Annotated in this window: 52 protein-coding genes, 6 tRNA genes and 1 rRNA gene (2 of these 59 cut by a window edge); 44 read left to right on the top strand and 15 right to left on the bottom strand. The window is 54.2% G+C overall.

From position 1 onward, the window contains the following. The 9 genes from rffA to GC087_RS22120 form a co-directional block, all read left to right on the top strand. Window positions 1-1105 carry the 3' portion of a dTDP-4-amino-4,6-dideoxygalactose transaminase gene (rffA, locus tag GC087_RS22160; protein WP_205958934.1) on the top strand. Its footprint begins 26 nt before the window's first position, so 1105 of the gene's 1131 nt are visible here — the last part of the coding sequence; its start codon lies beyond the left edge, outside the window; the stop codon is at window positions 1103-1105. Further along, a complete protein-coding gene (gene wzxE / locus GC087_RS22155; RefSeq protein WP_205953784.1) occupies window positions 1105-2355 on the top strand; it encodes a lipid III flippase WzxE in 1251 nt (416 codons plus the stop codon). Before rffA ends, wzxE begins: the two co-directional genes overlap by 1 nt. Continuing rightward, complete coding sequence (locus GC087_RS22150) at window positions 2352-3419, top strand: TDP-N-acetylfucosamine:lipid II N-acetylfucosaminyltransferase (RefSeq protein ID WP_058701513.1); 1068 nt, start codon at window positions 2352-2354, stop codon at window positions 3417-3419. Before wzxE ends, GC087_RS22150 begins: the two co-directional genes overlap by 4 nt. Further along, window positions 3416-4759 carry an ECA oligosaccharide polymerase gene (gene wzyE, locus GC087_RS22145; protein ID WP_324029366.1) on the top strand — a complete coding sequence of 448 codons (1344 nt, stop codon included), beginning with the start codon at window positions 3416-3418 and terminating at the stop codon, window positions 4757-4759. Before GC087_RS22150 ends, wzyE begins: the two co-directional genes overlap by 4 nt. 42 nt (window positions 4760-4801) lie before the next feature. Beyond that, complete coding sequence (wecG, locus tag GC087_RS22140; RefSeq protein WP_006121441.1) at window positions 4802-5542, top strand: lipopolysaccharide N-acetylmannosaminouronosyltransferase; 741 nt, start codon at window positions 4802-4804, stop codon at window positions 5540-5542. A 157-nt stretch (window positions 5543-5699) separates the two neighbouring features. Beyond that, window positions 5700-5776 (top strand) — tRNA-Arg (locus tag GC087_RS22135). Window positions 5777-5871: 95 nt separating this feature from the next. Next, window positions 5872-5947, top strand: a tRNA-His gene (locus GC087_RS22130). A gap of 16 nt (window positions 5948-5963) precedes the next feature. Continuing rightward, a tRNA-Leu gene (locus GC087_RS22125) sits at window positions 5964-6050 on the top strand. Window positions 6051-6071: 21 nt separating this feature from the next. Beyond that, window positions 6072-6148, top strand: a tRNA-Pro gene (locus GC087_RS22120). Between the two features lie 801 nt (window positions 6149-6949). Here GC087_RS22120 and hemY read toward each other — a convergent pair. Genes hemY through hemC form a run of 4 tightly spaced genes read right to left on the bottom strand, consistent with a single transcriptional unit; the run spans window position 6950 to window position 10973 of the window. Then, window positions 6950-8146, bottom strand: coding sequence for a protoheme IX biogenesis protein HemY (gene hemY / locus GC087_RS22115; RefSeq protein WP_324029364.1), 1197 nt, complete (start codon window positions 8144-8146; stop codon window positions 6950-6952). 2 nt (window positions 8147-8148) lie between these two features. Next, complete coding sequence (hemX, locus tag GC087_RS22110; RefSeq protein WP_033737353.1) at window positions 8149-9282, bottom strand: uroporphyrinogen-III C-methyltransferase; 1134 nt, start codon at window positions 9280-9282, stop codon at window positions 8149-8151. Window positions 9283-9306: 24 nt separating this feature from the next. Beyond that, window positions 9307-10035 carry a uroporphyrinogen-III synthase gene (gene hemD, locus GC087_RS22105; protein WP_006121445.1) on the bottom strand — a complete coding sequence of 243 codons (729 nt, stop codon included), beginning with the start codon at window positions 10033-10035 and terminating at the stop codon, window positions 9307-9309. Next, the gene (gene hemC, locus GC087_RS22100; protein ID WP_054634795.1) at window positions 10032-10973 is read right to left on the bottom strand and encodes a hydroxymethylbilane synthase; all 942 of its coding nucleotides are present in this window, start codon (window positions 10971-10973) and stop codon (window positions 10032-10034) included. Before hemC ends, hemD begins: the two co-directional genes overlap by 4 nt. 311 nt (window positions 10974-11284) lie before the next feature. Between hemC and GC087_RS22095 the strand changes: the two genes are divergently transcribed. The 10 genes from GC087_RS22095 to GC087_RS22055 all read left to right on the top strand — a co-directional run bounded on the left by GC087_RS22095 (window position 11285) and on the right by GC087_RS22055 (window position 21969). Next, window positions 11285-13843, top strand: a complete 2559-nt coding sequence (locus GC087_RS22095; RefSeq protein WP_033737355.1) for a class I adenylate cyclase — start codon at window positions 11285-11287, stop codon at window positions 13841-13843. A gap of 135 nt (window positions 13844-13978) precedes the next feature. After that, complete coding sequence (lptM, locus tag GC087_RS22090) at window positions 13979-14188, top strand: LPS translocon maturation chaperone LptM (RefSeq protein ID WP_324029362.1); 210 nt, start codon at window positions 13979-13981, stop codon at window positions 14186-14188. A 29-nt stretch (window positions 14189-14217) separates the two neighbouring features. Beyond that, on the top strand, window positions 14218-15042 hold the full coding sequence (gene dapF, locus GC087_RS22085; RefSeq protein ID WP_033737412.1) for a diaminopimelate epimerase: 825 nt from the start codon (window positions 14218-14220) through the stop codon (window positions 15040-15042). Further along, window positions 15039-15743 carry a DUF484 domain-containing protein gene (locus GC087_RS22080; protein WP_006121450.1) on the top strand — a complete coding sequence of 235 codons (705 nt, stop codon included), beginning with the start codon at window positions 15039-15041 and terminating at the stop codon, window positions 15741-15743. The genes dapF and GC087_RS22080 overlap by 4 nt, the downstream gene beginning before the upstream one ends. After that, entirely contained in the window at window positions 15740-16645 is a 906-nt protein-coding gene (gene xerC, locus GC087_RS22075; RefSeq protein ID WP_033737359.1) for a tyrosine recombinase XerC, read from the top strand. Before GC087_RS22080 ends, xerC begins: the two co-directional genes overlap by 4 nt. Beyond that, entirely contained in the window at window positions 16642-17358 is a 717-nt protein-coding gene (gene yigB, locus GC087_RS22070) for a 5-amino-6-(5-phospho-D-ribitylamino)uracil phosphatase YigB (RefSeq protein ID WP_033737361.1), read from the top strand. Before xerC ends, yigB begins: the two co-directional genes overlap by 4 nt. A 54-nt stretch (window positions 17359-17412) precedes the next feature. Beyond that, window positions 17413-19575 (top strand): DNA helicase II, encoded by a 2163-nt coding sequence (uvrD, locus tag GC087_RS22065; RefSeq protein ID WP_324029360.1) that lies wholly within the window; start codon window positions 17413-17415, stop codon window positions 19573-19575. A gap of 67 nt (window positions 19576-19642) precedes the next feature. Next, window positions 19643-19699, top strand: a complete 57-nt coding sequence (gene ysgD / locus GC087_RS25870) for a YsgD/CorL family protein (RefSeq protein WP_349887138.1) — start codon at window positions 19643-19645, stop codon at window positions 19697-19699. A gap of 167 nt (window positions 19700-19866) precedes the next feature. Beyond that, complete coding sequence (gene corA / locus GC087_RS22060; RefSeq protein ID WP_006121454.1) at window positions 19867-20820, top strand: magnesium/cobalt transporter CorA; 954 nt, start codon at window positions 19867-19869, stop codon at window positions 20818-20820. A gap of 96 nt (window positions 20821-20916) precedes the next feature. Then, complete coding sequence (locus GC087_RS22055; protein WP_054688546.1) at window positions 20917-21969, top strand: AbrB family protein; 1053 nt, start codon at window positions 20917-20919, stop codon at window positions 21967-21969. Here GC087_RS22055 and rarD read toward each other — a convergent pair. Next, a complete protein-coding gene (gene rarD / locus GC087_RS22050; RefSeq protein ID WP_054688544.1) occupies window positions 21940-22839 on the bottom strand; it encodes an EamA family transporter RarD in 900 nt (299 codons plus the stop codon). The genes GC087_RS22055 and rarD overlap by 30 nt on opposite strands. Before the next feature lie 119 nt (window positions 22840-22958). Beyond that, on the bottom strand, window positions 22959-23336 hold the full coding sequence (locus GC087_RS22045; protein ID WP_006121455.1) for a winged helix-turn-helix transcriptional regulator: 378 nt from the start codon (window positions 23334-23336) through the stop codon (window positions 22959-22961). A gap of 233 nt (window positions 23337-23569) precedes the next feature. Between GC087_RS22045 and GC087_RS22040 the strand changes: the two genes are divergently transcribed. Next, window positions 23570-24043 (top strand): nuclear transport factor 2 family protein, encoded by a 474-nt coding sequence (locus GC087_RS22040; RefSeq protein WP_006121456.1) that lies wholly within the window; start codon window positions 23570-23572, stop codon window positions 24041-24043. Window positions 24044-24096: 53 nt separating this feature from the next. On the opposite strand, the gene GC087_RS22035 is transcribed toward GC087_RS22040, so the two are convergent. Beyond that, a complete protein-coding gene (locus GC087_RS22035; protein ID WP_006121457.1) occupies window positions 24097-24567 on the bottom strand; it encodes a thioesterase family protein in 471 nt (156 codons plus the stop codon). Between the two features lie 190 nt (window positions 24568-24757). On the opposite strand from GC087_RS22035, the gene pldA reads away from it, so the two are divergent. From pldA to rhtC, 3 genes are read left to right on the top strand one after another with little or no spacing between them, the layout of a single operon-like run. Continuing rightward, window positions 24758-25633, top strand: coding sequence for a phospholipase A (gene pldA, locus GC087_RS22030; RefSeq protein ID WP_033737373.1), 876 nt, complete (start codon window positions 24758-24760; stop codon window positions 25631-25633). Window positions 25634-25656: 23 nt separating this feature from the next. Next, window positions 25657-27483, top strand: coding sequence for an ATP-dependent DNA helicase RecQ (gene recQ, locus GC087_RS22025; protein WP_006121459.1), 1827 nt, complete (start codon window positions 25657-25659; stop codon window positions 27481-27483). Between the two features lie 12 nt (window positions 27484-27495). Next, a complete protein-coding gene (rhtC, locus tag GC087_RS22020; protein WP_324029358.1) occupies window positions 27496-28119 on the top strand; it encodes a threonine export protein RhtC in 624 nt (207 codons plus the stop codon). A gap of 64 nt (window positions 28120-28183) precedes the next feature. Here the strand turns inward: rhtC and rhtB are convergent, their stop codons facing one another. Further along, a complete protein-coding gene (gene rhtB, locus GC087_RS22015) occupies window positions 28184-28807 on the bottom strand; it encodes a homoserine/homoserine lactone efflux protein (RefSeq protein ID WP_058708543.1) in 624 nt (207 codons plus the stop codon). Between the two features lie 113 nt (window positions 28808-28920). On the opposite strand from rhtB, the gene pldB reads away from it, so the two are divergent. Next, window positions 28921-29913, top strand: coding sequence for a lysophospholipase L2 (pldB, locus tag GC087_RS22010; protein WP_324029356.1), 993 nt, complete (start codon window positions 28921-28923; stop codon window positions 29911-29913). Between the two features lie 54 nt (window positions 29914-29967). Next, the gene (gene yigL / locus GC087_RS22005) at window positions 29968-30768 is read left to right on the top strand and encodes a sugar/pyridoxal phosphate phosphatase YigL (protein ID WP_033737375.1); all 801 of its coding nucleotides are present in this window, start codon (window positions 29968-29970) and stop codon (window positions 30766-30768) included. A gap of 41 nt (window positions 30769-30809) precedes the next feature. Here the strand turns inward: yigL and glpT are convergent, their stop codons facing one another. Continuing rightward, window positions 30810-32150, bottom strand: coding sequence for a glycerol-3-phosphate transporter (gene glpT / locus GC087_RS22000; RefSeq protein WP_058708542.1), 1341 nt, complete (start codon window positions 32148-32150; stop codon window positions 30810-30812). A 357-nt stretch (window positions 32151-32507) separates the two neighbouring features. Here glpT and GC087_RS21995 point away from each other — a divergent pair, with 357 nt between their 5' ends. Further along, window positions 32508-33371, top strand: coding sequence for a carboxylate/amino acid/amine transporter (locus tag GC087_RS21995; protein WP_324029354.1), 864 nt, complete (start codon window positions 32508-32510; stop codon window positions 33369-33371). Between the two features lie 188 nt (window positions 33372-33559). Here GC087_RS21995 and GC087_RS21990 read toward each other — a convergent pair whose 3' ends face one another. The 3 genes from GC087_RS21990 to GC087_RS21980 all read right to left on the bottom strand — a co-directional run bounded on the left by GC087_RS21990 (window position 33560) and on the right by GC087_RS21980 (window position 36306). Further along, window positions 33560-34039, bottom strand: a complete 480-nt coding sequence (locus GC087_RS21990) for a YehS family protein (RefSeq protein ID WP_006121467.1) — start codon at window positions 34037-34039, stop codon at window positions 33560-33562. An 84-nt stretch (window positions 34040-34123) separates the two neighbouring features. Then, window positions 34124-35041, bottom strand: a complete 918-nt coding sequence (metR, locus tag GC087_RS21985; protein WP_006121468.1) for an HTH-type transcriptional regulator MetR — start codon at window positions 35039-35041, stop codon at window positions 34124-34126. Between the two features lie 428 nt (window positions 35042-35469). Next, window positions 35470-36306: a dienelactone hydrolase family protein gene (locus tag GC087_RS21980; RefSeq protein ID WP_006121469.1), complete on the bottom strand. Its 837-nt coding sequence runs from the start codon at window positions 36304-36306 to the stop codon at window positions 35470-35472. Window positions 36307-36608: 302 nt separating this feature from the next. On the opposite strand from GC087_RS21980, the gene udp reads away from it, so the two are divergent. The 9 genes from udp to tatD all read left to right on the top strand — a co-directional run bounded on the left by udp (window position 36609) and on the right by tatD (window position 44742). After that, window positions 36609-37370 carry a uridine phosphorylase gene (udp, locus tag GC087_RS21975; protein ID WP_006121470.1) on the top strand — a complete coding sequence of 254 codons (762 nt, stop codon included), beginning with the start codon at window positions 36609-36611 and terminating at the stop codon, window positions 37368-37370. A 144-nt stretch (window positions 37371-37514) separates the two neighbouring features. Continuing rightward, the gene (gene rmuC / locus GC087_RS21970; protein WP_033737379.1) at window positions 37515-39014 is read left to right on the top strand and encodes a DNA recombination protein RmuC; all 1500 of its coding nucleotides are present in this window, start codon (window positions 37515-37517) and stop codon (window positions 39012-39014) included. A 76-nt stretch (window positions 39015-39090) separates the two neighbouring features. Then, entirely contained in the window at window positions 39091-39849 is a 759-nt protein-coding gene (gene ubiE / locus GC087_RS21965) for a bifunctional demethylmenaquinone methyltransferase/2-methoxy-6-polyprenyl-1,4-benzoquinol methylase UbiE (protein ID WP_033737381.1), read from the top strand. Window positions 39850-39860: 11 nt separating this feature from the next. Beyond that, on the top strand, window positions 39861-40466 hold the full coding sequence (gene ubiJ, locus GC087_RS21960) for a ubiquinone biosynthesis protein UbiJ (protein ID WP_039339260.1): 606 nt from the start codon (window positions 39861-39863) through the stop codon (window positions 40464-40466). Continuing rightward, entirely contained in the window at window positions 40463-42100 is a 1638-nt protein-coding gene (gene ubiB / locus GC087_RS21955; RefSeq protein ID WP_185200349.1) for a ubiquinone biosynthesis regulatory protein kinase UbiB, read from the top strand. The genes ubiJ and ubiB overlap by 4 nt, the downstream gene beginning before the upstream one ends. 110 nt (window positions 42101-42210) lie before the next feature. Next, a complete protein-coding gene (gene tatA, locus GC087_RS21950) occupies window positions 42211-42465 on the top strand; it encodes a Sec-independent protein translocase subunit TatA (RefSeq protein ID WP_033737383.1) in 255 nt (84 codons plus the stop codon). Between the two features lie 3 nt (window positions 42466-42468). Continuing rightward, window positions 42469-43104: a Sec-independent protein translocase protein TatB gene (tatB, locus tag GC087_RS21945; protein WP_058708540.1), complete on the top strand. Its 636-nt coding sequence runs from the start codon at window positions 42469-42471 to the stop codon at window positions 43102-43104. Beyond that, window positions 43104-43862: a Sec-independent protein translocase subunit TatC gene (gene tatC / locus GC087_RS21940; protein ID WP_006121477.1), complete on the top strand. Its 759-nt coding sequence runs from the start codon at window positions 43104-43106 to the stop codon at window positions 43860-43862. The genes tatB and tatC overlap by 1 nt, the downstream gene beginning before the upstream one ends. Window positions 43863-43959: 97 nt before the next feature. Then, entirely contained in the window at window positions 43960-44742 is a 783-nt protein-coding gene (gene tatD / locus GC087_RS21935; protein WP_006121478.1) for a 3'-5' ssDNA/RNA exonuclease TatD, read from the top strand. Here the strand turns inward: tatD and rfaH are convergent. Then, window positions 44739-45227, bottom strand: coding sequence for a transcription/translation regulatory transformer protein RfaH (gene rfaH / locus GC087_RS21930; RefSeq protein WP_006121479.1), 489 nt, complete (start codon window positions 45225-45227; stop codon window positions 44739-44741). The genes tatD and rfaH overlap by 4 nt on opposite strands. A gap of 303 nt (window positions 45228-45530) precedes the next feature. On the opposite strand from rfaH, the gene ubiD reads away from it, so the two are divergent. Both ubiD and fre read left to right on the top strand, forming a co-directional pair. Next, window positions 45531-47015, top strand: a complete 1485-nt coding sequence (ubiD, locus tag GC087_RS21925) for a 4-hydroxy-3-polyprenylbenzoate decarboxylase (protein ID WP_054688529.1) — start codon at window positions 45531-45533, stop codon at window positions 47013-47015. Window positions 47016-47057: 42 nt separating this feature from the next. After that, complete coding sequence (fre, locus tag GC087_RS21920; RefSeq protein ID WP_033737387.1) at window positions 47058-47759, top strand: NAD(P)H-flavin reductase; 702 nt, start codon at window positions 47058-47060, stop codon at window positions 47757-47759. 68 nt (window positions 47760-47827) lie between these two features. On the opposite strand, the gene fadA is transcribed toward fre, so the two are convergent. Then, window positions 47828-48991 carry an acetyl-CoA C-acyltransferase FadA gene (gene fadA, locus GC087_RS21915; protein WP_006121482.1) on the bottom strand — a complete coding sequence of 388 codons (1164 nt, stop codon included), beginning with the start codon at window positions 48989-48991 and terminating at the stop codon, window positions 47828-47830. A gap of 10 nt (window positions 48992-49001) precedes the next feature. Continuing rightward, complete coding sequence (fadB, locus tag GC087_RS21910) at window positions 49002-51185, bottom strand: fatty acid oxidation complex subunit alpha FadB (protein WP_324029352.1); 2184 nt, start codon at window positions 51183-51185, stop codon at window positions 49002-49004. Window positions 51186-51370: 185 nt separating this feature from the next. On the opposite strand from fadB, the gene pepQ reads away from it, so the two are divergent. The 7 genes from pepQ to GC087_RS21875 all read left to right on the top strand — a co-directional run. Then, on the top strand, window positions 51371-52702 hold the full coding sequence (gene pepQ, locus GC087_RS21905) for a Xaa-Pro dipeptidase (RefSeq protein WP_054634710.1): 1332 nt from the start codon (window positions 51371-51373) through the stop codon (window positions 52700-52702). Continuing rightward, window positions 52702-53319 carry an IMPACT family protein gene (locus GC087_RS21900; protein ID WP_054634709.1) on the top strand — a complete coding sequence of 206 codons (618 nt, stop codon included), beginning with the start codon at window positions 52702-52704 and terminating at the stop codon, window positions 53317-53319. Before pepQ ends, GC087_RS21900 begins: the two co-directional genes overlap by 1 nt. A 31-nt stretch (window positions 53320-53350) precedes the next feature. Next, entirely contained in the window at window positions 53351-54802 is a 1452-nt protein-coding gene (gene trkH, locus GC087_RS21895; RefSeq protein WP_033737393.1) for a Trk system potassium transporter TrkH, read from the top strand. Window positions 54803-54820: 18 nt separating this feature from the next. Beyond that, on the top strand, window positions 54821-55357 hold the full coding sequence (gene hemG / locus GC087_RS21890) for a menaquinone-dependent protoporphyrinogen IX dehydrogenase (RefSeq protein WP_006121487.1): 537 nt from the start codon (window positions 54821-54823) through the stop codon (window positions 55355-55357). 407 nt (window positions 55358-55764) lie between these two features. Next, window positions 55765-57306: ribosomal RNA gene (locus GC087_RS21885) — 16S ribosomal RNA — on the top strand. A gap of 72 nt (window positions 57307-57378) precedes the next feature. Then, window positions 57379-57455, top strand: a tRNA-Ile gene (locus GC087_RS21880). A gap of 142 nt (window positions 57456-57597) precedes the next feature. After that, window positions 57598-57671 (top strand) — tRNA-Ala (locus GC087_RS21875); it runs 2 nt beyond the window's last position.

Below are 57671 nucleotides of genomic sequence, written 5' to 3'. Positions count from 1 at the left end.
TGTGGGCAGCGAAATCGACTATATGCAGTCGGCCATGAGCAGCGGCAAGCTCTGCGGCGATGGTGGTTTTACGCGCCGTTGCCAGCAGTGGATGGAACAGCGTTTCGGCAGTGCAAAAGTGTTACTGACGCCTTCCTGTACCGCATCACTGGAAATGGCGGCATTGCTGATCGATATTCAACCCGGCGATGAGGTCATCATGCCGAGTTACACCTTTGTGTCCACTGCGAATGCCTTTGTACTCCGGGGCGCAAAAATCGTGTTTGTGGATGTGCGCCCTGACACGATGAATATGGATGAAACGCTGATCGAAGCCGCCATCACGGATAAAACGCGTGCTATCGTACCGGTACATTATGCCGGCGTTGCCTGTGAGATGGACACGATCATGGCGCTGGCGGCCCAGTACAAGCTGTTTGTCATTGAAGATGCTGCGCAGGGCGTGATGTCACGTTATAAAGGGCGGGCCTTAGGCACCATCGGTCATATCGGCTGCTTTAGTTTTCACGAAACCAAAAACTATACGGCGGGCGGAGAAGGCGGTGCAACGTTGATCAATGACGCCAGCCTGGTTGAGCGTGCGGAAATCATCCGTGAAAAAGGCACCAACCGCAGCCAGTTTTTTCGTGGTCAGGTAGATAAATATACCTGGCGCGATATGGGATCCAGTTATCTGATGGCGGATCTACAGGCGGCTTATCTTTGGGCGCAACTGGAAGCCTCCGAGCGTATTAACCAGCAGCGGTTGCGGTTATGGCAGCGCTACTATAATGCGCTAAAACCGCTGGCAGAAAGCGGCCACATTACCTTGCCCACGGTTCCGGCCGACTGCCAGCACAACGCGCACATGTTCTATATTAAACTGCGCGATCAGGAACATCGTCAGGCGTTGATTAACTGGCTTAAAGAGGCCGAAATCCTGGCCGTTTTCCATTATATTCCGCTGCACACTTCACCTGCTGGCCTGCAGTTTTCCCGTTTTGCGGGCGATGACCGCTTCACCACGGCCGAAAGTGAGCGCTTATTGCGCCTGCCGCTGTTTTTTAACCTGTCAGATAATAACCAGAGCACGGTTATCAGCTCACTGCTGAGCTTCTTTTCCTGATGTCATTAGCCAAAGCCTCTGTATGGACGGCCTCTTCAACTCTGGTCAAAATTGCCGTGGGCCTGCTGGTGGTCAAGCTGCTGGCGATCAGTTACGGCCCGGAAGGCGTTGGACAGGCGGGGAATTTTCGACAGTTGATCACGGTGCTGGGCGTTCTGGCGGGGGCCGGGATTTTCAACGGCGTCACAACCTTTGTCGCGCAATATCGCCAGCAACCGCAGCCGTTGCGCGCGCTGGTTGGAACGGCCTCGGCGATGGTGACAGGCTTTTCAACACTGCTGGCGCTGGTTTTTTTGCTTGCTGCAGCCCCTGTCAGTACCGCCTTGTTTGGGCACGATCGCTATCAAAACGTTATCCGTATCGTTGCTTTTTTGCAGTTCGGCATTGCCTGGGCCAATCTCATTCTGGCTTTAATTAAAGGCTACCGGGATGCACAGGGTAATGCGTTGGCGCTGATGACAGGCAGCGTGACTGGCGTAGCCGGTTATATGCTGTGCTGGGGGCTGGGAGGGTACGCGGGCGCATTAACCGGTTTAGCGATGGTGCCGGCATTACTGGTTATTCCTGCCCTGGTGATATTCAGGTATCGTGTGCCGCTGCCCTTAAGCTGGCTGCGTCCGCAGTGGCAGCCTGAGATGGCGCGTCAGCTGGCAAAGTATACGCTGATGGCACTGATCACCGCCGTCACGCTTCCGGTTGCCTGGGTCATGATGCGAAACCAACTTGCCGCTCACAACGGCTGGGCTCAGGTCGGTTTATGGCAGGGCGTAACCAGTATTTCCGATGCTTACCTGCAGTTTATTACCGCAACCTTTAGCGTCTGGCTGCTGCCCACGCTGGCCAGGTTAGAAAACAAAACAGAGATTGCACGAGAGATCGGATGGGCATTGCGCTTTGTGTTGCCGGCTGTCGCGGCGGCCAGCCTGATCGTGTGGGTAATGCGGGATATCGCTATCCGCCTGCTGTTTTCTGCCGCATTCCATGATATGCGGGATCTGTTCGTCTGGCAGTTGTGTGGGGATGTTTTTAAAGTGGGGGCTTATGTTTTTGGCTATCTGGTCATCGCGAAAGCATCGTTACGTTTTTATGTGCTGACGGAAATCAGTCAGTTTGCGTTACTGACCCTGTTTTCCCGTTGGCTGATTCCGTTGCACGGTGCCAGTGGCGCAGCGCAAGCCTATATGTTCACGTACATTACCTATTTCGCGCTCTGCTGTGGCGCCTTTATTCTCTACTGCCGAAGAAAATGACTTTGATTCACGTTTTGGGATCGGATATTCCCCATCACAATCTCACGGTGTTGCGTTTTTTTAATGACGTGATGAGCACCGAACTGCCTGCGCCTGTGGCGCGTCACTTTATGGTGGTCACCAGGCAGCCGGAAAGCCTTATTGGCTTTGATGCATTGCGCATTGAAACGTTTAGCAGCAAGAAAGCGCTCTCTGAAGCACTTTTACGCCGGGCTAAACAGCGCGAGCAGCGTTTCTTTTGCCATGGACAGTTTAATCCCTGGCTGTGGCTGGCGTTACTGAGTGGCAGGCTGCACCGGTCTCAGGTGTACTGGCACGTCTGGGGCGCCGATTTATATGAAGACTCGCGCAGCCTCAAATTCCGCCTGTTTTATTTTCTGCGTCGTATTGCGCAGGGGCGGATTGCGCGTGTCTTCGCGACTGAAGGCGATCTGTATCATTATCAGCAACGCCATCCTTCGGTACCGCGCACCTTACTTTACTTCCCAACCCGTTTACCCACCGCGGCGATAACGCCCCGCCCGGATGACATCCTGACGGTGCTGCTGGGGAATTCAGGCGATGCCAGTAATCGTCATACAGAAGGGCTGGAAGCGATTCGGGCGCAGTTTGGCCAGAATGTGCGTATTGCGGTGCCGCTTGGCTATCCGCCCAATAACGATGAGTATATTGCCCGAATTCAGAATGCCGCTGACAGACTTTTTCCTCAGGGGCAGGTAACGTTACTGCGTGAAAATTTGGCCTTCGATGATTATCTGGCATTGTTGGCGCGCTGCCATTTAGGCTATTTTATGTTCGAGCGGCAGCAGGGCGTAGGCACGTTGTGTTTGTTGATTCAAGCCAATATCCCCTTCGTGCTGACGCGTAAAAATCCTTTCTGGCGTGATGTCACCGCGCAACAGCTTCCGGTCCTGTTCAGCGATGATGCGCTGACGCCTGCTATCGTTGCAGAAGCGCGCCGACAGCTCATGGGATGCGACAAGCAGCACGTTGCGTTTCTGGCGCCGGGCTATCTCGTGGGTTGGCAGGCGGCGTTGCGCCTTTGCGAAGGAGAGCCTTCATGAGTCTACTGGCGTTTAGTGGTCTGCTGTTAGTCTACGTGCTGTCACTCATGATCATCGTCACGCTGAATGTACGCGAGATGAAACAGGAACGATTTAACTTTCACCTGTTTTTTACCTTGCTGTTTCTGCTGACCTTTTATTTTGGGTTTCCGCTTACCAGCATTCTGGTGTTTCGTTTTGACACTCAGGTGGTGCCGGCCGATTTTTTACTGCAGGCGATGCTGTCTGCCACAGCGTTTTATGTCATTTACTTTGTCAGTTACAAGGTCCGTCTCAGGCCGATGGCGACATCACCTGCCCGGCCCTGGCTACAGATGAACCGTGTGGAGACGCATTTGACCTGTAGCCTGCTGGCGCTGGTCGCCATCGCGACCGTGACGGTTTTTTTCATCCATAACGGCTTTTTATTATTTCGCCTCACAGCCTACAACCAGATCTTTTCCAGTGAGGTTTCCGGTGTCGCTCTGAAGCGCTTTTTCTATTTCTTTATTCCGGCGATGTTGATCCCGTATTTTTTACATCCTACACGCCGTAACTGGCTGCTCTTTCTGATTGTCACCGTCAGTTTTGGCTTGCTGACCTATGCGCTGGTTGGCGGGACGCGTGCCAATATCATCATCGCTTTTGCGCTGTTTCTGTTTATCGGAATTACGCGTGGCTGGATAACCTTATGGATGCTGGCCGTCGCTGGCGTGATGGCCATTGCCGGTATGTTCTGGCTGGCGCTGCGACGCTATAACCTGGACGTAATGGGCGCAGAAGCGTTTTATACCTTTCTTTATCTGACCCGGGACACTTTTTCGCCCTGGGAAAATCTGGCGTTGCTGCTCGAAAATTACCATAAAATCGATTTTCAGGGTTTAGCGCCCATGTGGCGTGATTTCTATGTATTTATCCCGTCATGGCTGTGGCCCGACCGTCCTCTGACCGTCCTGAACAGTGCCAACTATTTCACATGGGAGGTGCTTAATAACCATTCAGGTCTGGCGATCTCTCCTACCTTGATCGGTTCACTGCTGGTGATGGGCGGTATTGGGGCGATAGTGCCAGGTGCTGTGGCTGTAGGCTTAATAATTAAAGGCTTTGATAGCTTGTATAAGCGCGGACGCAGTGAGTCGAATCGCTATACGGGGGCCATTCTGCAAAGTTTTTGTTTTGGTGCGGTATTCAACATGATTGTACTGGCGCGTGAAGGGCTGGATGCATTTGGCTCCCGCGTGGTGTTTTTTTGCCTTATTTTTGCGGCCTGCCTGGCGGTGGCGAAACTGCTTTACGGATTACTGAATCATGTCGGTCTGATTCGCAGCCGTAGAGAACGTCCGCTGCATAGCCCATCCTGACGCTGATGCACCTCTGGTATGAAAGGGAAAAACAATAAAGATATGAGTACGCACACCGGTACACCACGCTACGAGATTCGCGGTATCACCCTGTACGGTTTCGACAGCATGACAGCGTTTGTCGATTTTTTGATGCCCCCATCCGGTATCCGTACAGGTACGTTGGTGGCCATTAATGCGGAAAAGGTTTTGAGTGCTGAACGGGATGCGGCGTTGAGCGCCCAAATCCAGCAGGCCGAATTCAATTATCCTGATGGCATCAGTATTGTACGGTCGATTCGAAAGAAATATCCCCAGGCCTCCGTGCAGCGCATCGCGGGTGCCGATCTGTGGGAAGCCTTAATGCAACGCGCTGGCCGCGAGGGGACACCGGTGTTTTTGATTGGTGGCCGTGAGGCGGTATTGGATGAAACGTGCGCGAAGCTGCGTCGTCAGTGGAACGTCAACATCGTCGGTGCCCAGAACGGTTACTTTGTCCCGTCTGAACGTGAGGCGCTGTGTGCCCGTATTGCAGCGAGCGGCGCAAAGCTGGTGACGGTAGCAATGGGCTCACCACGCCAGGAGCTTTTCATGGCGGATTGCCAGAGGCAGTGGCCAGAGGCGCTGTATATGGGCGTAGGCGGCACCTACGATGTCTTTACGGGACACGTAAAGCGTGCGCCTGTCTTCTGGCAAAAACTGGGGCTGGAGTGGCTCTATCGCTTGCTCGTGCAGCCCAGTCGCTTGCGCAGGCAGTTAAAGCTGGTGAAATACCTGCGTTATCACTGGCGTGGCGATCTGTGATATCGCTGATTAATGCCAGAATTCCGCGTCCGCACAGGCGTAAATGCGTTATTTGCCGACGAAATGCACAAACCGTAATCAAACGCGCTATTTTCTTTAAAAAGCACTAGACAGGATGGGCGCTTATCTCTAGTATGCACATCCGCAACGGCGCTACGCGCCCGTAGCTCAGCTGGATAGAGCGCTGCCCTCCGGAGGCAGAGGTCTCAGGTTCGAATCCTGTCGGGCGCGCCATTTAGTTTGTGCGTATGAGCTTCGGTGGTATCAGTACCGCGTTAGGTAGAAAGATTTAAATGCTGTAGGTTTGACTTACAACATTCAGTACAGTGGTGGCTATAGCTCAGTTGGTAGAGCCCTGGATTGTGATTCCAGTTGTCGTGGGTTCGAGTCCCATTAGCCACCCCAGATTTTGCTGGGATACGCGAAGGTGGCGGAATTGGTAGACGCGCTAGCTTCAGGTGTTAGTGTCTTAACGGACGTGAGGGTTCAAGTCCCTCTCTTCGCACCAGGCAAAACAAATTAAAAAAATCGGCGAGTAGCGCAGCTTGGTAGCGCAACTGGTTTGGGACCAGTGGGTCGGAGGTTCGAATCCTCTCTCGCCGACCATTTTTAGAAACCTGTCTGAGAAGACAGGTTTTTTTTCGTCCGTACAAAAGAGGGTGAAGACCACCGAAGGCGGTTTGTGCCGGGCGAAGCGAGGCAACGTTGCGAATGCAAAAACCTGCACAGGAAGCATAATCTTCTCTCACCAGAACGGTCTGCACAAACAGGTTTACCGTCTTGCCGAAAGGGCGATGTGCATCTGTGAGAGCGGTTTCTGGTCAGATGTGGTGAGAAAGAAATTTGGTTTGCGTTTCCGCCGTAAGCGGCGCTATTGCTCGTCTGTACAGCCTGATTTGCTTACGGTAGTTCCGCGGAAACCGGCATTAAGCGGTTGTCGCAGAATTGAGACGCTTAACGCATTGTTTTAAATGAAGTTGACGCGCCTTTACTTTACGTGTCGCTTATTTGCGACGTAAAGCGAGCGCTGTGTCGCATTATCCCGACAATTCGCAGGCAGCGCGCAAAGAGTGATAAAATTATTTATTGCTAACCCTCTGTTTTAATTAAATAAAAAATAAAAAGCGCAACTGGCATGGATTATGCAATAATTAACGCGTAGATGCTCATTCCACCTCTTATGTCTGCTTCGGCTACATAAACCTGGGAATGACGCAGAGCCAATTTTGGGTACCTGTTGTCTGCCTGCCTGTATCGCGAAAGCCTTACAGGATTAACAGACACCACGTTGAGTCGGGTACCTCTCGGTTGTCAAACCGACCTGATTTTACACCTGCTTTCGGCAGGTGTTTTTTTTTGTCTCAACCTGTGGGCGTAAAAAAACCGGGCGAACCCGGTTTTAACAGATCAGGCATCGGGATTGTTCTTTAGCGTCAGTAACAGACCTTCACGACGCATTTTTGCGGCGTCTTCCGGACGGCGCAGACGATCATACACATCCGCCAGCCAGGCGTAGTCAAAAGCGTCGGGGCGCTGTGCCAGCGCCTGTTGCAGGGCTTCCGCTGCCTGCTGCCATTCACCATGGCGCATCAGCAACTGACCCAGGGTGCTGTGCAGTAAAGGCGTGGCACCATGCTGCTTAATTTGCTGACGTAACGCTTTTTCCAGCGCTTCTGGGTTACCGCTTTTAAGGCGCGGCATCAACAGGACAAGACGATCGTCGTAATGACGTTTCAGCCCATCCAGCAGAATCTCCTGAGCGGTATCGTGATCGTCACACTCAATCAAATGGTCAATCATCGCCACCTGCAACGAGGTCTCATGGCGTGTTTTACGGCTCAGATTTCCCCACCAGCGTTTTAATCCCTCGCTGCCCTGATCGGCCATCGCCTGATTCATCAGACCCAGCCAGGCCTGTTGTTGCAGCGCAGCGCGGTGCTCTTCACTGCCAATCTGCGTTTTTTCCATGGACGGGAGGATATCAAGCAGGGCGCTCCAGGCACTGGTACGAATATAGGCCTGCTCGGCCAGGCGCAGGACTTCCGGATGACGCGGAGCCACTTCGAGTAAACGATCAATACTGTGGCGGGCAGCGTGATTTTCATGTCGCGCCAGCTGGATGCGGGTTCGGGTAATCTCGACCGGGATAACATCATTACCAGCCAGTTCAGCTGCCCGTTCAAGATGCTGATTAGCCCGCATTTCGTCGCCTCGTTGCTGAGCCGCTTCTGCCGCGAGCAAATAGTTTGCGACAGGAACATCAGCATGGTCGGCGTCTTTGGACAGCAGCTTTTCTACCTGCCTGAAATCACCTTCTGCCAGTTTAAGCAGGGCGTTTTGTGTCTGGCGCTGTGCACGACGGCGCTTGCGTCCGGTAAACCAGCCACGGGTACGGGCACCCGTCCGAAACAGGCGACGCAGCAGCCACTCCACCGCCAGAATCACTAACAAACTGATAATCAGGATAATTGCAAGGCCGGTCACACTGGTTTCCACATTCCAGTTGTCGGTCTGGATCAGCACATAACCCTGATGGCCGGCAATCATCGGCCCCAGCACAATCCCTGCAATCAACAGGACAAAGAGGATAAATACCTTAAGCATGATCAGCCTCCCTGCTGGTTTGCGGCGGCAGAGGGTTGTGCCATCAGGTTACGCACGCGCGTTTGCATCAGTTGTTCAAGCAACGGCTGGCTTTCCAGACTGTCTGGCAGATCCATATTGATATCTTGCTGGCTAAGTTCATCCAACTGGGCCAGAAACGCTTTTGTCGAGGCATCGTTCGTATCATACCAGGCACGCACCCATGTTGAGACGGTTTCCAGCGACTGCTTGTAGATCTCCTCCTGATGACGCGGCACGGCCTGGGCCGCGATCAGCAGACGAGAACGAATGTTTTCGCGAAGGTAAACGTCCTGATTCGGGGCCAGTAAGGGCTGGGCAGTGTTGTCCCGGCGACGGATGGTAATAAAGTCATCCATAAAATTGTGCCAGCTCTTCACCAGGTTCTGACGCCATTCGCGAATAGAGCCAGAAAGTTCACCGTTGTCGCTGTCCATCGGCGCGTCATCGCTGTCGTTGTCGGCCAGACGTAAATTATCCACGTTGTTTGATAGCTGATTAAGTTTCAGGATAATGCCGTCGTAGTCCACCTGGGAGATAGCCGAAAGCGTACTGATATCCTGCGTCAACGCGCGACGCACATTCATGACGCTGGGATCGTTCATATCTGCCAGGCTGGCATCAGCGCTTTTCAGCAACGCTGCGGCCGTGGTGACATCCTGATCGCTCCACAACTTACGACCCGCCAGTTTCACCAGATAATCTGCCTGAGCCACCAGCCAGCTGCGCACGTCGTTTCCTGAAATGGAGGCTAACTTTTCGCGCAACGCCTGCAGCGCTTTCTCAGAAGCCGCCTGTTGTGCCTGAGCGGTCTCTAACGCTTTTTCTGTGGTGCTCAGCTGCTGAGAAAGCTGCTGTTTATCGCTGTTTGCCTGCTGCTGTAGCTTGGCAAGCTGTTCGCTCAGACTCTGATTGGTTTGTGCCTGCAATTCGGCCTGGTGTTTATCGTTCAGGTATAAACCTGCGCCAATCGCCAGAGCGATGACGATCGCGACCGCTCCCAGGACCATGCCGCCGTTCTTTTGCTTGCGGGGTGGTTGTTCCTGAAGAGAAGCATCGCGATCAACCGCTGGTGTAGTTTCTTCAACCACGGCGGAGGTGTCTTTTTGTTCCGTCATATCTGGCACATCCCATTGTTAAGTTCAACATAACGCGCGCAGTAGCGCATCGTTATCGGCACCTTCGGCTACGTGAATATCCTGCCAACCAAGATTGGCGGCCACAGAAGCCAAACGTTCGCTGACGACAATCAGTCGGCAGCGGAGCAGCCATTCCTCGCGATCGACCTCGGGGAACAGCGAATACAGCTGATGCAACATTTCGCCGCTGGTGACGACCAGCGTAGAAACATGACGATCGCGCCAGCGGCGGCCTTCGATTGCACCGTCATAATGTTTTTGGCAGCGCTGATAACACTCGGCATAGAAGACCTGCGCGCCCCGTGCCGTCAACGTTTCTGACAGCAGTTCGCGGCCCTGATTGCCACGCAGGATAAGCGCGCGTTTACCTGACACCTGTTGCAACGTGGCCAGCTTGATCAGCGCCTCGCTGGTTTCCTGTGCATGAGGCCAGGTCACCTGTAAGCCACTCACTGTATGAAACGCTAACGCGGTACTGCGACCAATTGCATAATAGTCCAGGTCTGCGGGCCATGCTTTGACAGCATGCTGTGTATAGTGGATAACCTGCTGCGAGAGCAGAAAGACCATATCGCCCCGGCGCAGCGTGGTTAGCGAAGCCGGTAATGAGGGCAGGTCAGCTCCCGGCGCGAATTCGATCAGGGGCAGGCTCCACGCCTGTTTACCCTGGGCGTGCAGTCGGGAGACCAGCTCTGCTGCTGCGGGTTCCGGGCGCGTGACCAGAATCGTCATACGGGGGGTTGTCCCTGATAAACGTCGTGCAGAATTTCACGCGCGCCGTTGTTAAGCAGTTCTTCGGCCAGCGAGATCCCCATCTGCTCGGCCTGAGACCGTGGCCCGCGGCGCTCGCCGCTTACAACGGTACTGCCGTCCGGCGCGCCAACCAGACCCCGGAGCCAGAGCTCATCACCATTCAGCACCGCAAAACTGCCGATAGGTACCTGACAGCCGCCTTCCAGACGGGTATTCATGGCGCGCTCAGCTTTGACACAGACAGCCGTATCATCATGATTCAGTGCCTGTAGTAACCCAATTAAGGTGCTGTCATCCAGGCGGCATTCAATGCCCACCGCACCCTGGCCGACGGCTGGCAGTGAAATTTCAGCCGGCAGGAGCTGGCGAATTCGCGCTTCCAGCCCCAAGCGGTTAAGGCCGGCGGCGGCAAGGATAATGGCGTCATAGTCCCCAGCATCAAGCTTACTTAACCGCGTGCCAACATTGCCGCGCAGCGAGCGAATGACCAGGTCGGGACGGCGTGCACTGATCTGACACTGACGGCGCAGGCTGGACGTACCAATCACCGCGCCATGAGGAAGATCGTCAATCGACGCGTAATGATTTGAGACAAAGGCGTCGCGTGGGTCATCACGCTGGCAAATGGTGACCAGGCCCAGTCCTGCCGGGAACGCTACGGGCACATCTTTCATCGAATGCACGGCCAAATCGGCACGGTTCTCCAGCATCGCCTGCTCAAGTTCTTTGACAAACAGCCCTTTACCGCCCACTTTAGCCAGCGGCGTATCCAGGATGATGTCGCCTTTGGTCACCATGGGCACCAGTTCAACCTGTAAACCCGGATGGGCGCTCATCAAACGCTGCTGTACATATTGTGCTTGCCACATGGCAAGAGGGCTTTGTCGTGTAGCAATTCTGAAAATTTTGTTTAACATGCCGTTAACCATTTAGATCGTTCATCGAATATCCTATCATCGTTGAGGGAAGGCTGTCAGTTTCAACGGATTGAAAAGAACCGCCCGCAGATTAAACCTGAGATATCAGGCAGTAATCGCAGGCCGCTCGTTGGGTGTGCGAAAAGTAGACGAAACCGTGCTAAAATAGCGGTAGCGTAACTTTCTTTACGGTCAATCCGGCGAGTGATAGATTGATCACGTTTCCAGCAATAATCTGCACGACATCTTTATAATAAGTGGCAGAGAGCGGAAGCAGGGTGCTTAACTCCAGGACAACCAGGCGAAACGTCTTGTACCTCTATATTGAGACACTGAAACAGAGACTGGATGCAATTAACCAGCTGCGCGTAGATCGCGCGCTGGCTGCAATGGGACCCGCTTTTCAGCGAGTCTACAGTCTGCTGCCGATCTTATTACATTATCAACATCCGCTGATGCCGGGTTACCTCAAAGGTAACGTTCCACATGGCATCAACGTCTTCACGCCTGATGAAAATCAACTGCAGCTACTGGCCGAGTTAACAGGCGAGCAAGAACTTACCCTGGTCGACGCGCCAAAAGGCGAACTGCCCATTACCGGTATTTACTCGATGGGCAGTACCTCCTCTGTTGGACAAAACAGCGTGTCCGATCTGGATATCTGGGTGTGCCATCAATCCTGGCTGGATAATGAAGAGCGCCTCAATCTGCAGCGCAAATGTGCGCTGTTGCAAAAATGGTGCGCCTCCATGGGCATCGAAGTCAGCTTCTTCCTGATCGATGAAAACCGCTTCCGTCATAACGAAAGCGGGAATCTTGGCGGTGAGGACTGCGGTTCCACTCAGCATATACTGCTGCTGGACGAGTTCTACCGCACAGCCGTGCGCATGGCAGGTAAACGTATCCTGTGGAATATGGTGCCGGGCGAAGAAGAACATCACTATGATGACTATGTGATGTCGCTCTACGCGAAAGGCGTGCTCACGCCCAACGAGTGGCTTGATTTAGGCGGCCTCAGTACCCTGTCAGCGGAAGAGTATTTTGGTGCCAGCCTGTGGCAGTTGTATAAAAGTATCGACTCACCTTATAAAGCAGTCCTGAAAACGCTGCTGCTTGAAGCCTACAGCTGGGAATACCCGGACACTAAACTGCTGGCGATGGACATCAAACAGCGACTGCACGATGGCGAGATCGTCTGTTTCGGTCTGGATCCTTACTGCATGATGCTGGAGCGCGTTACGCATTATCTCACCAGTATCGACGATCAGCCGCGGCTCGATTTAGTACGCCGCTGCTTCTATCTGAAAGTATGCGAAAAACTCAGTACGGATGACCATCAGCAACGTAGCGGCTGGCGTCGTGAAATTCTGTCGCAGCTGGTGAAATCCTGGGGTTGGGACGATGAAAAGCTCGCCATTCTGGACAACCGTGCCGAATGGAAAATCGAACGCGTCCGCGAAGCGCATAATGAGTTGCTCGATGCCATGATGCAAAGCTATCGCAATCTTATCCGCTTTGCCCGCCGCAACAATTTAAGCGTCAGTGCCAGCCCGCAGGATATCGGCGTGCTGACCCGTAAATTGTACGCTGCCTTTGAGGCTTTGCCGGGCAAGGTGACGCTGGTTAATCCGCAGATTTCCCCCGACCTGTCCGAATCCAACCTGACCTTTATTCATGTGCCGGCGGGCCGCGCCAATCGTCCAGGCTGGTATCTGTATAATCAGGCGCCGGATATGAGCTCGATCATCAGTCACCAGCCGCTGGAATATAACCGCTATCTCAATAAGCTGGTGGCCTGGGCATGGTTCAATGGTCTGCTGACCAGCAAAACCCGTCTGCATATCAAAGGCAACGAGTTGTGTGATCTGGCGCGCCTGCAGGAGCTGGTTGATGATGTCTCCAGCCATTTCCCGCTGCGCCTGCCTGCACCCACGCCCAAAGCGCTCTACAGCCCCTGCGAAATTCGTCACCTGGCGATCATCGTTAACCTTGAGCACGATCCGACCTCGGCGTTCCGTAACCAGGTGGTGCATTTTGATTTCCGTAAGCTCGATGTCTTCAGCTTTGGCCAGCAGCAGCAATGTTTAATTGGCAGCATTGACCTGCTGTACCGTAACTCATGGAATGAAGTGCGTACGCTGCACTTTAGTGGCGAGCAGGCGATGATAGAAGGGCTGAAGACCATCCTGGGTAAAATGCATCAGGATGCCTCACCGCCAGATACGGTGGAGGTGTTCTGCTATAGCCAGCATTTGCGCGGCTTGATTCGTACCCGTGTGCAGCAACTGGTGTCTGAATGTATTGAACTGCGCCTTTCCAGTACGCGTCAGGAGCCGGGCCGGTTCAAGGCATTACGCATGGCCGGCCAGACCTGGGGACTGTTCTTTGAACGCATGGGGGTTTCGGTGCAGAAACTGGAAAACGCCGTTGAGTTCTATGGCGCCATATCCAACAACAAGCTGCACGGTTTGTCGATCAAGGTTGAGTCCAATCAGACGCCTTTGCCGCCGGTGGTCAATGGCTACGCCAGCGAAGGGATCATTCAGTTCTTCTTTGAAGACACCACTGACGATCGCGGCTTCAATATCTATATCCTGGATGAAAGTAACCGCGTTGAGGTCTACCACCACTGTGAAGGCAGCAAAGAAGAGCTGGTGCGTGATGTCAGCCGTTTTTACTCGTCGTCACACGATCGTTTTACCTACGGCTCAAGCTTTATCAATTTCAACCTGCCGCAGTTTTACCAAATCGTGAATGTGGGCGACCGTTATCAGGTGATTCCCTTCAGGAATCAGACGTTAACGGCGCTGTGCGCCTCACAGCCCGATAACGACAACAACGACTATCAACCACGCTATCAGATGCACTGAGTTCTGCCGGAGGCTTGTGGCGCTCTGCCAGGGCCTGCCACAAGGCTTGCGTGAATTGCTGGGATTTCCTGTTGCTTTTCCAACTTCAACTGCGATGATAAGCATCCAGGACACAGGACATGAAGAGCATAAAGAATGAAGAAAGCGATAAGCCTGTTAGCAATGACACTGGCATTAACAAGCCTTGCAGGCTGTGGATTGAAAGGACCGCTCTACTTCCCACCGCAGGAAACGCCAAAACAAGCCGCGCCCACGTCAGCGCCCACGCAAAAGCAGAAAACCGAGGCATCTAAAGCGGATGTGGGCGGTCTGGTGACCGGTGATTCAAGCTCACAAATGAAATAATTCTTATGGCGTATCCGGCGGAGCAAAAAATGCAGTTCTCCAAAATGCACGGTCTCGGCAACGATTTCATGGTTGTGGATGCTGTGACGCAAAACGTCTTTTTCTCGCCGGAACTGATCCGCCGGCTGGCCGATCGCCATTTAGGGGTGGGTTTTGATCAGCTACTGATCGTCGAACCGCCTTATGATCCCGATCTCGACTTCCACTACCGTATTTTCAATGCGGACGGAAGCGAGGTGGCGCAATGCGGTAACGGGGCGCGCTGTTTTGCCCGCTTTGTCCAGCTGAAAGGCCTGACCAATAAAAGCGACATTCGCGTCAGCACCCAGGCGGGCAGAATGGTGCTCAGCGTTACGCCCGACGAGCTGGTCCGCGTGAATATGGGGGAGCCCAATTTTGAGCCCCAGCAGGTGCCTTTCCGCGCTAACAAGGCTGAAAACCTGTACCTGCTTCGCGTGGCGGAGCAGACGGTCATGTTTGGTGCCGTCTCCATGGGAAATCCCCATTGCGTGATTCAGGTCGAAAGCACCAAAACCGCACAGGTCGAGCTGCTGGGACCGATACTGGAAAGCCACGAGCGTTTTCCTGAGCGCGTCAACGTTGGCTTTATGGAAATCATCAACCCTGAACATATCCGGTTGCGTGTTTACGAACGTGGTGCGGGCGAAACGCAGGCGTGCGGCAGCGGTGCCTGTGCAGCGGTGGCCTGTGGCATTCAGCAGGGGATTCTGAGCCAGAAAGTGCGCGTTGATTTGCCAGGCGGTACGTTACACATCGCCTGGAAAGGTGCCGGACAGCCGCTGTTTATGACCGGCCCGGCCACACATGTCTACGATGGGTTTATTCACTTATGAAAAATGTCGAAGAGCAGGTGGAAAACACACCTCTGCTGGACGATGAGGCCGTCAGTGATTATCTGCGACAGCATCCTGATTTCTTTATGCGTAATGCGCGCCAGGTCGAACAGATGGCCGTACCGCATCCGGTTCGCGGCAGCGTTTCGCTGGTGGAATGGCACATGGCGCGCCAGCGCAACCATATTCAACGGCTGGAAGAAGAAATCACCTTGCTGATGGAGCAGGCCACGGCGAACCAGCAACTTTTTGCCCGCCTGCTTGCACTGCAAAGCCATCTTGCCGCCGCGAGTTCACTGCAGGATATGCTGAACCGCTTGCATCGCTGGGCGCGTGAGCTGGGCCTGGCCGGGGCCAATATCCGCCTGTTTAACGATAAGTGGCGGCTGGGTGCGCCCTCTGATTTTGTGCAGCTTGGCCTGGCGCGCCAGGCCTTTGAACCGCTGCGCATTCAGCGCTTCGGTAATGAACAGCACTATCTCGGCAGTATTAATGGCCCCGAACTGCTGCTACTGCTGCCCCAGGCGAAAGCCATCGGCTCGGTGGCCATGTCACTGATGGGCGAACAGGGTGAACTCGGCATCATCATGTTCAGCAGTCGCGACAGCCTGCATTATCAGTCGGGCATGGGAACCTTACTGCTACAGCATCTTTCGCAGATGATGCCGGAATTACTGGAACGTTGGGTGGAGCGCGCATGAGCAGCGTGCTGCAGGAGGCCGTTGACGGATTTCTGCGCTACCTGAAGGTTGAGCGCCAGCTCAGCCCGTTAACGCTGAGCAGCTATGCGCGCCAGCTAGAGGCGTTGGTGAGCATCGCCGATGAAATGAAGGTCGGCGCATGGTCGCAACTCGATCCCGCCATGGTACGCAGTATGGCTGCCCGCAGCCGTCGGGCAGGCCTGGCCGCCAGCAGTCTGGCGCTACGGCTTTCGGCGCTACGCAGTTTTCTTGACTGGCAGGTGAGCCAGGACATGCTGCCCGCCAACCCGGCGAAAGGCATTGCCACACCGCGTAATGGCCGCCATCTGCCCAAAAATATCGACGTCGATGAAGTTAATCAACTGCTGGAAATCGATCTTAACGATCCGCTGGCAATACGCGATCGTACCATGCTGGAAGTGATGTACGGCGGAGGGCTTCGCCTGTCCGAACTGGTCAATATGGACTGCCGACATGTTGATCTTGAGGCGGGAGAAGTCTGGGTATCAGGAAAAGGCAATAAAGAGCGGCGCGTACCGATTGGACGCACGGCGGTCAACTGGATACAGCAATGGCTGCCGCACCGTCTCGCCTTTAACGCCGACGATGATGCGCTGTTTCTCTCCAGCCGGGGCAAGCGCATCTCTGCCCGTAATGTTCAAAAACGTTTTGCCGAATGGGGCATTAAACAGGGCGTGAACAGCCATATTCATCCGCACAAGCTGCGTCACTCCTTTGCAACCCATCTGCTGGAATCCAGTGGCGATCTGCGCGCGGTGCAGGAACTCCTTGGTCATGCCAACCTGTCGACGACGCAAATTTATACCCACCTTGATTTCCAGCACCTGGCTTCGGTGTATGATGCTGCGCATCCCCGCGCCAAACGAGGAAAGAGTGAATGAAGTTCTATCGCCCGCTGCGTGCCATCAAAGCGATCACCTTTGATTTAGACGACACGCTGTATGACAACTATCCGGTCATACGTAAAACCACAGAAGCATCGCATGCCGCTCTGCAGGCTTTTCATCCTGCACTGCGTGACGTGACGCCGGATGATGTGGCGACGCTGCGCAATCAACTGCGACTTCGTGAACCTGACATTTATCACGATGTGACAGAATGGCGCCGTCGTACGATAGAGCTGCTTATGACTGACGCGGGCTTAACGGCAGCAGACGCGACAGCGGGCGCCGCCCAGATCATGGAGGTGTTCCATCACTGGCGCAGCCAGGTGGCGATGCCGGCGGAAACCCATGACACGTTGAAAGCGCTGGCGAAAAAAGTCCCGCTGGTAGCGATTACGAATGGTAACGCGCAGCCTGAAAAGCTCGGCCTGTCAGCCTACTTCCAGTTTTCACTGCGTGCTGGCCCAGACGGGCGCGCGAAGCCGTGGCAGGATATGTATCATCTTGCCGCGCAACGCCTGAATATCGCCCCGGGCAGTATTCTTCACGTCGGTGACGATCTCACTACGGATGTGGCCGGCGCGTTACGTTATGGCATGCAAGCCTGCTGGATTAACCTGCGTGAGGGGAATCTGATGCACATTGACGATGCCCGTCTTCTGCCCCACGTTGAAATTTCACAGTTGGCATCACTGACCTCGCTGCTATAATGGCTGTGAATTTATCCAGTCTTATGCTTCGCATTCTCTGACTTATTGGTGCTTATGGACGTTTCTGAACTGCTCGACGGGTTGAATGACAAACAGCGTGCTGCCGTTGCGGCACCGCGTAGCAACCTGCTGGTGCTGGCGGGCGCGGGCAGTGGAAAAACACGCGTTCTGGTGCACCGCATCGCCTGGCTGCTGTCCGTTGAAAACTGTTCACCTTATTCCATTATGGCGGTGACCTTTACCAACAAGGCGGCGGCAGAAATGCGTCACCGTATTGAGCACCTGATCGGCACCAGTCAGGGCGGTATGTGGATTGGCACGTTTCACGGCCTTGCGCACCGTCTGCTGCGTGCGCATCATCTCGACGCGGGGCTGCCGCAGGATTTCCAAATCCTCGACAGTGAAGATCAACTGCGTCTGCTCAAACGCCTGATTAAGGCGATGAATCTGGATGAGAAGCAGTGGCCTGCGCGTCAGGGCATGTGGTACATCAACGGCAAGAAAGATGAAGGTTTACGGCCGAAGCACATTGAAAGCTATGGCAACCCGGTAGAACAGACCTGGCTGCGCATTTATCAGGCCTATCAGGAAGCCTGCGATCGTGCCGGGCTGGTCGATTTTGCCGAGTTGCTGCTGCGGGCCCATGAACTGTGGTTAAACAAGCCCCCTATCCTGAATCACTACCGTGAGCGTTTCAGCAATATTTTGGTGGATGAATTTCAGGATACGAACAACATTCAGTATGCCTGGATTCGTATGCTGGCGGGCGACAGCAGCAAAGTCATTATCGTCGGTGATGACGATCAGTCCATCTATGGCTGGCGGGGGGCGCAGGTTGAAAATATTCAGCGCTTCCTGACGGATTTTCCCGGTGCCGATACCATTCGTCTTGAGCAGAATTACCGCTCCACCAACACGATTCTGAAAGCCGCTAACGCCCTGATTGCCAATAATAATGGCCGACTCGGCAAAGAGCTGTGGACCGATGGCAGCGATGGCGAGCCGGTCTCGGTTTACTGCGCCTTCAACGAGCTGGATGAGTCGCGCTTTGTCGTCAATCGCATTAAAGCCTGGATAGAAAATGGCAATGCGCTGGCCGATTGCGCGATTCTTTACCGCAGTAACGCCCAGTCGCGCGTGCTGGAAGAAGCCCTGCTGCAGGCCAGTATGCCCTACCGGATTTACGGCGGCATGCGCTTCTTCGAGCGCCAGGAAATTAAAGATGCGCTGGCCTATCTGCGTCTGATAGCCAACCGCAACGACGATGCGGCCTTCGAGCGCGTGGTCAATACGCCCACACGTGGCGTGGGCGATCGTACGCTGGATGTGGTGCGTCAGACGGCCCGCGAACAGCAGATCACCTTATGGCAGGCAACGCGTGAACTCCTTCAGTCACGCGCGCTCGCCGGCCGTGCCGCCTCTGCCCTGCAACGTTTCTGTGAGCTGGTGGATTCACTGGCAAGCGAAACCGCCGAAATGCCACTGCACGTGCAGACCGATCGGGTCATCAAGGATTCCGGTCTGTGGCTGATGTACGAGCAGGAAAAGGGTGAAAAGGGCCAGGCGCGTATCGAAAACCTTGAGGAGCTGGTGACAGCCACGCGCCAGTTTAGTTATCAGGATGAAGATGAAGACCTGATGCCGCTTCAGGCCTTCCTGTCGCATGCCGCGCTGGAAGCCGGCGAAGGGCAGGCGGACAAATGGCAGGATGCGGTACAACTGATGACGCTGCACTCTGCGAAAGGGCTGGAGTTCAGTCAGGTATTTATCGTCGGCATGGAAGAAGGCATGTTCCCCAGCCAGATGGCCCTGGACGAAGGCGGACGGCTGGAAGAAGAGCGCCGCCTGGCTTACGTGGGCGTCACACGTGCCATGATGAAACTGACGCTGACGTACGCGGAGACCCGCCGTCTGTACGGGAAAGAAGTTTACCATCGCCCCTCGCGATTCATCGGTGAGCTGCCCGAAGACTGTATTGAAGAAGTCCGGTTACGCGCCAGCGTTACGCGGCCGGTCAGCCATCAGCGCATGGGCACACCGATCAGCAAAAGCGACACGGGGTTCTCTCTGGGACAGCGCGTTCGTCACGCGAAGTTTGGTGAAGGCACCATCGTGAATCTGGAAGGTAGCGGGGAACACAGCCGCCTTCAGGTGGCATTTCAGGGGCAGGGGATCAAGTGGCTGGTAGCTGCCTACGCCAAACTGGAAACCGTCTAGCCGCCGGTTGACGACTTTTTCGTCTCAGCGTAACATGCGCGCACTATTATCATGAGAGGACAATGCCTTGGACACGCCCAGTCGATGCTGGCTCATTAACCTGGTTTTCAGGAATAACATCTAAGGCTATCTCATTACGCTGGTAGCCTTAGCGGTTATCAGCGACCTCCCTTTTTGATCCGTCGCACGAGTCAGCACTGATTTATCGTTTCTCCGTGTTCAGGTTCGCGGTTATCTGTTCCGACCGCCTTACAGCGTTGTCCCATAAAGTCTGCAATGGGGAGTCTTGCTATGCTGAGCGCATTTAAACTTGATAACAGTCGCCTGACGCGTCTGGAACTGGAAGAAGAAAGCGATAAACTGACCACGTCAGTGTGGGTTGACCTGGTCGAGCCTGAGGAAGGCGAGCGCGACCGTGTTCAGTCCGAGCTGGGGCAGAGCCTGGCCACGCGCCCTGAGCTGGAAGATATCGAAGCCTCAGCGCGTTTCTTCGAAGATGAAGATGGCCTGCACATCCACTCCTTTTTCTTTTTTGAAGATGCCGAAGATCATGCCGGCAACTCGACAGTCGCCTTTACGATTCGCGAAGGACGCTTATATACACTGCGCGAGCGGGAGCTTCCTGCCTTTCGTCTTTACCGCATGCGAGCCCGCAACCAGACGCTGATTGACGGTAACGCTTACGAGCTGCTACTCGACCTGTTTGAGACCAAAATTGAACAGCTGGCGGATGAGATTGAAAACATCTATAGCGCGCTGGAAAAGCTTAGCCGCGTGATTATGGAAGGTCAGCAGGGCGAGGAGTACGATCAGGCGCTGTCGCGGTTAGCTGAGCTGGAAGATATCGGCTGGAAAGTGCGCCTGTGCCTGATGGATACGCAGCGAGCGCTTAACTTCCTGGTACGAAAAGCCCGTTTGCCAGGCAATCAACTGGAGCAGGCGCGCGAAATCCTGCGGGATATCGAATCGCTGCTGCCTCACAATGAGTCCCTGTTCCAGAAGGTCAACTTCCTGATGCAGGCGGCGATGGGCTTTATTAATATTGAGCAGAACCGCATCATCAAGATCTTCTCGGTGGTTTCCGTGGTTTTCCTGCCGCCAACGCTGGTGGCCTCCAGCTACGGCATGAACTTTGAGTTTATGCCTGAACTGAAATGGAGCTTTGGCTATCCCGGTGCGATTTGCCTGATGATGCTTGCCGGTCTGGCGCCTTATCTTTATTTCAAACGCAAGAACTGGCTGTAATCGTCTTTCAGGGCCGGTCAACCGGCCCATTTCGCTGGCCTGCTGGCACAATTCTGCGTAATCTACCCGCTCCATTTTCACAAAAAATTAACTTTTATGGCCTCTCTTTCATTGCGTGTGCAGTGGTTGCTGCTGTTGGTCGCATCGGTATTACTTGGCGCGCTCTTCCAGTATTTTCATGTTCCGGCCGCCCTGTTACTGGGCCCGATGATTGTGGGCGTGATGATGGGGTTATCCGGTGCCACATTGCGCATCCACAAGCGGCTGTTCCTGCTGTCGCAGGCGGTACTGGGCTGTATGATTGCACAGAGCCTGTCACCGTCCATTTTAACGCCGCTGTTACAGGACTGGCCCGTCGTGGTAGCGGTACTGCTGCTGACTCTGGCGGCCAGCGGTGTGTCGGGCTTTTTGCTGGTTCGGTTTAGTCAGCTTCCCGGCCCGACCGGCGCGTGGGGATCGTCACCTGGTGGTGCTTCTGCCATGGTGGCGATGGCGGGAGAATTCGGCGCGGATGTGCGTCTGGTCGCCTTTATGCAGTATCTGCGCGTTCTGTTTGTGGCGGGCGCGGCAGCAATGGTGGCTCGCATCGGCCTGGGCGATGGCGCTCATGCGGGATCACTGGTGTGGTTTCCTGCACTGAACAGCGGTTTTCTGCTGACGATTTGCCTGGTGATCGGCAGCGCCTGGCTGGGCCCCTGGTTACGCATTCCGTCCGGCGCGTTGCTGGTGCCTGCGCTGATTGGCGCTACGCTGCACGCTACCGGAACAGCCGTGCTTCAGATGCCTGAATGGCTGCTTGCCCTGGCGTACGCCCTGATCGGCTGGAGTGTAGGGCTGCGCTTCACCCGACCCATTTTCAAACTGGCGCTGAGCACCCTGCCGCAAATGCTGCTGTCCATTTTCGGCCTGATGCTGCTGTGTGGCGGACTGGCGTGGATGTTGACGCGCGTACTCCATATTGACCTGATGACCGCCTATCTCGCCACCAGTCCAGGTGGCCTGGACACCGTGGCGATCATTGCGGCCGGAAGCGGAGTGGATATGGCGTTTGTAATGGCGATGCAAACCCTGCGGTTATTCACCATTCTCCTGACCGGCCCGGCAATGGCGCGTTTTCTGTCACGCTTTGCGCAGTCGGCCCCGCGCTGAAAACACGACGGCATCCAGAATGAAGACCAGCAATGCCAGCCAGATAAAGCCAAACGTCAGCATTTTATCCGGCGTGATGGTTTCGCCATAAAACAGCACCGCCAGTAAGAACATCAGCGTTGGGCCAAGATACTGAAAGAAGCCAACCGTCGACAGGCGCAGCCGGGCACAGGCTGCGGCAAAGAACATCAGCGGAATGGTGGTCACAATACCTGCGGCGATCAGCAACAGATTCAGGCTGGCGGGATTGGCGGTAAGATGGCTGGTACTGCTGTCTGCAAAACCAAATAAATACAGCGCGGCCAGCGGAAACAGCCACAGCGTTTCAATCAGCATACCGCTCTGAGCATCGACCTGAATTTTCTTCCTCATGAGGCCGTAAAACGCAAAGCTGAAGGCCAGGCCTAATGCAATCACCGGCACCGAACCAAACTGCCACAGCTGCAAAAGGACGCCAGCGGTAGCGAGCGCCACAGCAAGCCACTGCAGGCGACGAAAACGTTCGCGCAGGAAAACCATACCAAACACAACGTTAATCAAAGGGTTAATAAAATAGCCCAGACTGGCTTCTAGCATATGCTGGTTATTCACCGCCCAGATAAACAGCAGCCAGTTACCGCCCACCGTGACGGCGGTCAGCGCCAGTAGCAAGACCTTTTTGGGTTGGCGCACGACGCTTCTGACCTGCCCCCAGCTGCGGCTAAGCGTAATCAACAGCAGCATAAACAAGGCTGACCAGATTACCCGGTGCGTCATGATTTCAGTCGCAGGGACGGCTTTAACTAATTTGAAGTAGGCAGGTGCAATGCCCCATATGAAATAAGCGCCAAGCGCAAAACCTATTCCCTGACGGGTTTGCTGGGTATCCATAAATCATCCTGAAAGTTCGTTCTGTACCAAAAGTCACTGAGAGAAAGCGGCGTGACAGAGGGCCGCAATGTTACCGCAGTCCCCGTCATGTCTGTAGCCCGATCTGGCAACAGGCAGGGTCAGGCTTTGTCCTGCTCACGGGCACGCTGGCGGGAAAGACAAATGGCCTGATGATTGTCATCCGCCCACGCAATCAGTTGCTGCATCGGTTTAAGAAAAGAACGACCTAACTCTGTCAGACTGTACTCAACCCGTGGCGGCACTTCCGGATAAAGAGTCCGCAGGATATAGCCGTCCACCTCCAGCCGTTTCAGCGTTCGTGACAGCACCTGACGAGCGACATCGCCAATATGGCGGTGCAGCTCATTGAAGCGCAGCGTGCGCTCGGCCAGCGCCTCAAGAATCAGCAAACTCCATTTATCGCCAATCCGGTCAAGTACATCCCGAATGGGGCAAGGCTGTTCATAACTGAATGTGTTAGGGGATGACACAGACATGGAAAGGGTTCCTGCACGTTGTAATAGTCACTTTCATGTGACTGAGTCAGCACAAAGTGACGTCTTGTTATCCATTTTGCGCGAATGTACCATCCGCAGCGACAACAGTCTATTTTTGTGACCTGGTGTGATATCAAAACCCGATGGCGCGTCCGGGCCATGCCCGGCACCCTGTATAAAGTGATCCTCTGGCGCGGAGCGGTTAGCGCTGTAACGAATGAGCAAGGAGAAAAATGATGGCAACCTTTCTGAAAACCCTGCTGCTGACGGCAGGTATCCTGACAGCGAGCGCTGGGTACGCCGTGCAACCGAAAGAAGGCCGCGATCTTAACGTGGAAGAGGCCAATCGTGCGCTGGTGATCAACTTTTATAATCAATTTTTCAATCAGCACAAGGTGACAGAAGCGGCCCGGGTCGTGGCGGACGATTACCGCCAGCACAATCCCGGGGTGCCGAATGGCAAGGCACCGCTGGTTAACTTTTTCAGCGATTTTTTCAGCAAAAACCCACAGTCAAAAGCGCGCATCGTTCGCAGTGCAACCGACGGTGATCTGGTATGGCTGCATGTTCACTCGACCAATGGTGAACACGATCGTGGTCAGGCTGTTACGGATATTTTCCGCGTGAAAAACGGCAAAATTGTCGAGCACTGGGATGTGATTCAGGCCGTACCGGCGACCTCGGCGAATACCAATACGATGTTCTGAGGCAGTCAGGATACTGCGTGGCAGGGCCTGAACGGTGCCACGCGTCGATTCGCTTAACCGGTCAGGTAGGTCGCGGTTGCGGTGGCAATGTAAAGGCCCTGCTCATTATGTAATTCCACCCGCGCCACAGAGACTTTATTGCCGGCACGCAGTAAACGGCTGCTGGCAATAAAGCGCTCGCCCCGTCCGGGACGGAGATAATCCACCCGCATATCAATCGTTCCCATACGGGACAGTCGCTGGCGCAGCACGTCTTCACTTATCTGCTCATCACGTGTCAAGGCATGGCTCACGCACACCATGCCCGCGGCGACATCCAGTACCGCTGCTGTTACACCACCATGAAGAATGTGCTGGGCGGCATTGCCCACCAGCATGGTTTTGTTGGCAAAACTGATTTCTGCGTAATCGGGTTCCAGGCGATCCAGTTCCAGACCCAGCGCCTGATTAAACGGCATGTGATAAATAAAAATTTCACCGACGAGGCGGCGAGCGTCCTGCTGAGTCAATAGCACGGATGACATGGTGTTTAGTCCTGAACAGCTGGTAATTGAACTGTAGATGTTAATAAGATGTTTATTCTATGCTTCGCTCGACAGGGTTTCCAGTTTAGGAAATCAGCGCTGATGTTCACCCACTTTTGTGTGTAGAATGTCCTGCTTTTTACAACACCCATTCGCTTTTATGAATACGCAGTTTTCACCGGAGAATCCTATGCGTAAGCATCGCGCCTTGCTGGCGGCAATGTTACTTCCTGCTTTGGCGCAGGCGGACGAAGCCACAATTAAACATGTTCACGATGCACCGCAGGTGCGAGGCAGCATCATTGCCAACCTGCTGGAGCAGCACGACAACCCGTTTGTGCTTTATCCTTACGAAAATAATTATCTGCTTTACACCTATACCAGCGACATAAATAAAGAGGCGATTTCCTCTTACAACTGGGCAAAAAACGCACGTAAAGATGAAGTGAAATTCCAGCTCAGCCTGGCATTTCCGTTGTGGCGTGGCATTGTCGGTGACAACTCCGTATTAGCGGCGTCTTATACTCAGCGCTCATGGTGGCAGTTATCCAATAAAAAAGAGTCGTCGCCTTTCCGTGAGACGAACTATGAGCCACAGATTTTCCTGGGCTGGGCGACCGATTACTCGTTTGCCGGCTGGACACTGCGTGACGTTGAGGTCGGTGTGAATCATCAGTCTAACGGCCGCAGCGATCCGACCTCACGCAGCTGGAACCGTGTTTATACTCGTCTGATGGCGCAGAACGGTAACTTCCTGGCCGAGATCAAGCCCTGGTTCCGTATTTCAGAAAGCGCGAATAATGACGACAACCCCGATATCACCAAATACATGGGTTATTATCGTGCGAAGTTAGGTTACGCCATGGGCGACAGTATTTTCAGCGTTGAAGGCAACTATAACTGGAATAGCGGCTACGGCGGCGCTACGCTGGGCTGGAGTTATCCGATCACCCAACACGTTCGTTTCTATACGCAACTGTTTAGCGGCTATGGCGAATCCCTTATTGACTACAACCATCGTCAGACACGCGTCGGTGTGGGCGTAACACTCAACGATTTATTTTAATTAACCATCAAGTCAGGATCACAGTGGCAACCTCGGCAGTTCTTAATCAGGAAGCGTTGGCGCAGCAGGTATTACAGGATACCTTCGGCTACCAGCAGTTTCGTCCCGGTCAGCAGGCCATTATCAATGAAGCGCTGAATGGGCGAGACTGCCTGGTGGTGATGCCAACCGGCGGCGGGAAATCACTCTGCTATCAGATCCCCGCGCTGGTGCGTGAAGGGCTGACACTGGTCGTCTCGCCCTTGATCTCGCTGATGAAAGATCAGGTGGATCAACTGCTGGCAAATGGTGTTGCGGCGGCGTGTCTCAATTCGACCATGACCCGCGAGCAACAGCAAAACGTCATGGCGGACTGCCGAAACGGACGCGTAAAGTTGCTCTATATTGCGCCCGAACGCCTGATGATGGATAACTTCCTGGAAAGCCTGGCGCACTGGCAGCCTGCGATGCTGGCGGTGGATGAGGCGCACTGCATTTCTCAGTGGGGACACGATTTCCGGCCCGAGTACGGCGCACTGGGGCAGATGCGTCAGCGCTTTCCCGATCTGCCGGTTATGGCGCTCACGGCGACCGCCGACGAAACCACCCGTCTTGATATCGTCAACCTGCTGCATATGCAGGACCCGCTGATTCAAATCAGCAGTTTTGATCGACCCAATATCCGCTATACGCTGGTGGAAAAATTCAAACCCACCGAACAGTTACTGCGTTACGTACAGGATCAGCGGGGCAAGTGCGGCATCATTTACTGCAACAGCCGGGCAAAAGTTGAGGACACGGCCGCGCGCCTGCAGAGCCGCGGTCTCAGCGTGGGTGCCTATCATGCCGGTATCGACAGCGCGCAGCGCGCCCGCGTGCAGGAAGCGTTTCAGCGCGACGATCTGCAAATTGTGGTCGCCACCGTGGCGTTTGGCATGGGCATTAACAAACCCAATGTGCGGTTTGTGGTCCATTTCGACATTCCCCGCAATATCGAATCCTACTATCAGGAAACCGGCCGTGCGGGTCGTGATGGCCTGCCTGCGGAAGCGATGATGCTTTATGATCCTGCAGATATGGCCTGGTTACGTAAATGTCTCGAAGAGAAACAGCCCGGCCCGCTGCAGGACATAGAGCGGCATAAATTGAATGCCATGAACGCCTTTGCTGAAGCGCAGACCTGTCGCCGTCTGGTGCTGCTGAACTACTTTGGTGAAGGGCGGCAGCAACCTTGTGGTAACTGCGATATCTGTCTCGATCCGCCTAAGCGCTATGACGGTCTGGTTGAAGCCCAGAAAGCGCTTTCGAGTATTTACCGTGTCGGCCAGCGCTTTGGCATGGGTTACATCGTTGAAGTTTTGCGCGGCGCGAACAATCATCGTATCCGTGAACAGGGTCACGACAAGCTGCCGGTTTATGGGCTGGGTAAAGAGAACAGCCATGAGCATTGGGTGAGTGTGCTGCGTCAGCTGATTCATCTGGGGTTAGTCACCCAAAATATTGCCATGCATTCTGCACTGCAACTTACCGAAGCGGCCCGACCGGTGCTGCGCGGTGAAGTCCCGCTGATGCTGGCGGTACCACGGCTCATTACAACCAGACCGAAAAGCAGCAGTTCGGCAAAAGTCTACGGGGGTAACTATGACCGTAAGCTGTTTGCCAAACTCCGCAAGCTGCGTAAGGCGATAGCGGATGAAGAGAACATTCCACCCTATGTGGTCTTTAACGACGCCACATTGCTGGAGATGGCGGAACAGATGCCGGTCAGTGCGTCAGACATGTTGAGCGTGAATGGGGTCGGTCACCGTAAACTCGAACGTTTCGGTAAGCCCTTTTTGCTGATGATTAAAGAGCATCTTGATGAAGAGTAAAGAGGCATTACCATGTTGATATTGTTTGGCACGATTGCGTTGGTCCACCTTGTTGCGCTCATGAGCCCCGGCCCGGATTTCTTTTTCGTTTCGCAAACGGCGGCCAGCCGTTCGCGCAAAGAAGCGATGTTGGGTGTGTTGGGCATTACGCTGGCGGTCATGATCTGGGCAGCGGTGGCGTTAATGGGCCTGCATTTGATCCTGCAAAAAATGGCCTGGCTGCATCAAATCATCATGGTCGGTGGCGGGCTTTACCTGTTATGGATGGGATGGCAGCTGATCCGTTCCGCGCGTCAACGTCATAAGCAGCCGGTACAGCAGGAACCTGTCGTCGATCTGCCAAAGAAAGGCATGAGCTTTATCAAAGGGTTGTTAACCAATCTCTCTAACCCCAAAGCGGTGATCTATTTTGGTAGCGTCTTCTCATTATTTATCGGTAACGGTGTCGGTGGGCTGGAGCGCTGGGGATTGTTTGTGTTGATTAGCGTCGAAACCTTTGCATGGTTTTCCCTGGTCGCCGCAATTTTTGCTTTGCCATGGATGCGGGATAAATATCAGCGTGCCGCGAAGTGGGTGGATGGCATGGCGGGCGTACTGTTCGCCGGATTTGGCATTCATCTTATCCTGTCACGCTAAGGTCGCCAGACCGGCTTTATGCGGCCGCCGACAGTATGCTCTGTCGTGCGGCTGCAGGTGTACATCAGGCCATTCGCCTTGCGCTGGCCAGCAGTCCGCCAATCGCAATAAATAATCCCCCGAAAATACGGTTCATCAGCTTCATCTGTTTAGGGCCTTTGATCCAGCCCGCAATGCGCGTCGCTAAGGTGGCGTAACCAATCATCACCACGATATCCACCAGTACGGTGGTTATGCCCAGAACCAGATACTGGAGCATAAGGGGTTGATGAGGAAGGATAAACTGCGGAAACAGCGCGGCCAGAAACACAATGCTTTTGGGATTGGTGAGGTTCACCATGACAGCCCGTTTAAACAGGCGGCGACGCGGCATCGCTTTTGACATCGCGTTGAGATCAATGGTGCCGGCAGCCCGCCACTGTTGAATACCCAGCCAGACCAGATAGCCGGCACCGGCCCATTTCAGAATCTCAAACGCCAGCAGCGACTGAGAAAACAGCGCGCCAAGACCCACCCCTACCAGGGCGATATGCAGCGCGAGCCCTACCTGCAGCCCGGAGATGGAGGCGACGGCACCACGATAACCGTGGCTGATGCCGGTGCTCATGGTGTTAATCGCGCCTGAGCCGGGTGAGAGGCTCAGAATTGTGGTGGTAAGAAGGTAGGTCAGCCACCATTCGATGGTCATGGGTTGTACTCCCGGTCTCGTCTGAAGTGTGACACAATACGCCAGAATGCTGCGCAGAGCCATGGACATCATGCGGCCGTTCAGACTCTTTTTTCCGGCAATCAGGAGGGCGGATGAAGCAACACAGGGCAAGCTGGCTGCGACGCGAAAAGGCCTTTGCCGCCTTTGCTACTGGTCCACTGCTTGATTTCTGGCACAGCCGTGAAGAGTGCGAATTCACTGGCGTTGGAAACCTGACATTGCGCTATGTCCGGTTCATTTCACCGCAACATAAACGCGTCATCCTTATCGTGCCGGGGCGCATCGAAAGCTACGTTAAGTATCCCGAACTGGCTTACGATCTTTTTCACTGCGGCTTTGATGTGATCGTGCTCGATCATCGCGGTCAGGGGCGATCGGATCGTCTGCTGGATGACTCTCACCGCGGGCATGTGGTGGAGTTCAGCCATTATGTTGATGACCTCGAAACGCTTTATCTCAAAGAGATTGTGAGCCGTCATTATCAGCAGCGCTATTCACTGGCTCATTCGATGGGCGGCGCGATTTTGACGCTCTTCCTGGCGCGTCAGCCCGGTGCATTTCATGCCGCCGCGCTGGTGGCTCCCATGTTTGGGATTGCGTTGCCGTTACCCGCTTTTCTGGCGCATAAGATTCTTGACTGGGCGGAAAAGCGCCCCGCTGTGCGTGAGGGTTATGCATTAGGCACAGGGCGCTGGCGGGCGCACCCTTTCGGCATCAACCGGTTAACGCACAGCCATGAGCGCTACCGCCGCAGTCTGCGTTTTTATGCGGATGATCCGGCTATTCGCGTGGGCGGACCTACGTATCACTGGGTCAGAGAAGGGATTCATGCCGGGCGCAATATTCTGAGCCAGGTGGATAACATTACGACTCCGTTGCTGGTGCTGCAGGCCAGTGAAGACAGCGTGGTGGATAATCGCTCGCAGGATCTGTTTTGTGACGCGATGGCGGCAGCCGGTCACCCCTGTCAGGGCCGGATACCGCAGGTTATCAGCGGCGCGCGCCACGAGATCCTGTTTGAAAAGGACAGCATGCGCGCCGAAGCGCTCAATACCATCGTCGATTTCTTTTTATCGCAGCATTAGTTCGCAATTTACATTACCGGCTACGGCCAACCGACACCGATACCCGAGGTTTTCATGTACCACATTGTTGTGTCCGATCTGGATGGCACACTGCTTTCTCCCGAACATCGCCTGACCGCCAATGCGCGCGAAACGCTTCAGCAACTGGTCGCGCAGGGCATTCACTTTATTTTTGCCACAGGCCGTCATCACATCGATGTCGGGCAAATGCGTGACAAGCTGGGGATTCCGGCTTACATGATTACGTCAAACGGCGCGCGCGTTCACAATCCGGCAGGGGAGCTGGTTTTTAGCCACAATCTGGACGCGGACATCGCCCACGATCTGTTTGGTCTGCAGTATCATCATCCGGACGTGCTGACGCATGTTTATCGCGACGATGAGTGGTTTGTCAGCCGCTGCAGTCCGGCGGAGAAGGATTATTTTCGCGAGTCCGATTTTCACTATCAGGTTTATGAGCCGGGCATGCTGCCGACGGATGGCATCAGCAAAGTCTTTTTTACCTGTGAAGAACCAGAACACCTTGTCCCTATGGAGCAGGCCATCGAAGCACGCTGGGGCGACAGGGTTAACGTGAGTTTTTCGCTGCCGACCTGCCTCGAAGTGATGGCAGGCGGCGTGTCAAAAGGCCATGCCCTGGAAGCGGTGGCAAAACAGTTAGGCTTTACGCTTAAAGACTGTATTGCGTTTGGTGATGGTATGAATGATGTCGAAATGCTGAGTATGGCAGGCAAAGGCTGCATTATGGCTAACGCCCATCAGCGTCTGAAAGACACCTTACCTGAACTGGAAGTGATTGGCAGTAATGCCCAGGATGCCGTCCCGGAGACGCTGAGAACACTCTATCTGTCGTAATCCGAAAAGAAGGCCGGTAAGCCGGCCTTCTGGCAAAGCTGTTATGCCCTTTTTTGCTTATGCCGGTGCTCACTGATCATGGTTAACAGCAGCAGCACTACCGCCATAACGGCGCCGGCAATCATCACGATGAATCCGCCATCCCAGCCGAAGTAATCGACGGTATAACCCACAATGGCGCTGGCCGCGACTGAGCCACCCAGATAACCGAACAGCCCCGTAAACCCGGCAGCCGTGCCAGCCGCTTTTTTGGGTGCCAGCTCCAGCGCATGCAGACCAATGAGCATTACCGGTCCATAAATCAGAAAGCCAATCGCGATCATGCAGGCCATGTCCACACCGGGATTGCCCGGCGGATTTAGCCAGTAGATGACGGTAGCAGCGGTAACCAGCGTCATAAAAAACACCCCTGTCGCACCACGGTTGCCGCGAAAGACCTTGTCTGACATCCAGCCGCACAACAGCGTACCGGGAATGCCCGCATACTCATAAAAGAAGTAGGTCCAGGAGGACTTATCAAGCGTGAAATGCTTTACTTCTTTCAGGTAGGTCGGTGACCAGTCGAGGATGCCGTAACGCAGCAGGTAGACAAACACATTTGCCAGAGCGATGTACCACAGCAGTTTGTTGGGCAGGACATACTTCATAAAGATTTGTCTGGCAGTGAACTCTTCCTCATGACTTTCGTTGTAATCCACCGGATAGTCGTTTTTATAGGCCTCAATCGGCGGTAATCCACAAGATTGCGGCGTATCGCGCATCAGGGCAAAGGCCAGAATCGCAATGGCGATCGCCCCGAAGGCGGGCATATATAGCGCGGCTTTCCAGTCGTTGAACCACGCCATCCCCAGCAGAAACAGCAGGGGCGGAATCCCGCCGCCGACGTTATGCGCACAGTTCCACACAGAAACGATGCCGCCGCGCTCCTTTTGTGACCACCAGTGGACCATAGTGCGTCCGCAGGGCGGCCAGCCCATTCCCTGAAACCAGCCACAGATGAACAGCAGTACGAACATCACCATAATGCTGGAGGTTGCCCAGGGCACAAACCCCATAATCAGCATTACAGCAGCCGCCAGCGTTAAGCCGGCAGGTAAGAAGACCCGTGGATTCGACCGGTCTGACACCGAACCCATAATAAATTTGGAAAAGCCATAGGCGATGGAGATGCCTGAAAGCGCAAAACCCAGATCGCCGCGTGAGAAGCCTTGTTCAACCAGGTAGGGCATCGCCAGGGCGAAATTCTTTCGAACCAGATAGTAGGCCGCATAGCCAACGAAAATTCCGATAAAGATTTGCCAGCGCAGGCGACGGTAGCGTGGATCGATACGATGATCTTCGACCCGGGGCTGGTGTGGTGCAGGTTTAAAAATACTCAACATAGCGGTGGCCCTCCAGGGCGCATTATGATTTTGATTCCCGGCAGGTTGGGCAAAACTCAAGAAAACGGCGATCGGGATGCGCCATTTCGCGCAGAGAATAGACAGAGATACGTGGCTTTACTGTGATGAATGACAAATATGTTACAGATTTATGACATCCTGGCGCGAAAAGCTCAGGCCGATGCGCTGATTCGCACATTTTTCTGCTGACAGGATATGCCCGATAAGAAGGTAAAAAGCCTGACCGGCAGATTAATGCGTAACTGCCTGGTTAATGCACAGATGTCAACCAGATAAATCTCCCTGCTGTGCGGACATTGTTTACACTGTCGCTCTGTTTATTTCGGGGTTGTTACCGTGCTTTTATTGATTGTTACTACCATTCTGTGGGCTTTTTCATTCAGCCTGATTGGCGAGTATCTTGCCGGTCAGGTTGACAGCTGGTTTTCGGTGCTGATGCGCCTGGCGCTGGCGGCCGTGGTATTTTTGCCTTTCCTGCGCTGGCGCGGCTATCGCCCCTCTACGCTCCTGCTGTATATGCTGGTAGGCATGCTGCAACTGGGCATCATGTATTTACTGAGTTTCGAAGCCTATCTCTATCTGAGCGTGTCTGAATTCCTGCTGTTTACCGTGATGACGCCGCTGTACGTCACGTTGATCTACGACGTGATCAGTCGACGGCCTCTGCGCGCAGGGTACATTTTCAGTGCGTTGCTGGCTGTGGCGGGCGCGGCAATCATTCGTTATGACAAAGTCAGCGATAACTTCTGGTTCGGCCTGTTGCTGGTACAGTTAGCCAATATTTGCTTTGCAGCAGGTATGGTGGGCTACAAACGTTTGCAGGAAACCCGTTCTGTGCCGCAGCACACGGCCTTTTCGTGGTTCTATCTGGGCGCGGTGCTGATTGCGGTGGTGGCCTGGGCCGTCTGGGGCAACCCGCATAAACTTCCGACCACCTCACTGCAGTGGGGCATTCTGGTCTGGCTGGGCGTGGTGGCGTCCGGACTGGGTTACTTTATGTGGAACTACGGTGCTACGCAGGTCGATGCTGGCACGTTGGGCATCATGAACAACATGCATGTGCCGGCAGGCTTGCTGGTCAACCTGGCGATATGGCAGCAAAAGCCACACTGGCCAAGCTTTATTGCCGGTGCGCTCGTGATAGTAGCGTCCTTGTGGGTCCATAAGCGCTGGGTGATCGGTAAGAACAATCAACAGTGAAGAAACAAGGCATCGCCGCGCATCGACGCCAAAAGTAGCAGGCCGCTCAGTCTGTTGCGATCCCATGGCGGACGGGGCGCGCGTCGGCAGAAGGCGAGCAAGACGGCGTCTGCTCGCCCGGCAGAGCGGACCGCATTGTTATCCCGGTGCGCTTTCTCCGGCGGGACGAGCGTAAGTCGGCGGCTGGTTTAAGCGGGCTTGCCTGGCGCAGGGCGATGAATCATCGTCAGCCCCTTGAGGAAATTACGCAGAATCTGGTCACCGCATTCACGATAGTTTTTGTGATCCGGTTTACGGAAGATCGCGCCAATCTCCGCCTGAGAGACGGTGAAGTTGGCTTTTTTCAGGATATCAGGGATGTCGGTCGTTTTCAGGTCAAATGCAATACGCAGCTTTTTCATGAAAATGTTGTTATTCATCTTACGCTCGATGGAAGGCGCAGGGGCATCCTCACTTTTCCCACGGCGATGAAAGATTAAGCCATTCAGAAAATAGCCCATCAGGACATCGGGGCAGGGGCGAAATGCCGCATCTTCATCTTTTTTCAGCCAACTGGTGATATCGGCCTGAGGAACCTCGCACTCCGCTAAGGCAAAAATCGCCACCATTTTGGCATCGTTCAGATCGAGCATATAGCGCACGCTGCGCAAAATATCGTTGTTAGTCATGGTGAGATCGTCTCAAGGTCAGTCAACAGGCTGCGCATTATAGGGGATTTTGCCCGCCGCCGCGCAGCTTTGTCGCTCATGCGGCTAAACGGCTGCAGGATGCGCGGCATTCCTGACAAAAGGCAAATGTTCACAGGCATGCTGACGGGCAAAATGGATAAAGGCTTCCAGCACAGGCTGACGCTGCTCGCCGTCACGCACGGCGGCATAAAGCCGACTCCATAATCCCTCTCCCAGTGTTTTCGTGATCACTAACCCCTGTTTTTCAAAGCTCTCCACTACCCAGTGTGGCAGCGCGGCAATGCCCATGCGCGCCGACACCATCTGAATCATCAACAGCGTGTTATCCACATTCTTCAGTGCAGGACTGATGCCCGCGGGCTGAAGGAAATGACGCCAGATATCCAGCCGCTGACGCTGCACCGGGTAAATCATCAACACTTCGTCGGCCAGTGCGTCAGGGGATATATGTTCGACCTGAGCCAGAGGATGATCGGGTGCCAGCACCAGGCGCACTTCGAAATCGAACATCGGTGAATAGAACAGGCCCGAGCGCGGCAGAATATCGGACGTTAAAACGATATCCAGCTCACCCTGTTGCAGTGCAGGTTGCGGATCGAAGGTCACACCTGATTTAAAATCCATCACCACCTGTGGCCAGCTCTGACGAAACTTATCCAGTGCCGGCGTGAGCCACTGAATGCAGCTATGACATTCAATGGCAACACGAAGCGTAGTCTGTTGCGGCTCATGGCAGGCCTGAAGCGCCTGCTGAATTTGCGGCAGAATCTGTTCCGCCAGCTGCAACAGAATTTCGCCCTGCGGCGTGAAGCGCAATGGCTGGCTTTTGCGTACAAACAGGCGGAATCCCAGCCGCTGTTCCAGATCGCTGAACTGATGTGACAACGCCGACTGCGTCTGGTGAAGCTGGGCGGCCGCGGCGGCCAGCGAGCCGGTATTCCGCAGAGCCTGAAGCGTCCGGAGATGTTTGAATTCGATCATGAGGGTCCTTCACATCGAAACTGAATAATTTGCGCTTGAGAGACATACAGTACCCGCAGAATATAGCGGTGTAAACATCTGGACGGCTAAACGTGACTGGCGATCAGACTGACCCAGGCATTTCTGGAGAATAGCAAATACCAATCCATAACCCTACTCCCGGCTTTTCACGTACAGGTGTGCGGCGCGAGCTGAAAAATGAGTATTTGCTTATCCAAACGGAACGGACCGGAGGGTGACGACATTCACTCAAGAAATAGCAGAAAAAATGAGGCGCGTTATGTTGCTGCAGAACGGCTATGGGACACTCCGCAATCCAGCCTGAAAACCCACCAGGCTTGTGAGCAGGGTTAACGCGGAAAAGCTCTCAGATTTGCGGGTGTTGGATGGCGACGTCGAGAGTTTGGGCGCTTACGCGCCCTTTTTTATCACTCAGTGGATGCGACACCGTACTGCTTAAACCAGGCTAACATACGTGCCCAGCCGTCTTTTGCCGATTCGGCATGGTAGCTCGGACGATAGTCGGCGTTAAAAGCATGCCCGGCATCGGGATACACAATGATCTCTGCCTTTGCGTTTGCAGCATGTAAGGCCTGGCGCATCTGCTCCACGCTTTCCAGCGGAATGCCGTCATCCTGACCACCATACAAACCCAGCACAGGCGCGTTCAGATCCACAGCAATATCGATAGGATGTTTTTGCTGCTTCATGGTTTTTTCCCCTACCAGGCGACCATACCAGGCCACGGCAGCGCGAAGTTGCGGGTTGTGTGCCGCATAGAGCCAACTGATGCGTCCGCCCCAACAGAAACCGGTAATTCCCATCCGCCGGATATCGCCACCGTTGCGGGCCGCCCAGTTAGCGGCATGATCGAGATCCGCCAGTACCTGGCTGTCAGGCACCTTGCTGACCAGTTCTTTAAACAGCGTAGGAATATCGTTGTAGTCGTTGGGGTCGCCTTCGCGGAAGTAAAGCTCTGGCGCGACAGCCAGATAGCCTTCCAGCGCCAGACGACGACAAATGTCGCGAATGTGTTCATGAACGCCGAAAATTTCCTGCACGACCAGCACAACAGGCAACGGCCCGTCTGCTGACTGCGGTTTCGCGTAAAAAGCCGGAAGATTTTCACCCTGACTCGGAATAGACGTCTCACCGGCGTGGATGGCCGGGCTGTCGGTAATAATGGTGGTCGAAGCCGTGGGCTGAACTGCCGGAGCAAACGCGCCTGCGGCTGATTTTTGTGTCATATTATCGTCGGTTTTCATCGTTATCTCCGTGCAAGCGTATGCGCAATCACGTAACTATAGCCTGGGCATTTATTACTGGTTCCGGGCAATGCGTAACAGAGCTTATAACCTTTAAAATACACTTCTCTTTAACATTCTCATGCTGCCTTCCACATCACCATATGTAGCATTACGGAAGGTCTGAGATAAATGTGTGATATTAATCACTAAAAATTTCACCGAAAATGTAACTTTCATTTTCTTGAGTGAAACCAGTCACACATTTAACCCGTCGGGTAACGTAAAGTGGCGTACTGTTTTTCCTTAACCCGGAGTCTGATATGACACAGTCTGACGTTTTCCATCTTGGCCTGACGAAAGCCGACCTGCAGGGGGCGACACTGGCCATTGTTCCTGGCGATCCGGAACGTGTAAAAAAAATTGCCGGACTGATGGACGATCCCCGGCACCTGGCTTCCCATCGTGAGTTCACCAGCTGGCTGGCTAAGCTTGACGGTAAACCCGTCGTGGTCTGTTCTACCGGGATTGGCGGACCTTCCACCTCCATTGCCGTCGAGGAGCTTGCTCAGCTTGGAGTGCGCACTTTCCTGCGTGTAGGGACAACGGGCGCCATCCAGCCGCATATCAATGTCGGCGACGTTCTGGTTACGACGGCGTCTGTACGCCTGGACGGTGCCAGCCTGCACTTCGCACCAATGGAATTTCCGGCCGTCGCCGATTTCACCTGCACAACGGCCTTAGTGGCTGCGGCAGAAGCCTGCGGTGCCAAAACTCATATCGGGATTACCGCCTCATCTGATACTTTCTACCCCGGCCAGGAGCGCTACGACACCTTCTCGGGCCGCGTCGTGAACCGTTTTCAGGGCTCTATGCAGGAGTGGCAGCAGATGGGCGTCCTGAACTATGAGATGGAATCGGCGACGCTGTTAACCATGTGCGCCAGTCAGGGCCTGCGCGCAGGCATGGTGGCGGGCGTGATTGTTAACCGCACGCAAAAAGAGATTCCCGATGCAGTGACGATGAAGCAGACCGAAAGCGATGCCGTCAAAATAGTAGTTGAAGCGGCGCGTCGCTTACTCTAGCCCTTCGTTTGACAGACAGGCCGGCTGTCCGGCCTGTCATGGCCTTGTCTTTACGTCTCGTCTTCCCCCTTCAGTAAATATATCTGGACATTCATACAGTGCGAATTTACCTTTTTCCTCAATAGCCTGACCAGCGGGGAGAATATGGATCAGCACATCATTATCAGCATCTGCCTTGGGCTCGCCGGCCTGGGTGTTGGCTGGATACTGGCGCAAATGCGTGTCAGTCATCAGTTAGCCAGCTTTACCACAGAGCGTCGTCTGCTTAACGAAGCACAACAACGTCAGCAACAGCATATCGAGCAGCTCCAGCAGCAGCTGCAACAGCGCGAACAGGAGTTGAGACAGCTTCATGGATCATTAAGCGGAGCCAATGAGCGCCTGCAACAGCTGGATTACTGGCGTAATGAGAGCGAGCAACTGACACGAGAGCTGCGCAATCAGCTGGAGGTGAACAGCGCGCAGGAAGCCGAGCTGCGTGAAGTGACCATCCGTCTTGAGGAAACCCGTTTTGCAGCGGAAGAGAAGCAGCGCCTGTTGACCAACAGCGAGCAGCGGCTTAGCGCGCAGTTTGAAAACCTGGCTAACCGAATTTTTGAAAACAGCGGTCGCCGCGTTGATGAGCAAAACCGTCAAAGTCTGAACAGCCTGATTGGGCCGTTGCGTGAACAGCTCGATGGCTTTCGGCGGCAGGTTAATGAGAGCTTTGGCGCGGAAGCGCGTGAACGCCATACACTGACCCACGAGATTCGTCAGCTACAGCAACTGAATGCGCAGATGGCCCAGGAAGCGCTCAACCTGACCAAAGCGCTCAAAGGCGACAACAAAATCCAGGGCAACTGGGGCGAGGTGGTGCTGAGCCGGGTACTGGAAGCGTCAGGATTGCGTGAAGGCTATGAATACGATATCCAGGTCAGCATGCAGAACGAGCAGCAAAGCCGCATGCAGCCCGATGTCATCGTCCGGCTTCCCCAGGGGAAAGATGTGGTGATCGACGCCAAAATGACGCTGGTTGCCTACGAGCGGTATTTCAACGCGGATGACGACATTGAACGTGAACAGGCCATTCAGGCGCATATCAGTGCCGTACGCGGCCATATCCGTTTGCTGGGCCGTAAAGATTATCAACAATTGCCCGGTTTACGCTCACTGGATTATGTGTTGATGTTTATCCCGGTTGAACCGGCGTTTTTACTGGCAATCGATCGGCAGCCAGAATTGATCGGCGAAGCGCTCCAGCAAAATATCATGCTGGTCAGTCCGACCACGCTGCTGGTTGCATTGCGTACCATCAACAATCTCTGGCGCTACGAGCATCAAAGCCGCAATGCGCAGCGGATTGCCGAGCGCGCAGCCAGGCTTTACGACAAAATGCGCCTGTTTGTTGATGATATGAGCGGTATTGGTCACAGCCTTGATAAGGCCCAAAACAGCTATCGTGAAGCGATGAAGAAGCTGGCAGAAGGGCGGGGTAATTTGATCGCACAAACGGAAGGCTTCCGTGACTTAGGTGTAGAGGTTAAACGCGCTATCAATCCCCATCTGGTCGAACGCGCGATGCCCGAAAATGAGCACGACAGTATGCCCGGTAACGACCAAAACGCAGACGAAAGTTGTGAGCGGGTTCGGCACCTCCACGAATAAGCAGGTCGCCAACGTGCCTGACCTCCGTGACTCTGATACACTTCCATAAGTATTGTTTGTGGAGCAGGTAAAACCGATGGCAGATGAATCACAGCAGGAAACTACCCATTTTGGCTTTCAGACCGTCGCCAAGAGCGAGAAAGCCGACAAAGTCGCGGACGTGTTTCATTCCGTAGCGGCGAAATATGACCTGATGAACGACTTAATGTCGTTTGGCGTCCATCGCGTCTGGAAGCGTTTTACCATCGACAGCAGCGGTGTGCGTCGCGGTCAGCGTGTCCTGGATCTGGCCGGTGGAACTGGTGATTTAACCGCAAAATTTTCACGGCTGGTGGGCGAGACCGGGCAGGTTGTTCTGGCTGACATTAACAGCTCTATGCTGAAAATGGGCCGGGAGAAGCTACGAAACCTCGGTATCGTTGGCAATGTCAGTTATGTTCAGGCCAACGCCGAAGCGCTGCCGTTTCCTGACAACTACTTCGACTGCATTACGATCTCTTTTGGCCTGCGTAACGTTACGGAAAAAGAGAAGGCGCTGGCGTCGATGTTCCGCGTGCTGAAACCGGGTGGACGCTTGCTGGTGCTGGAGTTCTCGAAACCTGTTATTGAGCCGCTGAGCAAAGCCTACGATGCCTACTCGTTCCATATTCTGCCGCGCATCGGCCAACTGGTTGCTCAGGATGCAGAAAGTTATCGCTATCTGGCCGAGTCCATCCGCATGCATCCCGACCAGGAAACCCTGAAAGCGATGATGAACGATGTGGGATTTGAAAACACCACCTATTCAAATATGACGGGCGGCATCGTGGCACTTCATCGTGGGTTTAAATTTTAACCATTATGACCATGACCTTAACCCCCGTCATCACTGCCGGTATTGAAACGGCGCTAAACCGTATTCTCTACCGCGATCGTGGTCTGAAAAGCGCACGTCAGCGTTTAGCAGGCAAGGTACTGATGTTGCGTTTGAGTGAGCTATCCTGGCCGCTGGTGCTGGTGTTCAGTGAGCAACAGCTGGATGTCCTTAGTGACTGGCAGGACAGCAGCGACTGCACGGTCATTACGCAGCTTAAGTCGCTGCCGAAGCTACGCGATCGCCAGCAACTGACGACGCTGATACGCAGCGGTGAGTTACAGGTCGAAGGGGATTTGCAGGTGGTGCAGCAATTCTCTGCGTTGATGGATCTGGCTGAGCTGGATCCTGCCGAATACCTGGCCCCCTGGATCGGTGATATCGCCGCGCAAGGGATCAGCCAGGGTGCGCAGCGCGCATTTCGCTTGTTTAAAGCAGAAACGCAGCGACGTCAGGATTATCTCGGTCAGGCGTTGACGGAAGAGTGGCGCGTTGCGCCAGGTGCGCTGGAATTTGCCTGGTTCGCTGAGGAAGTTAGCGCGATGGAACGTTCGCTTGAGGCGCTTAATGCGCGTCTGGCACAGCTGGAGGCGAAATGAGTTTTGGAGAGATCCGCCGGTTATATTTCATTATCAAGGTGTTTCTGACATACGGACTTGATGAACTGATTCCCCAAATGCGCATTACTCTGCCGCTTCGGCTGTGGCGGCGGTGCGTGTTTTGGATTCCTAACCAGCACAAACACGAACAGATGGGCATTCGGCTGCGTCTGGCGATGGAACAGCTGGGCCCCGTCTGGATCAAGTTTGGTCAGATGCTGTCCACGCGGCGTGACCTGTTTCCCCCGCAGATCGCCGATGAACTGGCTATTTTGCAGGACCGGGTTGCGCCCTTCGACGGCGTGAAAGCCAAAGCACAAATCGAAGCTTCCATGGGGGCACCGATTGAGTCCTGGTTTGATGACTTCGATATCACCCCACTGGCTTCTGCCTCTATTGCGCAGGTTCACACGGCAACACTGAAATCCAACGGCAAAAAGGTTGTCATTAAGGTTATCCGCCCGGATATTCTGCCGGTGATCAAAGCCGATATGAAGCTGATCTACCGCATCGCCCGTTGGGTACCGCGCCTGCTGCCGGATGGTCGCCGTCTGCGTCCGGTTGAGGTGGTGCGCGATTATGAAAAAACGCTGATCGACGAATTAAACCTGCTGCGCGAAGCGGCCAATGCCATCCAGCTGCGGCGTAACTTCGAAAACAGCCGCATGCTGTATGTTCCCGAGGTTTACTCCGACTACTGCAGCGAAACCATGATGGTGATGGAACGCATCTACGGTATTCCTATCTCCGATGTGGCGACGCTGGAGCAGCATGGCGTTAACATGAAACTGTTAGCCGAACGCGGCGTACAGGTGTTCTTCACACAGGTTTTCCGCGACAGCTTCTTCCATGCAGACATGCACCCTGGCAATATCTTTGTCAGCTATGAGCATCCAGAAGACCCGCAATATATCGGCATCGACTGCGGGATTGTCGGCTCGTTGAACAAGGAAGATAAGCGCTATCTGGCCGAAAACTTTATCGCCTTCTTTAACCGGGATTACCGCAAAGTGGCAGAGCTGCATGTTGACTCTGGCTGGGTACCGGCAGATACCAACGTGGAAGACTTCGAGTTTGCCATTCGTACGGTGTGCGAACCCATCTTTGAAAAACCGCTGGCTGAAATTTCATTTGGTCACGTGCTGCTAAACCTGTTTAACACGGCGCGACGTTTCAATATGGAAGTGCAGCCACAGCTGGTGCTGTTGCAAAAAACGTTGCTCTATATCGAAGGGATTGGCCGGCAGCTCTATCCGCAACTGGACTTATGGAAAACGGCGAAACCGTTCCTTGAAGACTGGATTAAAGATCAGATTGGTATTCCGGCGATCATTCGCGCAGTGAAAGAAAAAGCGCCCTACTGGGCAGAGAAACTGCCCGAGCTGCCCGAGTTGTTCTATGACAGCATGCAGCAGCATAAGCAGTTACGTCTTAGCGTCGATAAACTCGTGAACGATTTGAGTGTCCAACGTACACGTCAGCATCAGGCGCGTTTCCTGTTTGGCGTCGGTGCCACGCTGCTGATTAGCGGTACAGCGGTACTCCTCAGCAGGCCTGAGTGGGACCTGTTTCCGGCGGTATTAATGGCGGCAGGTTTTGTCAGTTGGTTAATCGGCTGGCGCAAGACAAACTGATTGTCACTCGTGGCTGAAACGCGGTAATGTCGCTGACTGAGACCCGAATTAACAAGGGTTTAGGTTGTGCTTCATTCCGCAGTTTTTAACAAAAAAATCGAGGCTATCTCATGGGCGGTATCAGTATTTGGCAGTTATTAATTATTGCCGTGATTGTGGTGCTTTTGTTCGGTACCAACAAGTTACGTAATCTGGGGTCGGATTTGGGTTCGTCTATCCGTGGTTTCAAGAAAGCCATGAGTGATGAAGACGACAAAAAAGATCAGCCAAAAGAGCAGGACGCGGATTTCCATGCGAAAACGCTGGCGGACAAACAGCCAACGTCTGCTCAGAAAGACGACATTAAGAACGACAAGCAGGTGTAAACCGTGTTCGATATTGGTTTTGGTGAGTTGCTATTAGTCTTCGTGATCGGGCTGATTGTCCTGGGTCCGCAACGTTTGCCGCATGCGGTTAAAACGGTTGTCGGATGGATTCGGGCGGTCCGTTCACTGGCGGCCAATGTTCAGAGTGAGCTGGCGCAAGAGCTGAAACTGCAGGAACTGCAGGACAGCCTGAAAAAGGTGGAGGAAGCCAGCCACGGCACATTGTCGCCTGAGCTGAAAGAATCCATGGAAGCGTTGCGTAAAACCGCGGATTCAATGAAACGCTCGGTTCAACAGAGCATTGATATCGAAAGAGAAGAAGACGAAGCAAACACCATCCATTCCCCGTTACACCAGACGGGGAGTGACTCGCCGAAACCGGTGACGCCTGCGGCCAGTGAGCAGCAGGCACAGTCACCCGCACACGCACCTGTTGAACCCCATGTCGACGCTGCGGTTGCACCGGCACAGGACAGCAACACGGCGACCACGCCGGTCCCGCCGCGGCCTGCGTCCGGCTATGCCAGTGCTCCGCCGCAATCGCCGGGTCGGACAGACGCACCGCCTGCGGAAAAACCGGGCAACGCCGCGCCGTCGCTCAACCCAGCTTCTCCTCCTTCTGCAAGTGATGAACGATAATGGCCGTTGAAGATACCCAACCACTTATCAGCCATCTGATTGAGCTGCGTAAACGTCTGCTGAACTGCATAATTGCTGTGTTAGTTATTTTTCTGGCACTGATCTACTTTGCTAATGACATCTACCATGCCGTGGCGTCGCCACTGATCAATCAGATGCCAGCGGGTGCCAGCATGATCGCGACGGATGTCGCCTCACCTTTCTTCACGCCGATAAAGCTGACGATGATCGTGTCGGTGTTCCTTGCCGTGCCGGTTATTCTTTATCAGGTCTGGGCGTTTATTGCGCCAGCGCTTTATCGCCACGAACGTAAGCTGGTCATGCCGCTGCTGTTTTCCAGTACGCTACTGTTTTATGTTGGCGTGGCCTTTGCCTATTTCATTGTTTTTCCGCTGGCTTTCGGCTTTTTTGCGAAAACCGCGCCGCAGGGCGTCACTATCGCGACAGATATCACCAACTATCTCGATTTTGTCATGACCTTGTTTATGGCGTTTGGTGTGGCATTTGAAGTGCCGGTAGCCATAGTGCTGCTGTGCTGGACCGGTATTACCAGCCCTGAGGATTTAAAAAAGAAGCGTCCTTACATCCTGGTCGGCGCGTTTGTTGTCGGGATGCTGCTCACACCACCGGACGTTTTTTCTCAAACTTTGCTCGCTATTCCGATGTACTGCCTGTTTGAAGTCGGCGTATTCTTTTCACGGTACTATGTGGGAAAAGGCCGTCAGACAGAGGATGAGGAACAGAACACCGAATCCTGATGTCGTATTCAGTACACCCGCAGAAGCGGGAGACACAAGCCAAAAACCGCCGTCAGGCGGTTTTTTGTTTAGGATGTTTTTGACAGAGAGTAAAAATATGTTTGATATCGGTGTAAACCTGACCAGCACGCAGTTCGCCTCCGATCGAAAAAAGGTGATTACGCGCGCCCGTGACGCGGGCGTCACCGGCATGTTGATTACCGGTACCAATGCGCTGGAAAGTCAGCAGGCGCAGCGGCTGGCTGAGGCTCATCCGGGTTACTGCTGGTCCACCGCGGGCGTGCATCCCCATCATGCCAGTGAGTGGTCACAAGAGGTCGCGAATACGCTGCGCCGGCTGGCGGAAAAAGCCCAGGTTGTGGCGATAGGTGAATGCGGGCTGGATTTCAATCGTAACCTGTCCGCACATCAGCAGCAGGAATATGCGTTTGACGCGCAACTGGCATTAGCTGCGGAACTGAATATGCCCGTGTTTCTTCACTGTCGGGAAGCGCATGAACGCTTTGCTGCGGTACTTGAGCCCTGGTTGCCCAAATTACCCGCCGCCGTGATTCACTGTTTTACCGGTACCCGGGAAGAGTTAGCGGCCTGCCTGGAAATGGGCTTATCGGTAGGCATTACCGGTTGGGTATGCGATGAACGCCGGGGAATTGCCCTGCGTGAGATGTTGCCGTTGATTCCCGCCGAACGGTTGCTACTGGAAACGGATGCGCCCTATCTGTTACCGCGGGATATGCGCCCACGGCCAACTTCCCGGCGCAATGAACCCTGTTTTTTACCGCATATCCTGCAGCAGGTCGCGAACTGGCGAGGCGAGGAACCAGAGGCGCTGGCAGCCCAGGTGGATCATAATGCGCGCACGCTGTTCGGGCTGCGTTAGGCTTTACGGAATTGTCGGTTATCCACGCTCCGGACAACCTGTTTGTTTAGCAGATTCAGCAACAGGATGGAGCGTGCTTCGCCATCGGGCTCTGAGAAGATAGCTCGCAGACCTTCAAACGTCCCTTCGGTGATGATGACTTCATCGCCGTTTTGCGGCGTTTCAGGATCGATCAGCGTTTGTGGCACATCAGTCTGCAGTGCATCAATAACGACAGCAGGTACGGTGGCCGGCGTCGCGCCAAAGCGCACGAAATGGCTGACGCCACGTGTACTGCTGATGGTTGTGGTGTGAATGGCTTCGGGGTCAAACTCAATGAACAGGTAGTTTGGGAACAGCGGTTCACTTACGGTAGTTCGCTTGCCACGCACAATTTTCTCAAGCGCGATCATGGGGCTCAGGCAATTTACGGCTTGCCGCTCAAGATGCTCTTTCGCACGCAATAGCTGCCCACGTTTGCAATAGAGTAAGTACCAGGATTCCATAACTGCTCCCAATGAATGGACGCTAAGAATAGCAAACCTCCACTCAGAGTTATAGCGCATTGGGGTCTGTTACGCGGCGTTGCCTGGAAAATAAACTAAGATTGTTCTGAATGACGAATGCCATCGCATAAAATGAAAAAATAGCCATTATGCGGTAAGGTTCAGCACGAAAACTAAGCGACATTATTCGTCTGATGGTTGCCCGTGACGGGCAAGATAAGCCATGCGGTGCATAAAGCTCCACACATTCATGTAATCAGCCCTATAATGGCAAATTCACTCTGGCCGGAAAGTTGAAGCCGCATGAAATATCAGGATTTAAGAGACTTTATTGCGCTGCTTGAACAGCGTGGTGAACTCAAGCGTATCTCGCACGTGATCGACCCCGAACTGGAAATGACCGAAATTGCCGATCGCACCCTGCGTGCAGGCGGTCCGGCATTGCTGTTTGAGAACCCAAAAGGTTACGACATGCCTGTACTGTGTAACCTGTTCGGTACGCCAAAACGCGTGGCCATGGGCATGGGCCAGGAAGAGGTCAGTGCACTGCGTGAAGTGGGTGAGTTGCTGGCCTTTTTAAAAGAACCTGAGCCACCGAGAGGTTTCCGCGATCTGTTCAGTAAAATGCCGCAGTTTAAGCAAGTACTGAATATGCCGACCAAAAGGTTGCGCAATGCGCCCTGTCAGGAGGTGGTTTTCAGTGGTGATGAGGTCGACCTGACCCAAATCCCGGTCATGAAATGCTGGCCCGGCGACGCTGCCCCGCTGATTACATGGGGATTAACCGTAACGCGCGGCCCGCATAAAGAGCGACAAAATTTAGGCATCTATCGTCAGCAGGTGATTGGCAAAAATCGCCTGATCATGCGCTGGCTTTCTCATCGTGGTGGTGCCCTGGATTATCTTGAATGGTGCAAGGCACATCCTGGCGAACGTTTCCCGGTGTCCGTTGCACTGGGCGCCGATCCGGCGACCATTCTGGGGGCGGTCACGCCCGTCCCTGACACGTTGTCAGAGTATGCGTTTGCCGGTCTGCTGCGCGGCAACAAGACCGAAGTCGTCAAGTGCCTCTCAAACGATCTGGAAGTGCCTGCGAGCGCCGAAATTGTGCTGGAAGGTTATATCGAACCCGGTGACATGGCACCTGAAGGTCCCTATGGCGATCACACCGGTTACTATAATGAAGTCGACAGTTTCCCGGTGTTTACCGTTACGCACATCACGCAGCGTCATCAGGCGATCTACCATTCTACCTATACCGGAAGGCCACCGGATGAACCCGCCGTCCTGGGCGTGGCGCTGAATGAAGTGCTTGTACCCATTCTGATTAAACAGTTCCCGGAAATCGTCGATTTCTATTTGCCGCCAGAAGGATGCTCTTACCGACTGGCGGTCGTGACGATTAAAAAACAGTACGCGGGACATGCCAAGCGCGTGATGTTTGGCGTCTGGTCATTTTTACGGCAGTTCATGTACACCAAATTTGTTATTGTGTGTGATGATGACGTTAATGCCCGCGACTGGAACGACGTCATCTGGGCAATCACGACGCGTATGGACCCGGCACGCGATACCGTATTGGTAGAAAACACGCCAATCGATTATCTTGATTTTGCGTCTCCGGTTTCCGGACTAGGGTCAAAGATGGGCCTCGACGCCACGAATAAATGGCCAGGTGAGACGCAACGAGAGTGGGGCACGCCGATTGTTAAAGATCCGGCCGTTACCGCACGTATCGACGCTATCTGGGATGACCTCGGTATTTTTGATCAACCATCACAGCGTTGATGGTGAGCAATAACCATAAAGACGACCCGACAGAGGGACCGCATGACAACGTTAAGCTGTAAAGTAACTTCAGTTGAGGCGATTACCGACACGGTGTATCGCGTTCGCCTGATTCCGGAAGCAGATTTTAGTTTTCGCGCAGGGCAGTACCTGATGGTCGTAATGGATGAGCGTGACAAGCGCCCGTTTTCATTAGCCTCCACGCCAATGGAAACTGAAATCATTGAACTGCATATCGGTGCCTCAGAGCTGAATCTCTACGCCATGGCGGTGATGGATCGTATTCAGCAGGAAGGGCAAATTGTGGTGGACATCCCACATGGTGATGCCTGGTTGCGTGAAGAGAGTGACAAGCCGTTAATCCTGATCGCGGGTGGCACAGGCTTTTCCTATGTGCGTTCCATTTTACTCACTGCGCTTGCCGAACAACCCAACCGTGATATTGCGGTTTACTGGGGCGGGCGCGAACTGAAGCATTTGTATGATTTGGACGAGCTGGAAGCACTGGCGATTAAGCATCCGAATCTGAAAGTGATTCCGGTTGTCGAACAGCCTGAAGCAGGCTGGCCGGGCCGTTCTGGTACGGTGCTGACAGCCGTCATGCAGGACTTTGCGACCCTGAGTGAGCATGAGATTTATATTGCCGGCCGCTTCGAAATGGCGAAAATCGCCCGTGAACGCTTTTGTTCAGAACGAGGTGCCGTTGAAGCACAAATGTATGGCGATGCGTTTGCTTTTATCTGACGTGACAGCACAAGAAAAAACCCGCCCCTGACAGGCGGGTAAATCTCACACTATAACGTTCCAACGTATTAAACGCGTTCAATAACGGTAGCGATGCCCTGACCCAAACCAATACACATGGAGGCCAGGCCGAACTGCGCATCGCGACGTTCCATAATGTTCAGCAACGTCGTGCTGATGCGTGCGCCTGAGCAGCCTAACGGATGGCCCAACGCGATGGCGCCGCCATTGAGGTTGACCTTGTCATCGAGCCTGTCTGACAGGCCGAGATCGTTGATGCAGGGCAGAACCTGCGCGGCAAAAGCCTCGTTAAGTTCAAAAACATCAATGTCATTTACGCTCAGCCCGGCGCGCTTCAGTGCCAGCTTGCTGGCCGGGACCGGGCCGTATCCCATAATGGAAGGATCGCATCCCACTACTGCCATACTTTTAATGCGTGCACGGGGTTTCAGGCCCTGCTCTCGTGCGTGGCTTTCACTCATGATCAACATGCCCGCCGCCCCGTCTGATAACGCTGACGAACTGCCCGCAGTGACTGTTCCGTTCACCGGATCGAAGGCAGGCCGCAGTGCTGCCAGTCCTTCCAGGCTGGTATCTTCACGGATGACTTCGTCAACGTCATAGCGTTTCAGGACGCCATCGGCATCGTGACCATGCAGCGCAACAATTTCATTGGCAAAATCGCCACGCTGCGTGGCCTGCCAGGCACGCTGATGAGAGCGCAAAGCAAAAGCGTCCTGCTGCTCGCGGCTGATATGGTGCATGCGCGCCAGCATCTCTGCCGTTAGCCCCATCATCCCTGCGGCTTTCGCAACGGTACGGCCTAAACCCGGATGAAAATCGACGCCATGGTTCATGGGGACATGCCCCATATGTTCGACACCGCCAATTAAACAGGTCTGAGCATCGCCGACCATGATTGCGCGTGCGGCGTCATGTAAGGCCTGCATTGAAGAACCGCAAAGACGGTTAACCGTTGTCGCCGGAACGCGGTGCGGGATTTCAGCCAGCAGCGCGGCGTTGCGGGCAATGTTGAAGCCTTGCTCCAGCGTTTGCTGCACGCAACCCCAGATAATGTCGTCCAGCGTGGCGGCATTCACCCCCGGATTGCGGTTCAACAGAGCACGCATGACATGCGCGGACAGGTCCTCAGCGCGTACATGGCGAAATGCCCCACCTTTTGAACGGCCCATCGGCGTACGCACCGCGTCAATAATTACCACATTTTCCATTTTGATTACCTCAGGCGCTTCTGAACGCGGCTTCATCGATCGGTTTGACGGCGGGATACCAACTTTCGTGTTGGCGCGCTTTATCAAGCAGCAGGGCAGGGAGCGCATACAGCCCACCCAATGACGAATAACGTTTCGCCTGATCCACTACGTTGCCGTTACCCAAAGTGTCGAGATAACGGAAAGCACCGCCACGGAAAGGCGGGAATCCCAGACCATAGACCAGCGCCATGTCTGCTTCAGCAGGTGAGGCGATAATCTTCTCTTCCAGGCAGCGAACCACTTCATTCAACATCGGCAGCATCATGCGATTCAGAATCTCTTCATCACTGAATATCCGTTTAGGCTGGCAGGCGGGTTCGAGTAAGGCATCGACCTCTGCATCGGACACTTTTTTCGGTTTCCCTTTTTTGTCTTCTTCCCAGCGCCAGAAACCCAGACCATTTTTCTGACCAAAACGCTTCGCCTCAAACAGAATATCGATCGCATCGCGATAGTCTTTTTTCATCCGTTCAGGAAAACCGTCCGCCATGACGCTTTGCGCATGATGCGCGGTATCAATGCCCACGACATCCAGCAGCCATGAAGGCCCCATCGGCCAGCCAAACTGTTTTTCCATTACCTTGTCGATCTGGCGGAAGTCCGCACCATCACGCAACAGCATGCCGAAGGCAGCGAAGTAGGGGAACAAAACGCGGTTAACAAAGAAACCCGGACAGTCATTCACCACCACCGGGGTTTTACCCATTTTACTGGCCCAGGCGACAACTTTACCCAGCGTGGCCTCACTGGTTTTCTCTCCACGGATCACCTCTACCAGCGGCATACGTGGAACCGGGTTAAAGAAGTGCATGCCACAAAAATTTTCAGGACGCTGCAACGCCTGCGCCAGATGGCTGATGGGGATGGTTGAGGTGTTTGACGCCAGAATGGCATCAGCGCGCATATGGGTTTCGGTTTCAGCTAGAACGCTGGCCTTGATTTTCGGATTTTCGACGACGGCTTCTACCACGATGTCGGCCTGGTCGAAACCGGCATAATCGAGAGTAGGCTGAATAGTGGCAATGACGCTGGCCAGCTTGTTTCCGTCTATTTTACCGCGTTCCAGTTGCTTATTCAGAAGCTTACTGGCTTCATTCATGCCCAGCGTCAGCGCCTGCGGATTGATATCCTTCATTTTAACCGGCACGCCTTTCCATGCCGATTGATAGCTGATTCCACCGCCCATAATACCGGCGCCCAGCACGGCGGCCTGTCTGGGCGTGCCGCTTTCACTGCTGCGTTTTTTGGCCAGACTTTTGATGTACTGATCGTTGAGGAAAATCCCGACGAGCGCGCGGGCCACATCTGACTGTGCCAGCGGAACAAACGCTGCGGTTTCCAGCTTTAGCGCATCATCGCGGCCCAGCGCTGCTGCCGCTTCAATGGTTTTAACGGCAGTGACTGGCGCAGGGTAGTGTTTCCCCGCCGTTTGCATCACCATGCCTTTGGCTATCGTAAAGCTCATCGCGGCTTCAACGGGGCTGAGTTTCAACGGAGCCAGTTTAGGGGCGCGACGGGCACGCCAGCTGCCGTCGTGGGCGGCCGCTTTTAGCATGGTTAACGCAGCATCACGCAGCTTATCGTCGCTGACAACCGCATCCACCAGACCCAGTTTCAGCGCTTCAACACCGTCAACATCTTTGCCTGCGGCAATGATTTCCATTGCACTGTCGGCACCTAACAGACGAGGAAGACGCACGCTGCCGCCAAAACCCGGCATGATGCCCAGCTTCGTTTCCGGTAACCCCAGGCGGGCCGTCGGTGTGGCAACGCGCAAATCCGTGGCCAGTACACATTCACAGCCACCGCCCAGCGCATAGCCCTCAATCGCCGAGATCGTGGGCACCGGCAAATCTTCCAGACGACTGAAGATACTGTTGGCGAAGGTCAGCCACTGACTCAGTTTCTCTGTCGGCGCATCAAAGAGCGCCAGGAATTCAGTAATGTCCGCACCTACGATAAAGGCGGGTTTTGCTGATCGCAGAAGCACACCGCGCAGGCCGGCATGTTTTTCCAGCACCGTTACCGCATCGCCAAGACTGGCCACGGTTTGCGTATCCAGCTTGTTAACGGAGCCGGGGGCATCAAAGACCAGCTCGACAATACCATCGTCCAGCTGGTGAAGAGTGAGGTTAGCGCCTTGGTAGAGCATGTACGTCTCCTGAAACCGCGAAAGGTGATCTGGTCATACCAGATGATCGTGAGTTTGGGAGGGATGTTAATTTTTTGCAAACAGGTCTTTGTTTATTTGCTAACAAGATCACAGCCACGGGGAACCCGGCATCCGGATTTTGCCTGTGATAAACTGCGGCTTTTCCGGACACTGGAGAGGCGGCAATGGATTCACTTAAGAGCTTGTATCACGCGCATATTACGACCTTGCAACAACGTGCTCAGCAGGTATTGGCACGTCATAAACTGGATGCCATGCTGATCCATTCCGGCGAGCTACTCACCGTATTTCTGGACGACCACACGTATCCGTTTAAGGTCAACCCGCAGTTCAAGTCCTGGGTGCCGGTAACACAGGTACCTAACTGTTGGCTGTGGATCGATGGCGTGAACAAGCCGAAATTGTGGTTCTATTCGCCGGTGGATTACTGGCACAACGTTGAACCGCTTCCGCACAGTTTCTGGACCGACGACATTGAGATTATCGGGCTGGCAAACGCGAATGCCATTGGCGATCTCCTGCCTGCTCAGCGCGAAAATGTTGCCTATATTGGCCCGGTCGTCGAACGCGCTGCGCAGTTAGGCATTACGGCAGGCAACATCAATCCTAAAGCGGTGATCGATTTCCTGCATTATCACCGCAGTATTAAAACTGACTACGAACTGAGCTGTATGCGTCAGGCGCAGAAAATTGCCGTGGCAGGACATCGCGCTGCCAAAGAAGCGTTTGCGGCAGGTCTGAGTGAATTCGATATTAATCAGGCGTACCTGACCGCGACTGGTCATCGCGATACGGATGTCCCTTACGGCAACATTATTGCATTGAACGAACATGCTGCCGTGTTGCATTACACCAAACTGGATCATCAGCCACCGGCTAAGCGCTACAGTTTCCTGATTGATGCCGGGGCGGAATATCAGGGATATGCCGCTGACCTGACCCGCAGCTATGCCGCACAAAGCGGATCGCTGTATGCCAAAATGGTGGAGGCGATGAATGCGGAAGAGCTGGCCTTGATTGCGACGTTGAAAGCGGGCGTGCGCTACACCGATTACCATCTGCAAATGCATCAGCGCATTGCAAAATTGCTGGTGAAGTTTGATTTGGTCCACGGCATCAGTGAAGAGGCGTTGGTGGCCGAAGACCTGACCGGTCCGTTTATGCCACACGGTTTAGGTCATCCGCTGGGCCTGCAGGTTCATGATGTCGCCGGATTTATGCAGGATGAAAGCGGGACGCACCTGGCTGCGCCAGCGCAATATCCTTACCTGCGTTGCACCCGTGTCATCCAGCCGGGGATGGTGTTAACCATCGAGCCAGGCTTCTACATTATTGATTCACTGCTGGCACCGCTGCGCGCTGGCAAATTCAGTGCGCATTTTAACTGGCAGGCACTGGATGCGCTTAAGCCTTACGGCGGCATTCGCATTGAAGATAACGTGGTTATTCATGCTAATCGCGTTGAAAACATGACGCGCGACCTGCACCTCGCCTGATGGAGGCTTACGATATTCCTGCGCAAGCGCTAAGCGTGAGCGAGGAGACCATCAAAAAGAGCCGGTTTATTACGTTACTGGCGCACACGGACGGTGTCGAAGCCGCGCGGGCTTTTGTCCAGCAGGTAAAACAGGATCATCCGACGGCCCGGCATCATTGCTGGGCCTGGGTGGCGGGCGCGCCGGATGATTCGCAGCAGTTGGGGTTTTCCGATGACGGCGAACCTTCGGGAACGGCGGGGAAACCTATGCTGGCGCAGTTGATGGGGGCGGGCATAGGGGAAATCACCGCCGTCGTCGTGCGTTACTACGGCGGCATCATGCTGGGGACGGGCGGTCTGGTAAAGGCTTATGGCGGCGGTGTCCAGCAAGGGCTGAAACAGCTTGAGCGCCAGCGAAAAGTCCCGGTAAGGTTGTTCACGTTGCAGTGTGACTACGCCCAGTTGAGCGACATTGAGCGTCTGGTGCAGCGCTACGACGGCAGCATTACTGAAAGTCATTATTGCGACCGTATCGCGATGACGCTGGCTTTGCCTTATGGACAAATTGAGGGATTTAAGCAAAATCTGTCAGACTTCAGCCGGGGTGCGTTAACGCTTCTTCCGCTTATACCATGATGTTCTTCTCTTTAACTAAAGGAACGGCTTAATGCATTTTCGCGCCATTACCCGCATTGTCGGTCTGCTGGTGATCCTCTTCTCGGTGACGATGATTGTACCCGGCCTCGTTGCGCTGATTTATCGGGATGGTGCCGGCCGCGCCTTCAGCCAGACGTTTATGATGGCTCTGGTGATTGGTTCATTATTGTGGTGGCCAAACCGTAAGAAGAAAACGGAGCTTAAGCCGCGCGAAGGGTTTCTGATCGTGGTGCTGTTCTGGACCGTGCTGGGCAGCGTCGGGGCCATGCCGTTTATCTTTGCCGAACAGCCGCATCTGTCGGTTACCGATGCCTTTTTTGAATCCTTTTCCGGGTTAACCACCACCGGTGCGACGACGCTGGTGGGGCTGGACTCTTTGCCTAAAGCGATTCTGTTCTATCGCCAGATGCTGCAGTGGCTTGGCGGTATGGGAATCATTGTGCTCGCGGTGGCGATTCTGCCGATTCTGGGCGTCGGTGGGATGCAGCTTTACCGTGCCGAAATGCCCGGTCCGTTGAAAGACAATAAGATGCGTCCGCGTATTGCCGAAACGGCCAAGACGCTATGGCTTATCTATGTATTACTGACGGTGGCCTGCGCACTGGCATTATGGTTTGCCGGAATGCCCGCCTTCGATGCCATTGGGCACAGCTTTTCGACGATTGCTATTGGGGGATTTTCAACCCACGATGCCAGTATCGGCTATTTCCAGAGCGGCACCATTAATACGATTGTGGCCGTGTTCCTGCTGATCTCCGGCTGTAACTACGGCCTGCACTTCTCTTTACTGAGTAACCGCAATCTTCGGGTGTACTTACGCGATCCCGAATTTCGTATGTTTATCGGTGTGCAACTGACGCTGGTACTGATCTGTACGGTGGTACTGTGGTTCCATAATGTTTATGACAGTGGCTGGCAAACGTTGAATCAGGCGTTTTTCCAGGTTGTCTCGATGGCGACGACAGCGGGATTTACCACAGACAGTATTGCGCGCTGGCCGCTGTTCCTGCCGGTTTTGCTGCTGTGCTCTGCGTTCATTGGCGGCTGTGCCGGTTCGACGGGCGGTGGCCTGAAAGTGATCCGCATCCTGCTGCTGTGTAAACAGGGGAATCGCGAACTCAAACGCCTTGTCCATCCCAATGCGGTTTACACCATTAAGCTGGGTAATCGCGCGTTGCCAGAACGCATCCTGGAAGCGGTCTGGGGATTCTTCTCTGCGTATGCGCTGGTCTTCCTGATCAGTATGCTGGCCATTATTGCCACCGGCGTGGATGATTTTTCTGCGTTTGCCGCGGTCGCCGCAACGTTAAACAACCTGGGGCCCGGTCTGGGTGTTGTAGCGGATAACTTCACCTCAATGAACGATGTGGCAAAGTGGATTTTAATTTCGACTATGCTGTTTGGTCGCCTTGAGGTATTCACGTTGCTGGTGTTATTCACGCCAACCTTCTGGCGAGAATAACTAATAAGGATGCAGATGATGAAAGCATTAATTCTCTTTTCGACCCGTGACGGTCAGACGCAAAAAATCGCTTCCGCTATGGCGGAGGCGATTAAGGGCGAGCAAGCGTGCGATGTGATGAATATTCAGGATGCAAACGCGATTGACTGGCAGCAATATGATCGGGTGCTGATTGGGGCTTCAATCCGTTATGGTCACTTTCAGCCCGCTGTAAACGAATTTGTTAAGCAGAACCTGGCCGCATTGCAGCAGCGCGTCAGCGGCTTCTTCTCCGTGAATCTTACGGCGCGTAAGCCAGAGAAGCGGACGCCGGAAACCAATGCCTATACCGTTAAGTTTTTAGCGCAGTCGCCCTGGAAGCCCGATTGCTGTGCGGTTTTTGCTGGTGCACTGTATTATCCCCGCTATCGTTGGTTTGATCGGGTCATGATTAAGTTGATTATGCGCATGACCGGCGGCGAAACGGATACGACGAAGGAAGTTGAGTATACGGACTGGGAGCAGGTGCGCGGTTTCGCCAGAGATTTTGCACAGTTACCAGGCAAATCGTACTGAAATAACGCGATCTGGCGAAATTTGAGACGAACAGTAATATTTTTGCAATTAACCCTTGTCAGGCCGCGCGAACTCCCTATAATGCGCCTCCATCGACACGGCACAACGGCTTACGGAATGCGGTGTTGAGAGGGTCAGGCAACTGAGCCGCCGGAGAAAAACTTCTGAAAAAGAGGTTGACTCTGAAGGAGGAAAGCGTAATATACGCCACCTCGCAACAGACGGTTAACCCGCTGGTTGCACTGCTCTTTAACAATTTATCAGACAATCTGTGTGGGCACTCGCAGGATTGATATCCGCGTCTCCGGACGCAAAAAAATATCAAGTCTTAAGAGTGAACACGTATTGAAATTCATTACGACGTTTTCCTTGAGCATCGCTGCACTGGTTGCAGCAAATCAAACTTTAAATTGAAGAGTTTGATCATGGCTCAGATTGAACGCTGGCGGCAGGCCTAACACATGCAAGTCGGACGGTAGCACAGAGGAGCTTGCTCCTCGGGTGACGAGTGGCGGACGGGTGAGTAATGTCTGGGAAACTGCCCGATGGAGGGGGATAACTACTGGAAACGGTAGCTAATACCGCATAACGTCGCAAGACCAAAGTGGGGGACCTTCGGGCCTCACACCATCGGATGTGCCCAGATGGGATTAGCTTGTAGGCGGGGTAACGGCCCACCTAGGCGACGATCCCTAGCTGGTCTGAGAGGATGACCAGCCACACTGGAACTGAGACACGGTCCAGACTCCTACGGGAGGCAGCAGTGGGGAATATTGCACAATGGGCGCAAGCCTGATGCAGCCATGCCGCGTGTATGAAGAAGGCCTTCGGGTTGTAAAGTACTTTCAGCGGGGAGGAAGGTGCTGAGGTTAATAACCTCAGCAATTGACGTTACCCGCAGAAGAAGCACCGGCTAACTCCGTGCCAGCAGCCGCGGTAATACGGAGGGTGCAAGCGTTAATCGGAATTACTGGGCGTAAAGCGCACGCAGGCGGTCTGTTAAGTCAGATGTGAAATCCCCGGGCTTAACCTGGGAACTGCATTTGAAACTGGCAGGCTTGAGTCTCGTAGAGGGGGGTAGAATTCCAGGTGTAGCGGTGAAATGCGTAGAGATCTGGAGGAATACCGGTGGCGAAGGCGGCCCCCTGGACGAAGACTGACGCTCAGGTGCGAAAGCGTGGGGAGCAAACAGGATTAGATACCCTGGTAGTCCACGCCGTAAACGATGTCGACTTGGAGGTTGTTCCCTTGAGGAGTGGCTTCCGGAGCTAACGCGTTAAGTCGACCGCCTGGGGAGTACGGCCGCAAGGTTAAAACTCAAATGAATTGACGGGGGCCCGCACAAGCGGTGGAGCATGTGGTTTAATTCGATGCAACGCGAAGAACCTTACCTACTCTTGACATCCAGCGAACTTTCCAGAGATGGATTGGTGCCTTCGGGAACGCTGAGACAGGTGCTGCATGGCTGTCGTCAGCTCGTGTTGTGAAATGTTGGGTTAAGTCCCGCAACGAGCGCAACCCTTATCCTTTGTTGCCAGCGATTTGGTCGGGAACTCAAAGGAGACTGCCGGTGATAAACCGGAGGAAGGTGGGGATGACGTCAAGTCATCATGGCCCTTACGAGTAGGGCTACACACGTGCTACAATGGCGCATACAAAGAGAAGCGACCTCGCGAGAGCAAGCGGACCTCATAAAGTGCGTCGTAGTCCGGATCGGAGTCTGCAACTCGACTCCGTGAAGTCGGAATCGCTAGTAATCGTGGATCAGAATGCCACGGTGAATACGTTCCCGGGCCTTGTACACACCGCCCGTCACACCATGGGAGTGGGTTGCAAAAGAAGTAGGTAGCTTAACCCTCGGGAGGGCGCTTACCACTTTGTGATTCATGACTGGGGTGAAGTCGTAACAAGGTAACCGTAGGGGAACCTGCGGTTGGATCACCTCCTTACCTGAAGATACCTTCGTGCGAAGTGCTCACACAGATTGTCTGATAGAAAGTCACGAGCAGAAAAACCTCTACAGGCTTGTAGCTCAGGTGGTTAGAGCGCACCCCTGATAAGGGTGAGGTCGGTGGTTCAAGTCCACTCAGGCCTACCAACTTCGCACTCATGCTGCGTTATGTCTCCGGCTCGCATAGTTCACTATGCTTCGCGGACACACGCCTTGCCTGAGCACGAAGTGCATTTCTCATGAAGTGCACGCAGTTGAGTGGTGGTAGTGGTCTCTGCAGTAACTGTATGGGGCTATAGCTCAGCTGGGAGAGCGCCTGCCTTGCACGCAGGAGGTCAGCGGTTCGATCCCGCTTAGCTCCAC

The organism is Pantoea sp. JZ2, from assembly GCF_035191405.1.
Taxonomy (GTDB): Bacteria; Pseudomonadota; Gammaproteobacteria; order Enterobacterales; family Enterobacteriaceae; genus Pantoea; species Pantoea stewartii.
Note: the sequence above shows the minus strand (reverse complement) of the source record. Positions and strands in the feature narration are given on the sequence as shown.

Coding starts and splice junctions, on each gene's coding strand:
- trkH (WP_033737393.1), top strand. CDS start 53,351: ATGCATTTTCGCGCCATTACCCGCATTGTCGGTCTGCTGGTGATCCTC.
- wzyE (WP_324029366.1), top strand. CDS start 3,416: ATGAGTCTACTGGCGTTTAGTGGTCTGCTGTTAGTCTACGTGCTGTCA.
- tatA (WP_033737383.1), top strand. CDS start 42,211: ATGGGCGGTATCAGTATTTGGCAGTTATTAATTATTGCCGTGATTGTG.
- glpT (WP_058708542.1), bottom strand. CDS start 32,150: ATGTTGAGTATTTTTAAACCTGCACCACACCAGCCCCGGGTCGAAGAT.
- rhtB (WP_058708543.1), bottom strand. CDS start 28,807: ATGACCATCGAATGGTGGCTGACCTACCTTCTTACCACCACAATTCTG.
- GC087_RS22045 (WP_006121455.1), bottom strand. CDS start 23,336: ATGTCTGTGTCATCCCCTAACACATTCAGTTATGAACAGCCTTGCCCC.
- hemG (WP_006121487.1), top strand. CDS start 54,821: ATGAAAGCATTAATTCTCTTTTCGACCCGTGACGGTCAGACGCAAAAA.
- hemD (WP_006121445.1), bottom strand. CDS start 10,035: ATGACGATTCTGGTCACGCGCCCGGAACCCGCAGCAGCAGAGCTGGTC.
- ubiD (WP_054688529.1), top strand. CDS start 45,531: ATGAAATATCAGGATTTAAGAGACTTTATTGCGCTGCTTGAACAGCGT.
- hemC (WP_054634795.1), bottom strand. CDS start 10,973: ATGTTAAACAAAATTTTCAGAATTGCTACACGACAAAGCCCTCTTGCC.
- wzxE (WP_205953784.1), top strand. CDS start 1,105: ATGTCATTAGCCAAAGCCTCTGTATGGACGGCCTCTTCAACTCTGGTC.
- fadA (WP_006121482.1), bottom strand. CDS start 48,991: ATGGAAAATGTGGTAATTATTGACGCGGTGCGTACGCCGATGGGCCGT.
- hemX (WP_033737353.1), bottom strand. CDS start 9,282: ATGACGGAACAAAAAGACACCTCCGCCGTGGTTGAAGAAACTACACCA.
- ubiJ (WP_039339260.1), top strand. CDS start 39,861: ATGACCTTAACCCCCGTCATCACTGCCGGTATTGAAACGGCGCTAAAC.
- ubiE (WP_033737381.1), top strand. CDS start 39,091: ATGGCAGATGAATCACAGCAGGAAACTACCCATTTTGGCTTTCAGACC.
- rarD (WP_054688544.1), bottom strand. CDS start 22,839: ATGGATACCCAGCAAACCCGTCAGGGAATAGGTTTTGCGCTTGGCGCT.
- rhtC (WP_324029358.1), top strand. CDS start 27,496: ATGTTGATATTGTTTGGCACGATTGCGTTGGTCCACCTTGTTGCGCTC.
- tatC (WP_006121477.1), top strand. CDS start 43,104: ATGGCCGTTGAAGATACCCAACCACTTATCAGCCATCTGATTGAGCTG.
- uvrD (WP_324029360.1), top strand. CDS start 17,413: ATGGACGTTTCTGAACTGCTCGACGGGTTGAATGACAAACAGCGTGCT.
- pldB (WP_324029356.1), top strand. CDS start 28,921: ATGAAGCAACACAGGGCAAGCTGGCTGCGACGCGAAAAGGCCTTTGCC.
- lptM (WP_324029362.1), top strand. CDS start 13,979: ATGAAGAAAGCGATAAGCCTGTTAGCAATGACACTGGCATTAACAAGC.
- rfaH (WP_006121479.1), bottom strand. CDS start 45,227: ATGGAATCCTGGTACTTACTCTATTGCAAACGTGGGCAGCTATTGCGT.
- pldA (WP_033737373.1), top strand. CDS start 24,758: ATGCGTAAGCATCGCGCCTTGCTGGCGGCAATGTTACTTCCTGCTTTG.
- GC087_RS22055 (WP_054688546.1), top strand. CDS start 20,917: ATGGCCTCTCTTTCATTGCGTGTGCAGTGGTTGCTGCTGTTGGTCGCA.
- GC087_RS21900 (WP_054634709.1), top strand. CDS start 52,702: ATGGAGGCTTACGATATTCCTGCGCAAGCGCTAAGCGTGAGCGAGGAG.
- dapF (WP_033737412.1), top strand. CDS start 14,218: ATGCAGTTCTCCAAAATGCACGGTCTCGGCAACGATTTCATGGTTGTG.
- GC087_RS21980 (WP_006121469.1), bottom strand. CDS start 36,306: ATGAAAACCGACGATAATATGACACAAAAATCAGCCGCAGGCGCGTTT.
- pepQ (WP_054634710.1), top strand. CDS start 51,371: ATGGATTCACTTAAGAGCTTGTATCACGCGCATATTACGACCTTGCAA.
- metR (WP_006121468.1), bottom strand. CDS start 35,041: ATGATCGAATTCAAACATCTCCGGACGCTTCAGGCTCTGCGGAATACC.
- GC087_RS21990 (WP_006121467.1), bottom strand. CDS start 34,039: ATGACTAACAACGATATTTTGCGCAGCGTGCGCTATATGCTCGATCTG.
- yigB (WP_033737361.1), top strand. CDS start 16,642: ATGAAGTTCTATCGCCCGCTGCGTGCCATCAAAGCGATCACCTTTGAT.
- hemY (WP_324029364.1), bottom strand. CDS start 8,146: ATGCTTAAGGTATTTATCCTCTTTGTCCTGTTGATTGCAGGGATTGTG.
- yigL (WP_033737375.1), top strand. CDS start 29,968: ATGTACCACATTGTTGTGTCCGATCTGGATGGCACACTGCTTTCTCCC.
- xerC (WP_033737359.1), top strand. CDS start 15,740: ATGAGCAGCGTGCTGCAGGAGGCCGTTGACGGATTTCTGCGCTACCTG.
- fre (WP_033737387.1), top strand. CDS start 47,058: ATGACAACGTTAAGCTGTAAAGTAACTTCAGTTGAGGCGATTACCGAC.
- wecG (WP_006121441.1), top strand. CDS start 4,802: ATGAGTACGCACACCGGTACACCACGCTACGAGATTCGCGGTATCACC.
- corA (WP_006121454.1), top strand. CDS start 19,867: ATGCTGAGCGCATTTAAACTTGATAACAGTCGCCTGACGCGTCTGGAA.
- tatD (WP_006121478.1), top strand. CDS start 43,960: ATGTTTGATATCGGTGTAAACCTGACCAGCACGCAGTTCGCCTCCGAT.
- GC087_RS22035 (WP_006121457.1), bottom strand. CDS start 24,567: ATGTCATCCGTGCTATTGACTCAGCAGGACGCTCGCCGCCTCGTCGGT.
- GC087_RS22040 (WP_006121456.1), top strand. CDS start 23,570: ATGATGGCAACCTTTCTGAAAACCCTGCTGCTGACGGCAGGTATCCTG.
- GC087_RS22150 (WP_058701513.1), top strand. CDS start 2,352: ATGACTTTGATTCACGTTTTGGGATCGGATATTCCCCATCACAATCTC.
- ubiB (WP_185200349.1), top strand. CDS start 40,463: ATGAGTTTTGGAGAGATCCGCCGGTTATATTTCATTATCAAGGTGTTT.
- GC087_RS22080 (WP_006121450.1), top strand. CDS start 15,039: ATGAAAAATGTCGAAGAGCAGGTGGAAAACACACCTCTGCTGGACGAT.
- fadB (WP_324029352.1), bottom strand. CDS start 51,185: ATGCTCTACCAAGGCGCTAACCTCACTCTTCACCAGCTGGACGATGGT.
- rmuC (WP_033737379.1), top strand. CDS start 37,515: ATGGATCAGCACATCATTATCAGCATCTGCCTTGGGCTCGCCGGCCTG.
- udp (WP_006121470.1), top strand. CDS start 36,609: ATGACACAGTCTGACGTTTTCCATCTTGGCCTGACGAAAGCCGACCTG.